The organism is Rhodococcus sp. 14-2483-1-2 (assembly GCF_002259405.1).
Taxonomy (GTDB): Bacteria; Actinomycetota; Actinomycetes; order Mycobacteriales; family Mycobacteriaceae; genus Rhodococcoides.
The window spans coordinates 632715-690367 of the sequence record NZ_NPFW01000007.1; the positions used below are offsets into that span (position 1 = coordinate 632715).

The 57653-nt window shown below is 65.0% G+C and carries 57 protein-coding genes (1 of these 57 only partly in view); 22 read left to right on the top strand and 35 right to left on the bottom strand.

Translation table 11 applies throughout. The annotated features are described in order from the left end of the window. Window positions 1–663, top strand: partial view of an SDR family oxidoreductase gene (locus tag CH295_RS07650; RefSeq protein ID WP_037196072.1) — the 3' portion only. The gene continues 411 nt to the left of window position 1, outside the view; only the last 663 of its 1074 coding nucleotides appear in the window; its start codon lies beyond the left edge, outside the window; it ends in the stop codon at window positions 661–663. 86 nt (window positions 664–749) lie between these two features. Here CH295_RS07650 and CH295_RS07655 read toward each other — a convergent pair whose 3' ends face one another. The 3 genes from CH295_RS07655 to CH295_RS07665 all read right to left on the bottom strand — a co-directional run bounded on the left by CH295_RS07655 (window position 750) and on the right by CH295_RS07665 (window position 4358). Next, window positions 750–2168 (bottom strand): xylulokinase, encoded by a 1419-nt coding sequence (locus CH295_RS07655; protein ID WP_094635178.1) that lies wholly within the window; start codon window positions 2166–2168, stop codon window positions 750–752. A 39-nt stretch (window positions 2169–2207) separates the two neighbouring features. Further along, window positions 2208–3905, bottom strand: a complete 1698-nt coding sequence (locus tag CH295_RS07660; RefSeq protein ID WP_037196077.1) for a SulP family inorganic anion transporter — start codon at window positions 3903–3905, stop codon at window positions 2208–2210. A 108-nt stretch (window positions 3906–4013) separates the two neighbouring features. After that, window positions 4014–4358: an ArsR/SmtB family transcription factor gene (locus CH295_RS07665; protein WP_094635350.1), complete on the bottom strand. Its 345-nt coding sequence runs from the start codon at window positions 4356–4358 to the stop codon at window positions 4014–4016. A 116-nt stretch (window positions 4359–4474) separates the two neighbouring features. Between CH295_RS07665 and CH295_RS07670 the strand changes: the two genes are divergently transcribed. From CH295_RS07670 to CH295_RS07690, 5 genes are all read left to right on the top strand, one after another. Further along, window positions 4475–5122, top strand: a complete 648-nt coding sequence (locus CH295_RS07670; RefSeq protein WP_094740243.1) for a TetR family transcriptional regulator — start codon at window positions 4475–4477, stop codon at window positions 5120–5122. Window positions 5123–5270: 148 nt separating this feature from the next. Continuing rightward, a complete protein-coding gene (locus CH295_RS07675) occupies window positions 5271–6428 on the top strand; it encodes an acyl-CoA dehydrogenase (RefSeq protein ID WP_037196251.1) in 1158 nt (385 codons plus the stop codon). Between the two features lie 5 nt (window positions 6429–6433). Next, window positions 6434–7282 (top strand): 3-hydroxybutyryl-CoA dehydrogenase, encoded by an 849-nt coding sequence (locus CH295_RS07680; protein WP_288143180.1) that lies wholly within the window; start codon window positions 6434–6436, stop codon window positions 7280–7282. A gap of 115 nt (window positions 7283–7397) precedes the next feature. Further along, window positions 7398–8192: an SDR family NAD(P)-dependent oxidoreductase gene (locus CH295_RS07685; protein ID WP_037196083.1), complete on the top strand. Its 795-nt coding sequence runs from the start codon at window positions 7398–7400 to the stop codon at window positions 8190–8192. 123 nt (window positions 8193–8315) lie between these two features. Next, window positions 8316–9209, top strand: a complete 894-nt coding sequence (locus CH295_RS07690; protein WP_094635349.1) for a glucose 1-dehydrogenase — start codon at window positions 8316–8318, stop codon at window positions 9207–9209. Window positions 9210–9287: 78 nt separating this feature from the next. On the opposite strand, the gene CH295_RS07695 is transcribed toward CH295_RS07690, so the two are convergent. From CH295_RS07695 to CH295_RS07720, 6 genes are all read right to left on the bottom strand, one after another. Beyond that, a complete protein-coding gene (locus tag CH295_RS07695) occupies window positions 9288–10046 on the bottom strand; it encodes an SDR family oxidoreductase (protein ID WP_037196086.1) in 759 nt (252 codons plus the stop codon). 68 nt (window positions 10047–10114) lie between these two features. Continuing rightward, window positions 10115–10852: a lysophospholipid acyltransferase family protein gene (locus tag CH295_RS07700; protein ID WP_094635171.1), complete on the bottom strand. Its 738-nt coding sequence runs from the start codon at window positions 10850–10852 to the stop codon at window positions 10115–10117. 57 nt (window positions 10853–10909) lie between these two features. Continuing rightward, window positions 10910–11395: a hypothetical protein gene (locus CH295_RS07705; protein ID WP_141216682.1), complete on the bottom strand. Its 486-nt coding sequence runs from the start codon at window positions 11393–11395 to the stop codon at window positions 10910–10912. A 102-nt stretch (window positions 11396–11497) separates the two neighbouring features. Then, window positions 11498–12253: an ABC transporter permease gene (locus CH295_RS07710; protein ID WP_094740245.1), complete on the bottom strand. Its 756-nt coding sequence runs from the start codon at window positions 12251–12253 to the stop codon at window positions 11498–11500. Further along, complete coding sequence (locus CH295_RS07715) at window positions 12250–13236, bottom strand: ATP-binding cassette domain-containing protein (RefSeq protein WP_094740246.1); 987 nt, start codon at window positions 13234–13236, stop codon at window positions 12250–12252. The genes CH295_RS07710 and CH295_RS07715 overlap by 4 nt, the downstream gene beginning before the upstream one ends. Window positions 13237–13332: 96 nt before the next feature. After that, the gene (locus CH295_RS07720) at window positions 13333–14298 is read right to left on the bottom strand and encodes a lysophospholipid acyltransferase family protein (protein WP_094740330.1); all 966 of its coding nucleotides are present in this window, start codon (window positions 14296–14298) and stop codon (window positions 13333–13335) included. Between the two features lie 116 nt (window positions 14299–14414). Here CH295_RS07720 and CH295_RS07725 point away from each other — a divergent pair, with 116 nt between their 5' ends. Beyond that, a complete protein-coding gene (locus tag CH295_RS07725; protein ID WP_094635162.1) occupies window positions 14415–15818 on the top strand; it encodes a GntP family permease in 1404 nt (467 codons plus the stop codon). Between the two features lie 152 nt (window positions 15819–15970). On the opposite strand, the gene CH295_RS28100 is transcribed toward CH295_RS07725, so the two are convergent. The 3 genes from CH295_RS28100 to CH295_RS07735 all read right to left on the bottom strand — a co-directional run bounded on the left by CH295_RS28100 (window position 15971) and on the right by CH295_RS07735 (window position 17905). Then, on the bottom strand, window positions 15971–16102 hold the full coding sequence (locus CH295_RS28100) for a GNAT family N-acetyltransferase (RefSeq protein ID WP_143546108.1): 132 nt from the start codon (window positions 16100–16102) through the stop codon (window positions 15971–15973). Window positions 16103–16299: 197 nt separating this feature from the next. Further along, the gene (locus CH295_RS07730) at window positions 16300–16902 is read right to left on the bottom strand and encodes a YdeI/OmpD-associated family protein (protein WP_094740331.1); all 603 of its coding nucleotides are present in this window, start codon (window positions 16900–16902) and stop codon (window positions 16300–16302) included. Between the two features lie 40 nt (window positions 16903–16942). Continuing rightward, the gene (locus tag CH295_RS07735; RefSeq protein ID WP_094740247.1) at window positions 16943–17905 is read right to left on the bottom strand and encodes an SMI1/KNR4 family protein; all 963 of its coding nucleotides are present in this window, start codon (window positions 17903–17905) and stop codon (window positions 16943–16945) included. Window positions 17906–18034: 129 nt separating this feature from the next. On the opposite strand from CH295_RS07735, the gene CH295_RS07740 reads away from it, so the two are divergent. Next, a complete protein-coding gene (locus CH295_RS07740; protein WP_170945794.1) occupies window positions 18035–18505 on the top strand; it encodes a YdeI/OmpD-associated family protein in 471 nt (156 codons plus the stop codon). Between the two features lie 32 nt (window positions 18506–18537). On the opposite strand, the gene CH295_RS07745 is transcribed toward CH295_RS07740, so the two are convergent. From CH295_RS07745 to CH295_RS07760, 5 genes are all read right to left on the bottom strand, one after another. Continuing rightward, window positions 18538–19242 carry a M50 family metallopeptidase gene (locus CH295_RS07745; RefSeq protein WP_094740249.1) on the bottom strand — a complete coding sequence of 235 codons (705 nt, stop codon included), beginning with the start codon at window positions 19240–19242 and terminating at the stop codon, window positions 18538–18540. 94 nt (window positions 19243–19336) lie between these two features. Next, on the bottom strand, window positions 19337–20293 hold the full coding sequence (locus CH295_RS07750) for an acyl-ACP desaturase (protein WP_094635158.1): 957 nt from the start codon (window positions 20291–20293) through the stop codon (window positions 19337–19339). Window positions 20294–20421: 128 nt separating this feature from the next. Beyond that, a complete protein-coding gene (locus CH295_RS07755; protein WP_502694473.1) occupies window positions 20422–20856 on the bottom strand; it encodes a GtrA family protein in 435 nt (144 codons plus the stop codon). A gap of 164 nt (window positions 20857–21020) precedes the next feature. After that, window positions 21021–21188 (bottom strand): hypothetical protein, encoded by a 168-nt coding sequence (locus CH295_RS27735; RefSeq protein ID WP_170945796.1) that lies wholly within the window; start codon window positions 21186–21188, stop codon window positions 21021–21023. A 74-nt stretch (window positions 21189–21262) separates the two neighbouring features. Next, window positions 21263–22648: a maltokinase N-terminal cap-like domain-containing protein gene (locus CH295_RS07760; protein WP_094740250.1), complete on the bottom strand. Its 1386-nt coding sequence runs from the start codon at window positions 22646–22648 to the stop codon at window positions 21263–21265. Window positions 22649–22805: 157 nt separating this feature from the next. Here CH295_RS07760 and CH295_RS07765 point away from each other — a divergent pair, with 157 nt between their 5' ends. Together CH295_RS07765 and CH295_RS07770 are read left to right on the top strand one after the other, a co-directional pair. Continuing rightward, window positions 22806–23570 carry a pirin family protein gene (locus tag CH295_RS07765; RefSeq protein WP_094635154.1) on the top strand — a complete coding sequence of 255 codons (765 nt, stop codon included), beginning with the start codon at window positions 22806–22808 and terminating at the stop codon, window positions 23568–23570. 111 nt (window positions 23571–23681) lie between these two features. After that, window positions 23682–24158 carry a DUF4190 domain-containing protein gene (locus tag CH295_RS07770; RefSeq protein ID WP_230596528.1) on the top strand — a complete coding sequence of 159 codons (477 nt, stop codon included), beginning with the start codon at window positions 23682–23684 and terminating at the stop codon, window positions 24156–24158. A 16-nt stretch (window positions 24159–24174) separates the two neighbouring features. Here CH295_RS07770 and CH295_RS07775 read toward each other — a convergent pair whose 3' ends face one another. The 4 genes from CH295_RS07775 to CH295_RS07790 all read right to left on the bottom strand — a co-directional run bounded on the left by CH295_RS07775 (window position 24175) and on the right by CH295_RS07790 (window position 28469). Beyond that, entirely contained in the window at window positions 24175–25293 is a 1119-nt protein-coding gene (locus CH295_RS07775) for a GGDEF domain-containing protein (RefSeq protein ID WP_094740333.1), read from the bottom strand. A 106-nt stretch (window positions 25294–25399) separates the two neighbouring features. After that, entirely contained in the window at window positions 25400–26983 is a 1584-nt protein-coding gene (locus tag CH295_RS07780) for an ABC transporter permease (protein WP_170945797.1), read from the bottom strand. After that, complete coding sequence (locus CH295_RS07785; protein WP_094740251.1) at window positions 26980–27858, bottom strand: ABC transporter ATP-binding protein; 879 nt, start codon at window positions 27856–27858, stop codon at window positions 26980–26982. The genes CH295_RS07780 and CH295_RS07785 overlap by 4 nt, the downstream gene beginning before the upstream one ends. Next, the gene (locus tag CH295_RS07790; protein WP_037196273.1) at window positions 27855–28469 is read right to left on the bottom strand and encodes a TetR/AcrR family transcriptional regulator; all 615 of its coding nucleotides are present in this window, start codon (window positions 28467–28469) and stop codon (window positions 27855–27857) included. Before CH295_RS07790 ends, CH295_RS07785 begins: the two co-directional genes overlap by 4 nt. Window positions 28470–28523: 54 nt before the next feature. Here CH295_RS07790 and CH295_RS07795 point away from each other — a divergent pair, with 54 nt between their 5' ends. Next, window positions 28524–30482 (top strand): M13 family metallopeptidase, encoded by a 1959-nt coding sequence (locus CH295_RS07795; RefSeq protein ID WP_094740252.1) that lies wholly within the window; start codon window positions 28524–28526, stop codon window positions 30480–30482. A gap of 33 nt (window positions 30483–30515) precedes the next feature. After that, window positions 30516–31826, top strand: a complete 1311-nt coding sequence (locus CH295_RS07800; RefSeq protein ID WP_037196141.1) for a cytochrome P450 — start codon at window positions 30516–30518, stop codon at window positions 31824–31826. On the opposite strand, the gene CH295_RS07805 is transcribed toward CH295_RS07800, so the two are convergent. From CH295_RS07805 to CH295_RS07825, 5 genes are all read right to left on the bottom strand, one after another. After that, window positions 31804–32883, bottom strand: a complete 1080-nt coding sequence (locus tag CH295_RS07805) for an ABC transporter ATP-binding protein (RefSeq protein WP_094740253.1) — start codon at window positions 32881–32883, stop codon at window positions 31804–31806. The genes CH295_RS07800 and CH295_RS07805 overlap by 23 nt on opposite strands. Next, a complete protein-coding gene (locus CH295_RS07810) occupies window positions 32883–34208 on the bottom strand; it encodes an ABC transporter substrate-binding protein (RefSeq protein WP_094635146.1) in 1326 nt (441 codons plus the stop codon). Before CH295_RS07810 ends, CH295_RS07805 begins: the two co-directional genes overlap by 1 nt. Window positions 34209–34236: 28 nt before the next feature. Continuing rightward, entirely contained in the window at window positions 34237–35127 is an 891-nt protein-coding gene (locus CH295_RS07815) for a carbohydrate ABC transporter permease (RefSeq protein WP_037196144.1), read from the bottom strand. Further along, entirely contained in the window at window positions 35124–36056 is a 933-nt protein-coding gene (locus tag CH295_RS07820) for a carbohydrate ABC transporter permease (protein ID WP_170945798.1), read from the bottom strand. The genes CH295_RS07815 and CH295_RS07820 overlap by 4 nt, the downstream gene beginning before the upstream one ends. 88 nt (window positions 36057–36144) lie before the next feature. Continuing rightward, window positions 36145–37053: a L,D-transpeptidase gene (locus tag CH295_RS07825; protein ID WP_037196145.1), complete on the bottom strand. Its 909-nt coding sequence runs from the start codon at window positions 37051–37053 to the stop codon at window positions 36145–36147. 297 nt (window positions 37054–37350) lie between these two features. On the opposite strand from CH295_RS07825, the gene CH295_RS07830 reads away from it, so the two are divergent. From CH295_RS07830 to CH295_RS07845, 4 genes are read left to right on the top strand one after another with little or no spacing between them, the layout of a single operon-like run. Further along, a complete protein-coding gene (locus tag CH295_RS07830; protein WP_252341951.1) occupies window positions 37351–38076 on the top strand; it encodes a glycosyltransferase family 2 protein in 726 nt (241 codons plus the stop codon). Further along, window positions 38073–39068, top strand: a complete 996-nt coding sequence (locus tag CH295_RS07835) for an acyl-CoA dehydrogenase family protein (RefSeq protein WP_252341952.1) — start codon at window positions 38073–38075, stop codon at window positions 39066–39068. The genes CH295_RS07830 and CH295_RS07835 overlap by 4 nt, the downstream gene beginning before the upstream one ends. Continuing rightward, window positions 39062–39811 (top strand): PIG-L deacetylase family protein, encoded by a 750-nt coding sequence (locus CH295_RS07840; RefSeq protein WP_094740255.1) that lies wholly within the window; start codon window positions 39062–39064, stop codon window positions 39809–39811. Before CH295_RS07835 ends, CH295_RS07840 begins: the two co-directional genes overlap by 7 nt. 2 nt (window positions 39812–39813) lie before the next feature. Further along, the gene (locus tag CH295_RS07845; protein ID WP_094740256.1) at window positions 39814–40473 is read left to right on the top strand and encodes a class I SAM-dependent DNA methyltransferase; all 660 of its coding nucleotides are present in this window, start codon (window positions 39814–39816) and stop codon (window positions 40471–40473) included. A 26-nt stretch (window positions 40474–40499) separates the two neighbouring features. Here CH295_RS07845 and CH295_RS07850 read toward each other — a convergent pair whose 3' ends face one another. Continuing rightward, window positions 40500–41240: a GAF and ANTAR domain-containing protein gene (locus CH295_RS07850; protein ID WP_170945799.1), complete on the bottom strand. Its 741-nt coding sequence runs from the start codon at window positions 41238–41240 to the stop codon at window positions 40500–40502. 116 nt (window positions 41241–41356) lie between these two features. Beyond that, a complete protein-coding gene (locus CH295_RS07855; RefSeq protein ID WP_094740257.1) occupies window positions 41357–42382 on the bottom strand; it encodes a zinc-binding metallopeptidase family protein in 1026 nt (341 codons plus the stop codon). A 211-nt stretch (window positions 42383–42593) separates the two neighbouring features. Between CH295_RS07855 and nhaA the strand changes: the two genes are divergently transcribed. Then, window positions 42594–44450 carry a Na+/H+ antiporter NhaA gene (gene nhaA / locus CH295_RS07860; protein ID WP_094740335.1) on the top strand — a complete coding sequence of 619 codons (1857 nt, stop codon included), beginning with the start codon at window positions 42594–42596 and terminating at the stop codon, window positions 44448–44450. A 148-nt stretch (window positions 44451–44598) separates the two neighbouring features. Next, window positions 44599–44985 carry an SdpI family protein gene (locus tag CH295_RS07865; RefSeq protein WP_094740258.1) on the top strand — a complete coding sequence of 129 codons (387 nt, stop codon included), beginning with the start codon at window positions 44599–44601 and terminating at the stop codon, window positions 44983–44985. Between the two features lie 45 nt (window positions 44986–45030). Here the strand turns inward: CH295_RS07865 and CH295_RS07870 are convergent, their stop codons facing one another. Continuing rightward, window positions 45031–46116 (bottom strand): DNA polymerase domain-containing protein, encoded by a 1086-nt coding sequence (locus CH295_RS07870; protein ID WP_094740259.1) that lies wholly within the window; start codon window positions 46114–46116, stop codon window positions 45031–45033. Between the two features lie 2 nt (window positions 46117–46118). Continuing rightward, on the bottom strand, window positions 46119–47168 hold the full coding sequence (locus CH295_RS07875) for an ATP-dependent DNA ligase (RefSeq protein WP_094740336.1): 1050 nt from the start codon (window positions 47166–47168) through the stop codon (window positions 46119–46121). 104 nt (window positions 47169–47272) lie between these two features. Here CH295_RS07875 and lppU point away from each other — a divergent pair, with 104 nt between their 5' ends. Then, window positions 47273–47872: an LppU family putative lipoprotein gene (gene lppU / locus CH295_RS07880; protein WP_094740337.1), complete on the top strand. Its 600-nt coding sequence runs from the start codon at window positions 47273–47275 to the stop codon at window positions 47870–47872. Next, window positions 47869–49305, top strand: a complete 1437-nt coding sequence (locus tag CH295_RS07885) for an MFS transporter (RefSeq protein ID WP_094740260.1) — start codon at window positions 47869–47871, stop codon at window positions 49303–49305. Before lppU ends, CH295_RS07885 begins: the two co-directional genes overlap by 4 nt. 1 nt (window position 49306) lies before the next feature. Here CH295_RS07885 and CH295_RS07890 read toward each other — a convergent pair whose 3' ends face one another. Both CH295_RS07890 and CH295_RS07895 read right to left on the bottom strand, forming a co-directional pair. After that, the gene (locus tag CH295_RS07890) at window positions 49307–50185 is read right to left on the bottom strand and encodes a universal stress protein (protein WP_094740261.1); all 879 of its coding nucleotides are present in this window, start codon (window positions 50183–50185) and stop codon (window positions 49307–49309) included. A 115-nt stretch (window positions 50186–50300) separates the two neighbouring features. After that, window positions 50301–50906: an Rv1733c family protein gene (locus CH295_RS07895; RefSeq protein WP_094740262.1), complete on the bottom strand. Its 606-nt coding sequence runs from the start codon at window positions 50904–50906 to the stop codon at window positions 50301–50303. 318 nt (window positions 50907–51224) lie between these two features. Between CH295_RS07895 and CH295_RS07900 the strand changes: the two genes are divergently transcribed. Further along, on the top strand, window positions 51225–52751 hold the full coding sequence (locus CH295_RS07900) for a bifunctional aminoglycoside phosphotransferase/ATP-binding protein (RefSeq protein WP_094740263.1): 1527 nt from the start codon (window positions 51225–51227) through the stop codon (window positions 52749–52751). A 15-nt stretch (window positions 52752–52766) separates the two neighbouring features. On the opposite strand, the gene CH295_RS07905 is transcribed toward CH295_RS07900, so the two are convergent. From CH295_RS07905 to CH295_RS07915, 3 genes are all read right to left on the bottom strand, one after another. After that, a complete protein-coding gene (locus tag CH295_RS07905; protein WP_094740264.1) occupies window positions 52767–53615 on the bottom strand; it encodes a hypothetical protein in 849 nt (282 codons plus the stop codon). Beyond that, the gene (locus CH295_RS07910; protein ID WP_170945800.1) at window positions 53612–54499 is read right to left on the bottom strand and encodes a universal stress protein; all 888 of its coding nucleotides are present in this window, start codon (window positions 54497–54499) and stop codon (window positions 53612–53614) included. The genes CH295_RS07905 and CH295_RS07910 overlap by 4 nt, the downstream gene beginning before the upstream one ends. A 142-nt stretch (window positions 54500–54641) precedes the next feature. Beyond that, window positions 54642–55664, bottom strand: coding sequence for an Acg family FMN-binding oxidoreductase (locus CH295_RS07915; RefSeq protein WP_353955466.1), 1023 nt, complete (start codon window positions 55662–55664; stop codon window positions 54642–54644). 257 nt (window positions 55665–55921) lie between these two features. On the opposite strand from CH295_RS07915, the gene ilvD reads away from it, so the two are divergent. Continuing rightward, window positions 55922–57637: a dihydroxy-acid dehydratase gene (gene ilvD, locus CH295_RS07920; protein WP_037196185.1), complete on the top strand. Its 1716-nt coding sequence runs from the start codon at window positions 55922–55924 to the stop codon at window positions 57635–57637. The last annotated feature ends 16 nt before the right edge of the window (window positions 57638–57653 follow it).

Below are 57653 nucleotides of genomic sequence, written 5' to 3' on the forward strand. Positions count from 1 at the left end.
ACCGAGGATCGCCTCGACACCCCGAACTTCTACTACGCGCAGGAAGACGAACTGTTCGCCGGTGCCGAGAAGTTCGGATTCGGTTGGAGCGTGCACCGCGCCCACACCATCTCCGGCTTCGCGGTCGGCAACGCGATGAACATGATGCTGACGCTGTCCGTGTACGCGTCGATCTGCAAGGAACTCGGTGAGAAGTTCGTCTTCCCCGGCTCCGAAACGCAGTGGAACGGGCTCACCGACCTCACCGACGCCGACCTGCTTGCCGAGCAGATGGTCTGGGCCGCAACCGATGACAATGCGCACAACGAGGCCTTCAACATCGCCAACGGTGACGTGTTCCGTTGGCGCTGGCTGTGGCCCCAGTTCGCCGCGCACTTCGGCGTGGAGCCCGAGGGCTTCGACACCGAACCGCGTCCCCTCGAACCCCGCATGTCCGACGCGGCTGCCGCGTGGAAGCGCATCGCGGAGAAGCACGATCTGGTGGAGAGCGATGTCTCCCGTCTGGCGTCGTGGTGGCACACCGACGGCGACCTCGGCCGCGACATGGAATGCCTGACCGACATGAACAAGTCCAAGAAGGCAGGCTTCCTCGGCTTCCGGTCCACGCCGGATGCCATCGCCTCGGTGATTCAGCGCTACCGAGACGCTCGCCTGATTCCCTAGTGAGCGGCTGCGCCGCACGTGCGCACGGAGCCTGCGGTCGTTCCGCAGGCTCCACTCCTAACTCGACCTCTGCTACGAGGTTCCGCTCACCTGGGGGCGGCGCCCTCGGTCAGATCCCGCACCTCGGCGTAGCGTTCTCGCACCGCCGGGGTCGGGTCTGCCTCGTATGTCTTCGACGCGGCCTGCGCCCAGGTCGGCGGCTCAACGGTCCCGGCCAACGTCCATGCAGCCTGGCGCGCGGCACCGTCGGCGACGTATTCACCCGGCTCGGGCACGATCACCGGGACCCCGAGAATGGCCGGGGCCAGCTCCCGCACCGCAGCCGATTTCGCGCCGCCGCCGATGAGCAGCACCCGCTTCGTCTCCACCCCCTGTGCACGCAGGTGATCGATGCCGTCGGCCAAGCCGCACAGCAGTCCCTCGATTGCCGCGCGCGCCAGGTGACCGGGCGTCGAATTGTTCAGTCTCAGGCCGTGAATCGCACCGGATGCATCGGGGCGGTTGGGGGTGCGCTCACCTTCGAGATACGGCACCAACACCAGACCTTCGCTGGTAGTCGACAGCGCCAATCGAGACAGTTCGTCATGATCGACGCCCAGTAGACGCGCCGTGGCATCGAGCACCCGGGCAGCGTTGAGCGTGCACACCAACGGCAACTGACGGCCGGTGGCGTCGGCGAATCCGGCGACGAGACCCGAACCGTCGGCTGCCGCAACCGAGGTCACCGCCGATACGACGCCGGAGGTCCCCACCGAGACCACCACGTCACCGGGCTGGGCATCGAGAGCAAGGGCCGCGGCGGCATTGTCTCCGGTCCCCGGCCCGATGAGGGCCCCGCTCGGTGTGCGGCCGATGGTCTCGTTCGGTGCGGCGACCCGCGGAAGCTGCGGGTTACGCCCTCGAAAACCGAACTGCAACAGGTCGGTTCGATACTCGTTCGACGCGGCGGAGAAGTATCCGGTGCCACTGGCGTCGCCTCGATCGGTGGCCAGAGCGTCGAGCCCCGATGCCCCGCCGAGCTGCCAACTGAGCCAATCGTGTGGAAGGCACACCGCCGCAGTGCGATCGGCGTTCTCCGGCTCGTGGTCGGCGAGCCATCGCAACTTGGCGACGGTGATCGAGGCCAATGGAACCACTCCGACGGCGTCGGCCCAGGCCTGCCCGCCGTCGACGCCGGTCTCCTTCCCCAACTCCGACACCAAGTCCGTCGCGGCCTGCGCCGACCGAGTGTCGTTCCACAACAGCGCTTTACGGACCACGGATCCCGCGTCGTCGAGGCACACCATGCCGTGCTGCTGCGCGCCGACCGACACCGCGTCCACGTCGTCGAGTCCGCCTGCTGCTGCCACCGCCTCGTCGAGCGCGTCTTTCCATCGCTGCGGGTCGACCTCGGTACCGTCGGGATGGGCGGCTCGCCCCTGGCGCACCAACTCTCCCGATTCGGCGTCCCGAACGAAGACTTTGCACGATTGGGTGGAGGAGTCGATCCCTGCAACGAGAGCCACGATGAGCCGGTCCTTTCCTACGCAAGTGTGACTTGGACCCTACCCGCGAGGCGCGGTTGCCTCGGTCACCAGCGTGCGCGCGTAGGCGATGGCCTGCGGCGTGGTCTCGAAAACACGGCGCGCTTCGTCGTCCTTGGTGGTGAACACCCCCAGCGCCGTCAGCGGACGCAGGTGTTCGGGTTTGGCCGCGGAGATGAGGACGGTGATGCGGCGGTGTTCGAGTTCGGTGATCGTGTCCTTGAGGACGATGGCTCCGGTGGCATCGATGGTGGTCACCCGCGACATGCGCAGGATCACCACTTTCACGTCCGACACGTCGGCGAGCTCGAGCAGAAAGCTGTGCGCGGCTCCGAAGAACAGTGCGCCGTCGATCCGGTAGGCGACGATGTGCTCGCGCAGCAGGTCTTGTTCTTCCTTCGAGACCGCGTCGAGTGCATCGAGGGGCACCTGCTCGACGGTGGCCGATCGCGCGACGGCGCGCAGTGCCAGCACCGCAGCGAACCCGACGCCGACCGCCACCGCCGTCACCAGGTCGAAAACGACCGTGACGAGAAAGGTCGACAACATCACCACGGTGTCCCCACGACCGGCGCGGGAAATTGCTCGGATGGACGCGGTTTCGACCATGCGCACCGTCGTCGCCAGGAGCACCCCGGCGAGGGCTGCGAGTGGAATGTCAGCCACCAGACCCGCGGCGGAATACATGATCGCGGCGAGGATCACGGCATGGGTGAGCGCGGCGAGCCTGGTGCGTGCTCCGGATCTGACGTTGACGGCAGTGCGGGCGATGGCACCGGTGGCGGGGATACCGCCGAACAACGGTGCGGCGATGTTCGCCAGCCCTTGCCCGAACAGTTCACGGTCGGGATTGTGCCGCGCGCCGACGCCCATCGAGTCCGCCGCGGTCGCGGACAGCAACGATTCCAGGGCAGCCAGGGCAGCGACGGCGAACGCCGGTGCCAACAACGCCGTCACGTCACCGAGGTGGAAGAAGCTCAGGCTCGGAGCGGACAACGACGACGGAATCGTGCCGATCCGGGCGATGTCGAGATCGAACAGTTGGGTGACCACCGTTGCTCCCGCGACCGCAACCAGAGAGAACGGTACTTTCGGAGCCAGGCGGCCACCGACGAGCATGACGATCGCGACCGTGACGGCCACGGTGGGCGTCAGAATGCTCGCGTGCGAGACGAACGAGCGCACCGCGTCGAACGCGGACTGCCACACCTTGTCACCCTCGGCGTCGGTGATACCCAGGGCCGACGGAACCTGTTGCAGCGCAATGACGACGGCGATGCCGGCGGTGAACCCTTCGATGACGGGCGCCGGCATGTACCGGACGGCTCGACCGACTCCGGCGACGGCGAGCGCGAGCAGGATCACCCCGGCCATCAGGCCGACGGCGAGCACTCCGGTCGGCCCGTATTCGGCGACGATCGGCACGAGCACCACCGTCATGGCACCGGTCGGACCGGACACCTGGAACCGCGATCCGCCGAATACTGCGGCCACGACTCCCGCGATGATCGCCGTGGTCAAGCCGGCCGCCGCACCCAGGCCGGTACTGACGCCGAAGCCGAGCGCCAGAGGCAGCGCGACCAGGGCCACGATCAGGCCGGCCAGCAGATCCGCACCGGGCGCGCGGAGGGCGGGTTTCCACTCGCTCCACCTGGGCAGGAGCGCTGTCACAGCCCTCACGGCGTCGGTCTTACGGGCGGGTTTCGTCGGTTCGGACATGTGACGCTTTCTGAGAACTCATCGATCCTGGTCGAGCTACTTGCTAAGTTTAGCAAGTAATGAATCAGGTGAACAGCGACGTGAGCCAGACCATCCCGAGCCGTCGAGTCAGGCGCGCGCTCCGGACTCGCCTTCGAGCAGCTCGGCCTGGTTGGCCACCACTCCCGTGAGTATTTCCCGCGCAACGACCAACAGGTCGGCCACCTTCGGCGACGTCAATGTGTAGGACACCGACAGGCCTTCCCGGGTGCCTTCGATGAGACCGGCGCGCCGCAGGATGGACAACTGCTGAGACAGATTGGCCGGCTCGATGCCGATTTCCGGCAGCATCTCGGACACGGCGTGCTCGCGCTCGCTCAGCAACTCCAGCACCCGAATACGGGCGGGATGCGCCAACGTCTTGAAGAAGTCGGCTTTCATTCTGTAGAGCGGCCGGCTCGAATCCGTGGCCATGAAGTCCTCCCGTGGCACCCACCACCGCGCAGCAGGCTACTTGCGAACACTAGCAATCAAAGGACGGAACGGGACGACCTCCCTGCACGTCCCGAAACTCGGCTACCTTCACTCCCATGCGCGGAGACCCGGAAGAATCGACCGACTTCAGGCTCACCGTGGCCACAGCGGCCCTCGACCTGTTCTCCGTCAAGGGATACGAGTCGACGACGGTGGACGACATCGCCGGTGCCGCCGGAATCTCGCGTCGGACATTCTTTCGTCAGTTCCGCGCCAAGGAAGACGTCGTCTTCGCCGATCACGAAATACTGCTCGAGCAGGCAGGCGCCTTCCTCGAATCGAACGAGGGCGATCCCTGGCAGGCGGTGTGCGATGCCGCGCAGCAGGTGTACGAGCGATTCTCCGATTGGATCGAGATGTCGCGCCTGCGCTATCAGGTGGTGCACCGCAACCCTGCGCTGCGCGATCGGGAGATCGTCACCGTGTTTCGCTACGACCGACTCTTCGTCGAATATCTGCAGCGCGTTCTGCCCGATCACCCTCACCTGGAGATTCTGCAGTTCTCGGCTTCGGTGACTGCGACGCACAACTACATCCTTCGTCGAATGATCCGCGACGGCCTGCCGACATCCGTCGAGGATCTGCGTTCGGCACTGGCGCAGGTCCGCGCGCAGTTCTTCGGTGAGATCGTCGTCGCGTCGTTCCCCCGGGGTACGTCCGTCGCCAAAGTCGTCGATGCGTTGGCCGATCACACAACCGCCTGATCTGTCCGGACCGAATGGCACTGAGTGCCGGATGCCGAAGACCCGGTCTTGAATCGGTCCGAATCCGGACGTACACTGGGGCAATCCTTGGCACTGAGTGCCCTACGTGGGCAGTGCCACCCCCGACACACCGAGGAGCGTGGCCGACATGGCCGGAAATCCCGACTTCGATCTGTATCAATCGCCCGAAGAGCACGACGAACTGCGCGCGGCCATTCGGGCTCTCTCGGAGAAGGAGATCGCTCCGTACGCCAAAGAGGTCGACGAGGACTCCCGTTTCCCCGAGGAGGCGCTCAAAGCCCTGAACGCCTCGGGCTTCAACGCCATCCACGTTCCCGAGGAGTACGACGGCCAGGGTGCCGATTCCGTCGCTGCCTGCATCGTCATCGAAGAGGTTGCACGCGTGTGCGGCTCGTCCTCGCTGATCCCCGCGGTCAACAAACTCGGCACGATGGGCCTGATCCTCAAGGGCTCCGAGGAGCTCAAGAAGCAGGTTCTGCCGTCTCTCGCCGGTGGCGCGATGGCGTCGTACGCCCTGTCCGAGCGCGAAGCAGGATCCGACGCGGCGAGCATGCGCACCCGCGCCAAGGCCGATGGTGACGACTGGATCCTCAACGGCTCCAAGTGTTGGATCACCAACGGCGGCAAGTCCGAATGGTACACCGTCATGGCCGTGACCGATCCCGACAAGGGCGCCAACGGCATCTCCTCGTTCATCGTGCACAAGGACGACGAGGGATTTGTCGTCGGCCCCAAGGAGAAGAAGCTCGGCATCAAGGGCTCACCCACCGCCGAGCTTTACTTCGAGAACTGCAAGATCCCCGGCGATCGCATCATCGGCGACCCGGGCACCGGCTTCAAGACCGCGCTGGAAACACTCGACCACACCCGCCCCACCATCGGCGCGCAGGCTGTCGGCCTGGCACAGGGCGCACTCGACGCAGCCATCGCATACACCAAGGACCGTAAGCAGTTCGGCACCGCGATCTCGAGCTTCCAGGCAGTGCAGTTCATGCTCGCCGACATGGCGATGAAGGTCGAAGCGGCTCGACTGATGGTCTACAGCTCCGCAGCCCGCGCCGAGCGCGGCGAGAAGAACCTCGGGTTCATCTCGGCAGCAGCGAAGTGCTTCGCCTCGGACGTGGCCATGGAGGTCACCACCGACGCCGTGCAGCTCTTCGGCGGTGCCGGCTACACCACCGACTTCCCGGTCGAGCGCATGATGCGCGACGCCAAGATCACCCAGATCTACGAGGGCACCAACCAGATTCAGCGTGTCGTCATGTCGCGGGCGCTGCTCAAATGAGCGATATCAACCTCGTAGGCGTCATCGGCGGCGGCACCATGGGAGCAGGCATCGCCGAGATGTGTGCTCGCTCCGGCAGTTCGGTGCTGATCCTCGAAACCAGCCAGGCCACAGCCGATGCTGCAGAGGCACGCCTCGACAAGTCGTTCGCCCGCGCCGTCAAGTCCGGCCGCATCGAAGCCGACGCGGCCGAGAAGGCCCGAGCAGCAATCACGTTGACGCTCGACATCGGCGATTTCGCAGACCGCGATCTCGTGGTGGAGGCAGCACCGGAGATCGAATCGCTCAAGCTCGATCTGTTCGGAAAGCTCGATTCCATCGTCAAGCCCGACGGAATCCTGGCCACCAACACGTCGTCGATCCCCGTCATCAAGATGGCCAACGCGACGAAGCGTCCCGACAAGGTCGTCGGAGTGCACTTCTTCAACCCGGTGCCGGTGCTGCCGTTGGTCGAGATCGTCGTCAGCCTTCTCACCAGCGAAGAGACCGTTGCAGCGGTGACGGATTACGCCGGAAACACGCTGGGCAAGAAGACGATTCGCGCCGGTGATCGCGCCGGATTCATCGTCAACGCCTTGCTCATCCCGTACATGGTCTCGGCCATCCGCATGCTCGAGTCCGGCTTCGCCAGCGCTGAGGACATCGACGAGGGCATGGTCAACGGCTGCGCACACCCCATGGGCCCGTTGCGTCTGACCGACACCGTCGGCCTCGACGTCACCCTCGCGGTCGCCGAGTCCCTCTACGCGGAGTTCCGCGAACCGCACTACGCTCCGCCGCCACTGCTGCAGCGCATGGTGGACGCCGGAATGCTGGGGCGCAAAACCGGTAAGGGCTTCTACACGTATTCGTAGTAGTCCCCCCGAGTCTGCGTGAATGGTCCATTCACCCCCGTCAGGGCCGGTGAATGGACCATTCACGTCTTCGAAAGGCGCACACTGGAGTCGTTCCACAACAGTGGGAGGCTTCATGAACATCGATCTCGACGGCCGAACTGCACTGATCTCCGGCTCCAGTCAGGGCATCGGATTGGCCATCGCCACCGAATTGGCCCGCGCCGGTGCGCGCGTCGTACTCAACGGACGGAGCGCATCCGCGCTGGATTCGGCCGAGGAACAACTGCTCACCGAAGTACCCGGCGCACGAGTGATCGTCGTGGCAGCCGATCTCGCGACGGCCGAGGGGGTCGAGACGTTGCTCGCCACGGTCCCGGTGGTCGATATTCTGGTGAACAATCTCGGAATCTTCGGAGCCAAAGCCGCCCTCGACATCGACGACGACGAATGGCGACGCTATTTCGAGGTGAACGTGCTCTCGGCAATCCGGCTGATCCGCACCTATCTGCCGGCGATGACCGAAGCGGGCTGGGGCCGAATCCAGAATATCTGCAGCGATTCCGCAGTCGTGATTCCCGAAGAGATGATCCACTACGGAATGACGAAGACAGCCCTGCTCGCGGTGACCCGCGGGTTCGCGAAAGCCGCTGCTGGAACTGGCGTCACGGTCAATTCCGTGATTGTCGGACCTACCCACACCGAGGGCGTCGAGAAATTCGTGGCCGAACTCGTCGGCGACGAACTGCCCTGGGACGAAGCTCAAGCCAAGTTCATGAAGGAGAACCGTCCGCAATCGTTGATCGGCCGGCTGATCGAGCCGAAAGAGATCGGCAACATGATCGTCTATCTGAGCTCCGAGCAAGCCTCTGCGACCACCGGTGGCGCTCTACGCGTCGACGGCGGCTACGTCGACTCGATACTGCCCTGAGTTGCTGTAAGGCCGGTCCGGTCGGTCACAGTTTGTGGCCGACCGGATCGGGGCATGCGTGAAATACACGGAATCAAGCAAAGGTTCTTCACGCATTTCACCGTATTCGGAGACGATTCCACAGTGAGCGATCAGTACACCTTCACCAACCCCGTCACGCAGTACCGTCAGGACGGCTTCCCGGAGCAGCACCAGGATCCGCCCGGTCTGGCCGCAGATCTTCAGCCTCTCGCCGACCACGGCGAGAACAGCTATCGCGGTTCCGGTCGCCTGACCGGCCGCAAAGCGCTCGTCACCGGTGCCGACTCCGGAATCGGTCGCGCAGCAGCCATTGCCATCGCCCGCGAGGGTGCCGACGTGGTGCTCAACTACCTGCCGTCGGAAGAAAAAGACGCTCAGGAAGTTGCTCAGCTGGTACGCGACGCCGGACGCACCGCAGTCCTGGCACCGGCAGATATCACCGACGAGCAGGCCGCGCGCGGTATCGTGCGCACTGCCGTCGACGAACTCGGTGGCCTCGACCTGCTGATCAACGTTGCCGGTAAACAGCAGTTCGTCGAAGACCTGGCCGACCTGACGTCCGAGCAATTCGATCAGACGTTCAAAACCAACGTCTACGCATTGTTCTGGATCATCCAGGAAGCGGTGCCGCACATGCCCGCCGGTTCCACCATCGTGAACACCAGCTCGATCCAGGCATACACACCGTCACCCGGACTGGTGGATTACGCGACCACGAAGATGGCCATCAACACCATCAGCAAGGCCCTCGCCCAGCAGTTGGCACCCAAGGGTATTCGCGTCAATGTGGTTGCGCCGGGACCGTTCTGGACACCGCTGCAGGCAGCCGGCGGTCAGCCGACCTCGGCGCTGCCGGAATTCGGCAAGGAAACACCGCTCGGACGCGCCGGGCAGCCTGCCGAGATCGCCGGTGCGTACGTCTATCTGTCGTCCGCCGAATCGGGTTACGTCACCGGCGACACACTGAACGTCAACGGCGGAATGCCGACGCCGTAGTCCGTATCCGTTCGGCGTGAATGGACCATTGACACCCGTCTGGTCCTGTGAATGGTCCATTCACGCGTTCAGGAGAGGTCAGTCCTTCGGCCCACCAGCGGCGTAGACGACCTGACCCGAGATGAAGCCTGCACCCTCGCTGACGAAGAACGACGCCAGGTGCGCGATGTCGTCGGGGTGTCCGACGCGATTGACCGGAATCTGCGACGCCGCAGCAGCTTTGAAGTCCTCGAACGGCATGCCGACACGTTCTGCGGTGGCCGCCGTCATCTCCGTCTCGATGAACCCGGGGGCGATGGCGTTGGCGGTGACACCGAACTTGCCGAGTTCGATGGCGAGGGTCTTGGTGAAGCCCTGCATTCCGGCCTTGGCGGCGGAGTAGTTGGCCTGGCCACGGTTGCCGAGGGCGGACGTGCTCGACAGGTTGACGATGCGACCCCACTTGGCGTCGATCATGTGCTTCTGGACCGCGCGGGTCATCAGGAACGATCCGCGCAGGTGCACGCCGAGAACGGAATCCCAGTCCTGCACGGTCATCTTGAACAGCAGGTTGTCGCGAGTGATGCCTGCGTTGTTGATCAGTACGGTCGGCGCACCGAACTCGCCGGCGATGCGATCGACCGCGGTCTGGACGGATTCCTCGTCGGCGACGTTGGCACCGATGGCCACTGCCTGCCCACCTGCGGCCTGAATCGCACCGACGGTATCGCTGCACGCGGCCTCGTCGAGGTCGACCACGGCAACTCCGAAACCGTCCTTGGCCAGCCGCTTCGCTACCGCAGCGCCGATTCCACGCGCACTACCGGTGACTATGGCCGTCTTGATCTGATCGCTCACGAATATCTCCTGACACAACGCCGAATCGAATTACCTGTCATCTGTTTCTACCAACCCCGGCGGCGCAGTCAGTACGCAGCCACCGCTCCGTCGAGCGCCTTCTGCATTCCCTCTGCCACCACTCGGGTGATGTCGATCGGCTTCTCGGGCAGTTCGGTGATGGGCGTGTCGATGTAGACGCTCGCCTGCTTCACCTTCGGCGTACCGGGGCCGTAGCTCAGACCGATGCAGACCAGCACCGGTTCGACCCCGAGCTTGCGCGCCCGCATCGCAATGTGGCCGATCCCGCTGCCGACGTGCTGCACCGTCGTCGGATCTTCGAGATTGCAGGTGCCCTCGGGGAACACTGCGAGGTCGTCGCCCCGCTTCATTCGCTCGGCACTGACGTCCATCATGCGGCTGCCTGCTGCGCTGACGGCTCGCATGCCGTGATTCTTGCCGCGGAAGACGGGGATGCCACCCATCATGTCGATTCGCCTGCGCTGCTTCGGTTCCTGGAAGAGCTCGTCCTTGGCCAATACCCGCGTGCGGCCGATGACCGGACGCAGCGGCGACGCCCATGCCGCCGCTGCGAGCGTATACGGATCGTTCTCGGTCAGATGATTGACCGCGATGAGCAGACGAGTGTTGTCGTAGACAAGACGACGCAGCTCCTCACGAGCACCATCGGGGTACGACACCCGCGGGCGGAAGCGTCGGGCGAGGGCGGCATACGCCAGCCTCGCGACCTGACGATTCTGCTGATGACGCAGATAGAAGTCGTACACGGTCACATCGTTTTCGAGAATTACCGCAGGCCGATCCATGAGCCGAGCCTAATGGTTCGAGCTGCGCCGTCGGGGCCGAGCCCTCATTCGTATCGCCTACCCGATGATCGCCTTGTATTCGGTGAAGATCGGCGCGTACTCGGGGCCGCAGTTCGCGATCGACCAGTCGGTGAGCAGGGTGAGGTTCTCGAACACCCCATCCATCGCGCTGAAGTCGCCTGCCGCACCCTTGGCGTCGGCCTCTTCCATGGCTCGTAGCCACGCCAATGGCTCCGGTGGAGCGACGGCTTGCAGCTCCGACTGGGTCACCGGGGCCTTCGCAGCGAGATCGTCGGCAATGGATTCGGCTACTTCGACACCACCGGCCTCGGCTTCCCGCAGGTTGGCCAGACCCTGCGCCACCTGTGTGGCGTACAGCGTGCAGAAATCCGACCCACCCGAATCCTCTTCGACCGACTCCACGGATTCCACCGATTCTGCGGCCGACGGCTCAGCCGGAGTGGACGGGTTCTCTCCAGTGGACGAACACCCCGCGACAGCGAGGAGAATTACCGCACATCCCAAAGTCGATCGACTGTTCATCGGCGTTGCACTCCTCGTGAACCCTGCCCGGACGACCGCCAGTCTGCGCCTGTGGGCTCGGTTGTGCAGCGCTGTGAGCACCGCGAACGGTTCGAGCCGGCCTCACACCCGCGAGGAACCCATTGCCCGGATCCCGACGGCAAGTCCGACCGCCGCAGTGGCCGCGGCTGCGACGACACCTGCCATGACCGTCGAACTCGCGAAGTCGCCGGCGAACAGTGCACGCTCGGCGTCGACGAGATATCCGAGGGGGTTGATGTTCACCAGGAACTGCATCCACCCCGGGGCGGCCGTCAGCGGCAGCATCGTGCCGGAGAGGATGAGCAGCGGGAACATCAATGTCTGCTGGATGGACCAGAACACCCAATCCTGCCCGCGCACAGCCAAAGCCAATGAGTAGGACAGTGCGCCGAGCCCGACGCCGAACACACCGAGCAGCACGATCCCGACGGCAGCACCGATCGGATTCACGGACAGCCCGAGCGGCAATGCCACCAGAACGATCAGCACGGCCTGTGCGGCCAGCGGCACCATCTCCTTGAACGCGCGCCCGACGAGCAGCGCCGATCGCGGCAACGGGGTCACCAACATTCGTTCGTGCGAACCCTGCTGCAACTCGGCCAACAGATTCGAACCCGTCATGGACGTTCCGAAGATGGTGATCATGGCGAGCACGCCGGGAACGAACCAGTCCCACACACTCCCGTCCCCCAGACCGGGAACATCGGTGAGCAGTGGGCCGAACAGCGCGAGGAGAATCAGCGGTTGGATGAGACTGAAGATGACGGTGAACGGATCGCGGACCATCGGCCGCAGTTCGCGGCCCATCACCAATGCGCTTCCCGCGAGTACGTTCATCGGAGTTCTCCCGCGGTTTCGAGGGAAGACGTGCCCGCCGCGGCGCTCTCACGAAGACTGCGGCCGGTGAGACCGAGAAAGACGTCGTCGAGAGTCGGCCTCGTCATGTCCGCCGTGAGCACCCTGATGCCGTGAGCATCGCCGAGCCGCATCAGCTCCGGGAGAACCACCTCGGCGCGCTCGACCCTGATGTTCAGACGCGAGCCCGCCACCGTCACGTCCTTGATGCCGGCCACACCGTCGAGCAGCGGGACCAACGCCGCGGCGTCGGACACGTTGAGGACGATGAGATCGCCTGCCAGTTCCGACTTGAGTGCGCTGGCGGTGTCATCGGCGATGACGGTGCCGCGATCGACGACGATCACCCGCTCGGCCATGGAATCGGCCTCGTCGAGATAGTGGGTGGTGAGCACGATGGTGGTGCCCATCTCTCGCCTGAGCCGGAGAATGTGGTCCCACAGGTTCGCTCGGCTCTGCGGATCCATTCCGGTGGTCGGCTCGTCGAGAAACAACAGGGGCGGACGGTGCACCAGGCCCAGTGCGATGTCGAGCCGTCGACGCTGCCCACCCGAGAGAGTCGAGACCGTACGGGCAGCGAGCTCGCCGAGCTCGAGTGCCTCGATCAATTCGTCTGCACGACTGCGCGATCGCTGACGCGTCATGCCGTAGCACCGGCCCTGCACGACGAGCTCGTCACGGACGCGTTGATTGTGTCCCGCACCGTTTCCCTGCCCCACGTAGCCCAGGCTGCGCCGGACTCGATCCCGGTCCTTGCCCACGTCGAACCCGGCAATGCGGGCCGAGCCCGACGTCGGTGTCAGCAGGGTGGTCAGCATCCGCAGAGTGGTCGACTTGCCTGCCCCGTTCGGACCGAGCAGAGCCACCAACTCTCCCTCACCGATCGCCAGGTCGATGCCGCGTACCGCATTCACGGTCTTCTTGCCTTGCCGGAAAGTCTTGGTCAATCCCGATGTTTCGATCATCTGTGACGCCCCTCGTCGTAGCGGTGAATCCCTACGACGGAGACGTTAGAAACGATCGCGGTCAGCTTCGGTCCGCGTTGCCGAGGCGGCGAACAATCAGCCGAAGACGGGAAACTTTCGCTTACTGGCGAGGGCGTCCATCCCGGACTGGATGCTCGCGCGCACCTCGTCGTATTTCGCATCGACGTACGCCTCGTCCTCGCACCGAGCCGGATCGTGATCCAGTTCGACGGGCGGCATGAATCGAGTACGAATCTTGGCGGGCAAGGGAATCTGTGGCAGCGCGGCGGGCGCGATGATCCACGGAAGCGAGATCGCGATCGGGAACACCTTCAACCGTGCAATCTTGTCCAGCTTCAACGCTTTCGACAGCTTGTCACCGCGAATGAGTACTGGCATCGCGTCGGCACCACCCACCGTCGCCACCGGCACGATGGGAACGCCCATCCGAATGGCGAGCTTGATGAAGCCGGTTCGACCGCCGAGAGTGGCCTCGTCTCGCTTGCTCCAGGGCCGCAACGAATCGACCTCACCGCCAGGCCACACGATGACGTCCCGCCCCTCGGCCAGTGCCGTCGACATCGAGTCCGGTGCCGCGGGCAGCACACCCATGGATCGAAAGACCTTGCCGATCAACGGGAACGCCATGAGTGCGTCGTGCGCGGTGCCGTGCAGAATCCGCTTCTCGCCGAAGTGTCGCCACCATTGCGCACCGACGGTCCACGCGTCCCACACGAACGGCGCACCCGAGTGCACGCCCACGACCAGCACCGGCGACTCGGGGATGGTCTCCCACCCGTCTATCTCCATTCGGAAGTAGCGGTCCATCACACCGTTCCACAGCCGCTGCTGGCGATCCATCGCCACGGTGTTCTGATCGTCGAGGTCCCAGCCACCTGCGCGTTCGGCGACAACGGCTCCGAGACCACCGGATGCCTTCGCCCGTCGCTCCTTCATCTTCAGTCGCGCTGCCGCGGCGTACCGCTGCGCTTGCTCGCGCAGCTGCTCCTTCGTCGGTTCTTCGGAGCCGTCCCCGCCCAATACGTGATCCCCATCACTCATACCCGAACGGTACTCCACTCGCCCGAAGCCGACTCACAACCAGCGCTCGTAACCCCGCGCGACGTCCCGTCTGTCCGTTATGGTCAAAATTCGAGCCGAGCGAACGAGGTACACCGATGGATCCGATCGAACCGGCATACGGAACGACAGCACTGCTGCTGATCGCCGCCGCAGCCGTTGCAATTCTGTTGTTCCTCATCATGAAGGTGAAGCTGCATGCCTTCGTCTCCCTGGTCCTGGTCAGCGCGGTCACCGCCGTCGCGGCGGGAATCCCACTGGCAGACGTGCCGTCGGCCCTGCTCTCGGGCTTCAGTTCCACACTCGGATCGGTCGCCCTACTCGTCGCGTTGGGCGTGATGGTCGGCAGACTGCTCGAAATCACCGGTGGTGCACAGGTATTGGCCGATACCCTGATCAACCGATTCGGTGCCAAGCGTGCACCGCTCGCCCTCGGTGTGGCCGCACTCATCTTCGGCTTTCCCATCTTCTTCGACGCCGGCCTCGTCGTCTTCCTGCCGATCATCTTCACCGTCGCCAAGCGATTCGGTGGATCGGTGCTGCTGTACGCCCTCCCGACGGCAGGCGCATTCGCCGCGATGCACGCGATCGTTCCCCCGCACCCCGGACCTGTCGCCGCCACCGAACTTCTCGGCGGCGATATTGGATCGGTACTGCTGGTCGGCGTCCCCGTCGCCGTCGTCTCCTGGTTCGTCGGCTCGTACCTCGTAGGCACGCAGCTCGGTAAGCGGTTCCACACCTTGCCCGCCGACCTCTTCGCCGACGGCGCAGCCAACTCCGAAGAACACGACAAAGAGATGGCCGGCCTCCGCGACCCTGCGCCGAAGTTCGGTGCGGTGCTGCTCATCCTGCTGACGCCGCTCGTACTGATCTCCCTCAACACCGTGGTCAACACTCTGACCACCTCGGGAGTGCTGACCGGAGACGAGACCTGGGCAGCAGCGCTGACACTCATCGGTCAGACGCCCATCGCGCTGCTCATCACCTTGCTGCTGGCTCTGTTCATTCTCGCGCCGGGACGCTTCCCCGTCGCCGACGGTGCCAAGTACATGGATCAGGCCCTCGGACCCATCTGTTCGATCATCCTGATCACCGGTGCCGGCGGCATGTTCGGTGGAGTGCTGCGGGCCAGCGGCATCGGGCAGTCGCTCACCTCCTCGCTGTCCGGCCTCGGACTGCCGATCCTGCTGCAGGCCTTCCTGATCGCCACCGCCCTTCGCGTCGCGCAGGGTTCGGCCACCGTGGCCCTGACCACCACCGCCGGGCTGATCTCGGTCCAGGTCGCCGAGCTCGATCTGAGCAATTTCAAGATCGCGCTGTTGGTGTTCGCACTGGCCGCCGGAGCCACCGTGCTCTCCCACGTCAACGACTCCGGTTTCTGGCTCGTCAGCCGCTTCTTCGGTATGGACGAGAAGACGACACTGAAAACCTGGACCGTCATGGAAACGACGCTGGGACTGGCGATATTCGCCCTCGCGTCGCTGCTGTGGGTGGTGTTCTAGCGGGTTCGGCCACAACCAGCACGGCCGCTCTGTATCGGATGTATGTCGTCGAACGTCGGTACGACAAGCTCGGGCATCGGCGCGACCTTCCACCAGCTCACGGCCATCCCGACAGGCCAAGAACCGAGGGGGTCAGAGCTGCTTGCGCATCTTCACACTTGTGGTTTCATATCCGGCTCGACGACGACATCCCACACCCACCACGAGCTGGCGTCGTCCGAGTTGTCGCGACCGATCCAGAGGTACCCGACGATCTGGCCGGTGTCGTCGACGAGGTCGAACACAGTGTTGTTCGGGGTGGGAGCACCCGCGGGGAAAGCACGCTCGATGGCATTACTGGAGTGCTCTTCAGCGGCGCGCGGCGTCTCACCTGTAGCGACCAGGTCCGTCTTGCCCTACTCACCGACCGAGGCGCGACGCCAATTGCTGGACATACTCTTTCGAGGATCGCTTCGCTCGTGACAGTCGGCGACCCCGGCTGCTATCGTCCGTCGCGCTTGGGTTGCCATCGAGCTGCGCGCTCGCCGATCGATGCGAGCCGAGCAGTCTCGTGTATACGAGCGGCTCGGGTCTCGGGCCGCTTGGCGGTCACGATCCACTCCAGAATCCCTCGACGCGCGGACGGCGGAAACTGGTTCCAATTGTCCTCCGCATCAACGTACTCGGCGAATGCAGCCGCAAGGTCGTCGGGAACGATCAGCTCCTCGACCTCGTCGAGTACGGTCCAAGCTCCATTGGCAACGGCGGCCTCGACTGCGCGCTCCCCCGCCGGAAGCATCAGGCCCGCTTCACGAAGGGCCTCGATGCGGATCTTGTTCGGACGGGACCATGCACTCGCGGGTTTCCGGGGCGAGAAATACAACATGGTGCGCTCGTCGTCGAGCTTGCGCGGTCGGCTGTCGACCCACCCCACGGCGAGTGCTTCCGACACTGCGTCGTCGTAGCTGATCGCCGCTCTCCCGGTGGCCTTCTTCCACGACACCAGCCACACCGATTTCGCTCTGTCGTGATGTGCGATCAGCCATGTCCGCCACTGGGCACGTGTCTCGGCATGCACCCTCGGTGCGTCGTCCATGACGGCCATGCGTACCCCTTCGTTCGTCGGCACCAGTACAGCGCTCGTCTCACTCGTCGGCTTCGAACACGCATCCCCCGGATGGAAGCTCCAGGACGATGACGTCGTGGTCCTCTCCGGTGACGATCGCGGTGAAGATGAGCTCCGCACCGTCCATCGACACCCACCAATTCATGTTGGCACCGCGCACACGCGGCACCTGCCGATACACCGCTCGGGCGTCCTCGACCACGGCCTGCGGATGCAGCCTCCGAGCGGTCTCGATGACGGTGCGACGAACATGGTCGAGATCGATCAGGTCGTCGTCATCCGACAGTTGCGACGGACGAAAGTCGATGAGTGCGAAAGGTATTCGGATGACGGGGAGCGTCGCCGCATGTGCCATCGATCCGTCGGAGAACTCGGGGTCACGCCACTCGAGCACACCGTCCGCGAACGTGGGAGTCAGATCGTCGTAGATCGCCGATCCGGTCTCGATGCTGCGGTGGACCGCTGCGATGTATTCGGTCAGGGAGTCGAACCACGGTGCACCCTGGTCAGCGGACTCATACGAGAAGTTGCGGATACACCCTCGACGCGTACCGGGACGTGTGTCGACGTAGGTTGTGCCACCGGCACCATCCTCGGCGAACGGGACATAGGAGGGGAGAAACATTTCGGCCGTCTCACCTGCCTCCTGAGCGCGGACGACGTCCGGCCAGTCATCGCCCAGATCGTCGATCGAATGCGGGTTTTCGAGGCTGAACGTGTGCCGGGCGAGAACCTCGTCGAGCGACAACAGGGTCGAGTCCGGTAGCACCGAACCGATTGGGCCGCAGTCCTCACCCTCCGGAACGTGCTGCCCGTCGTGCAGTCCGTAGAACTCGCGCAGTTCCTCGGTCCACGGCGTTGTCGCACGTTCCGCAGACTCTCGCTCGCCCGCGGTCCGCGGCGGCCGAATCGACGCAGCAGTGATGGGCGCACGTTCACGAAGCGTCGCCATGTACGCGGTCCATACCGCGGTGAGGTTCACGACTCGAACCTAATGGGTCTCGATCGGCGAGGGGGTTCGATACGGGTCTCCTTTCCGCGGAGATCACTCGATATGCTGCAGTCTCAGGCGACATTTCCTTCAGCGGTGTATCGACGGTGCGAGGCAATCGTGAGTGACAGCATTCGATTCGACGGAGTGCTCGAGCCGATGACGTGGGGCAAGAACACGTACACGATCATCCGTGTTCCGACTCGATTGGTCGAGGCAGCGGAGCGGTGGCCGACTCGCCGGATCGACGGTTCGATCGACGGGCTGAGTCTCAATCTCGGTCTCAACAACGCAGATTCGAATGTGATGCCCGGGTCGTTCGTCTACATCGGCGCAGGCCTTCAGCGCCGATTGGGCGTCCACCCCGGTGATCTGGTGTCGTGTGAATTCGAACCGGCCGATCCCGATCTGGTACCTGTCCCGCAGGATGTCGCGGAGGCTATGGAGACGGCGCACTGCACATCCGCGTGGGAGCGGAAGCGGCCGAGCGAGCGTCGTCAGTTGTTGATGCCCATCGACAACGCTGCGCGAGAGCAGACCCGCGCAGACCGCGTAGCGCGACTGGTCGGGATGTTGACGGAAAATCCATGACCGGACAGTCGAGGTGCCCAGGCCGCCCTCCGTCACTGCACCGGAACGAGAATTCTCCACGCCCCCAACGCCAATGAGCCAACGGTCACGAGCAGGAACAGGCCGACCCAGACGATGCCGGGAAGGAAGGTCAGCCGGGCCAGTTGATCGGCGTCGGAGTCCCGAGCCCGTCCTGCGCTGCGGGATTTCTGCAGTTCGAGAACGGGGCGCGGACCGGCGATCAGCAGGAAGAACGTGATGAAGTACGCCGAGGCGACCTGTTGCTCTCCGGTGCCCCACCAGGACACCACGAACAACAGTCCACCAACGGTGACGAGGGACAGCAGTCCGTAGATGTTGCGAATCATCAACAGCATCAACGCAATCGAGATGATGCCGATCCACAACACCGCCGACGCTCGCTGTGTGCCCAGCACCAGAGCGGCACCGAGGCCGAGAAGCGACGGCCCGACGTAGCCGGCGAACGTCATCGCGATGACGCCGAGGCCGGTGGGCTTGCCCTTGGAGATGGCGACGCCGGAGGTATCGGAGTGCAGTCGCAGCCCCATCAGCTGTCGGCCGGTGATCAGCGCGACGAACAGGTGCGCGCCCTCGTGCGCGATGGTCACGACGTTGCGTGCGATCCGCCACGTCTGCGGCAACACGACGATGACGAGTGCAGCCAGGGCAGCGACTTGGACGATCCACACCGGTGGATCAGGACTCACCGCGGAAATGCGGTCCCAGAATTCGTTCACACCACACCCTATGTGAGCGGTGAGGAGTGGAGCCTGCAGGAACGACCAGCGACACTTCGGAGCAGGCTACGAAGTTCCGCTCACATCGGTCACGTCAGGACGCGCGCGACTCGGCCTTCGCACGTTCGCGGGCGAGGGAGCGATCGCGCATCTCCTCGAACTTGGTGGCCTGCCGCTCGAGGTCTTCGAGGAACGCGGCGAGTTCTTCGCGCTTGTTCTCACCGCGTGCGGTGAAGTCGTTGCGCTCGAACACGCTCCACTTGCGCAGCACCGGCCAGACGACGTCCTCGAGGTGCTGACGCAGGTCGTAGATGCCGTGCTTGGCCATCAGCACACCGTTGCGGCGGAAGTTCGGCATCCCCGCACCCGGCATGACGAAGTTCATCACGATGTCCGAGACAGCCTGCAACGTCTGGTCGGGAGAGATGTCCATCGCCGCGCCGGTGATGTTGCGGTAGAAGATCATGTGCAGGTTCTCGTCGGCGGCGATGCGCTGGAGCATGCGGTCGGCGATCGGATCGTCGCAGACCTTGCCGGTGTTGCGGTGCGAGACGCGCGTCGCGAGTTCCTGGAAGGTCACGTACGCGACCGAGTGCAGCAGACCGACCCCCGCACCGGCGGGCGAGACGTACCCGTTGGTCATGTGGATCATCCGGGCCTCTTCGAGGGCGACGGGATCGACGCCGCGGGTGACGACGAGGTAGTCGCGCATGACGATGCCGTGCCGGTTCTCCTCGGCGGTCCAGCGACCGACCCAGGTTCCCCAGGCACCGTCCTGGGAGAAGTTCTCGGCGATCTCACGGTGGTAGGACGGCAGGTTGTCCTCGGTGAGCAGGTTGGTGATCATCGCGGCCTGTGCGACGTCGGAGAGCTTGGACTGCTCCGGGTCGTAGTCCTGGCCGCCGAGTGCGGCGAAGTTGCGACCTTCGTCCCACGGAACGTAGTCGTGAGGGTGCCACTCCCGCGCCATCGAAATGTGACGGTTCACATTGTCCTCGGCAGTGGGCACCAACTCTTGCAGAAGCTCGAGCTGTGTCAGATCCCTGGCCATCGAGATGCCTCCTCGCGTTGACGTCAGCTCGCAAGCCTAGGGCGATACGTGCGTGACGTGTGGAGCCTTGCCCGGATTCTGTTAGAGGTAGCAATCGACGTCCGCACGGAATGGTGCGACGTCACAGCTCAGCGAGCACCGAGAGTGGAACCCGAGGACGCGAGCGTCGCCGGACGGAAGACCCAGCCACGGAGAGCGAGGAACCGGGCGGCTCCGAAGATGCCGCCCACAGCGATGACGACCAGAACCTGGACGTATGTCGGCGCTGCCGGGAACAGGATGTGCACTGCGGCCAGTGAGGCGGTACTCAGACCAAGCCCGATCAGGGCGAGTCCCCCGGCTTCCCACTGCGTCTGGAACCAGCCCACACGACCGGCCGCATGAAAGGTGTGACGGCGGTGCAGCTCGTTGGCAAGGACGGTACTTGCGGCCACACCTGCAAGGTTGGCAGTGAACGATCCGAGAGAAGCGAGGGCGACGAACAACAGGGCGTACACACCGTTACTCGACACCCCGACGATCACGAAGCGCGTGAACTGAGCGAGCACCGACTCCCCGAGCATCCGCGACCTGATGCGAGGCGCACAGCCCGCCGACCCGGACGAAGCCGGGACTTTCAGGGAAGTGCTCACGAGGACTCCAGTTGTAGAACCGGAAGCGTCGGTCGGCGCTTCGACTCGATACAACTCCGCCCGCGAACGAATCGGTCTCGGACGTGACGGAAGTCTCAGGCCTTGGTGGAACTTTCTTCCCGAGCGCGCTTCTTGCGGTCCAGGTCGATGTTGAGACTGTCGGGCTTGATCGATGCGACGAACAACACCGCGACGAGCACGACCACTACGACGATGGTGATGACGACCACCGCGATGCCGAAAATTGCCAAAATACCGTTCATGTCCTGCCTCCCGTGTCAGGCAATACGGTACTTGTCGTAGACAGTCCGGTCGACGTGCACCCCCAGCTCACCGCTCAGCTCACCAGGCGCGCCACAGCGCGCATCGGCAACGACAGCCAGGTAGGCCTGTTGCGAGCCTCGTACAGAACCTCGTACACGGCCTTGTCCAACTCGTATGCGCGCAACAGGTCGGCCTCCTCGCGGGGATCGTGCCCGGCCACCGAGGCGTATCCGTCGAAGAATGCCGCAATACTGCGGGCCGCCCACTTCTCGGCCCGCTCTCGCGCCGTCCGGTCCTCGGGCAGATCGACCAGCAGGTGGTTGGCCGCATAGTCGAACGAGCGCAGCATTCCGGCCACGTCACGCAGAGCGCTGTCCATCTGCCTGCGCTCGGCCAAGGTCTTTGCCGGCTCACCCTCGAAATCGATGAGCAACCACCGTTCCGGAGTGCCCAGCACCTGACCCAGATGCAGGTCACCGTGGATGCGCTGCACCGTGGTGCTGTTCGACGCCTCCGCTCGCGAGATCAGAGCGGTCGCCGCCGGGATGTACTGCGCGATCTCCGGCACCACCCGTGCCACTCCCGAGATGCGGGCGAGGATCTCCTCGACGGCGGTAGATTCCACCGATCGTTCGGCGGTACCCAGCACCGCCGCCAGGTCGTGGTGTACCTGCGCCACGGCCGCTCCGATCCGATGTGCGTCCGGGGCGAAATCGGCGGGCAGGTCTTCGATCGGCGTCTGCGGGGAATCGAACACCTCCTGCACGCTGGCCAGTGCCGCGGTCCAGCCCTCGGCGGAGTTCGCGGCGAAATCCTGAGCCATGCCGAGGGTCGTGGGTTCACCGCCGACTTCGGCTTCGAGCCAGCCACGAAGCGGCGCGACGTTGACGCTCCCCGCCTCCGCCAGCGCGCGATGCAGTTCCACATCGGGGCTGATCCCCGGCGGCACCTGACGAAACAGCTTGAGCAACAGTAGATCACCGAGAATCACCGAGGTGTTGGACTGCTCCGCCCCCAGAACCCGACCGCGTAGACCGCTCGGCACACTCGAACCGTCGACGATCTTGAATTCGATGCCGCCCGTGGCCTTTCCGGTGGCCAGAGCATCTCCGTACAGGCCGATGATCTCCGGGTCGCGCAAACCGTCGAACACGGCCACGTCGCCCGCCACGGGCAGTGCCCACGGCCGGAGGTCGTCGGTCAGTTCGGTCCGGAACCCGAGGGGCACCTGGTAGGTCTGTGTGACGGCCGCGCCGTCCTGCGTCAGCTGCACCTCCACCAGCAGATGCTCGGCCGCGAAATGTGGCTCGTCCCGAAGCACGTCGCGCGCGACGATCCGCACCGCACTCACCGTCGAACCCTTTGCGCCGAACCACCGTTGACCTGGCAACCACGTCGCCAGAGCATCCTCGAGCTGGGGTTCGACCGTGCGTGCCACACTCGAGCTGGAACCGACCATGAGAATGTCTCGCCGCCTTCTTCGGAGTTTGCGGAGCTTGTGACCGTACGCAGCGAAACCTACCCACTCCCGGCGACGCCCACACACCGACCGCAAAGACACCCGAACGTTATGCAGGTCGTACGCCGGTGCACAGACATGCTCGTAGAGTGGTCACATGTCCGCTCCACTGACCGCCCACATCGACGTACACCGCGCCGGTGATCGATCGAAAACCCGTGTGTCCTGGCTGGACTCGAAACATTCGTTCTCCTTCGGCCAGCACTACGACCCCGACAACACCCATCACGGACTGTTGCTGGTCAACAACGACGACATCGTCACTGCCGGTCAAGGTTTCGAGACACATCCGCATCGCGACACGGAGATCGTCACCTGGGTGATGCAGGGTTCACTGGTGCATCAGGATTCCATCGGGCACTCCGGAATCATCCATCCCGGCCTCGCGCAACGGATGACAGCGGGCAAGGGCATCCTGCACTCCGAGAAGAACGATTCCTGGAGCATCGACGGCAACAAGCACACCGAGCCCGTTCGCTTCGTGCAGATGTGGGTGCTTCCGGACAGCCCCGGTGCCACTCCCGGATACGAACAGCTCGAGATCGGCGACGAATTGCTGCGTGGAGGGTTGGTCACCGTCGCGTCGGGGATGGACAAGCATCGCGGTCAGGCTGCGATCGGGATTTCCCAGAAGTCGGCTGCGCTGCACGCGGCAAGGTTGTTGCCCGGAACCTCGGTGACGGTGCCCGACGCCCCGTTCGTGCACCTGTTCGTCGCGCGCGGCATCGTCACGCTCGAAGGTGTGGGCGATCTCTGGGAGGGCGACGCAGTCCGCATGAGTTCGACTGGCGGACAACGGATCACCGCTACCGAGCCGGCCGAGGTGCTGATCTGGGAGATGCATTCACGTCTCGGCGGTTGACCTATACGTTCGATGACAAGTTGATCACGGGAGCACGTGGGTCCTGTGCGCACAGGAGACACCCGCATACACTCCCAGCGTTCACGATCGCCGATTTCGGAGGTATTCAACGTGTCGAATCAGAATCCGCCGCCCGGAAACTATCCCCCTCCCGGAAACTATCCTTCACCCGGTGAGTACCCCCAGCAGGGCGGGTATCAACAACAGCCGACAGCGCCGAAGAACACCGTCGGCACGGTGGCTCTGGTCCTGGCGATTCTGGGCGTGTTGTTCTCCTGGACCATCGTGGGCGGAATCCTTCTCGGCCTGATCGCCATCGTTCTCGGCTTCGTCGGACGGTCCAGGTACAAGAAACGCACCGCCACCAACGGCACCGTGTCACTCGTCGCGATCATTCTCGGTTTCGTGGCCGCAGCACTGTCGATCGTTCTCGTCGTCGTCGGCGTCGGCCTGTTCAACGCAGTCGGTGGACAAGACTTCACCGACTGCATCAGCAACGCAGGCAGCGATACTGCAGCGCAACAGCAATGTGCCGACGAATTCCAGCAGAACGTCGAGAACCAGTACGACGACTCGACACCGAACTGAGTCGCGGCCGAGACAATTACGTCTCGGTGCCTGACGGAGTCCGGTCGCCTCGGCGCGTCGAACCCGCCACGATCACCTGATTGCCACCCTGCTGCTTGGCTTCGTACATCGCCGCGTCGGCTCGTCGCAGCAGCAGCGTGGTGAGTTCGACGATGTCGAAGCCGATGTCCTCGGCAATCGGGTACGTGCAATGCGCGACGCCTATGCTCACCGTCAGCGGTGCGGGGTCCTCCGCGGAATGCGCGGCACACCGATACGTCTCGGCCAGTGCGAGGGCCTCGTTCTCGGCCGATTTGGTCACCACTGCGAACTCCTCACCGCCCACCCGCGCGACCAGCACACCGTCCGTCGTCAGCCGACGTGCGATCAGCTGCAGGGCCGCGTCCCCCTGGTGGTGACCGAATCTGTCGTTGATCGACTTGAATCGGTCCACGTCGACGACCATCACCGACACATCGGTCGCACCGAGGAAATACACCGGCAGTGCCTCGTCGAGCCCTCGTCGGTTGCGTACCTGAGTGAGCGGATCGAAGTTGGCCGCCTGCGCTTGGACCTGCAGTTTGAGGAGCAGGTACTGAAAGAACGTCGGGCCCATGAACGTGATGGGCACGAGCACCACGAGTTGCGCGACAGCCAGGCCGTGATCGGTATCCGGCGACAACAGGATCAGCACGAAGAACAGCGCCACTGCAGACCCGGCCCACAACAGATGCAAGGCCATCACTCGCGCACTGTGGAACAGCTGCACGTACACGCTGTTCGCTGCGAGCAGCGCGAGGGTCATGATGACGGTCTGGGGCTGTCCGTAGGCCAACAGCACCGCGGTGGTTCCGACGTCCGCGTACGCGGCGAACATCAGGGATGCACGCTTGGAGGGCCACGGTGCTTTCAGCCAGGCGATACCGACCACCGGTGTGGACAGCAACGCGACCACATAGACGCTCACCGCGATCGTCGAGGTCGGCGGCGTCTCGGTGAGCAGCAGCAACGCTGCTGCACCGAGCCCGTACGAAAACGTACTCAGAGCTGCAGCCAGCCGGTAGGGCGTCAGTGCACCGTGCAACTCGAGGTAGCTCACCACCGACTCGTAGCTGTGCGGCTGGTCCCACCACGTGCGCAGAAATGTCGATTGCACGTAACCTCCATGCGCGTTCCAGCCGAGAATCACCGGAACCGACTGGACGCCACCATGTTGGACCGGGCCGGACATATCGGCCATCGCCGATGCTATCGGACCGACGTCACCCTCGGATGTCTCTTCGTCGGAACGCTGTGAAACCCCCTAGGCCGACGACGACGGCGACCACGACGAGCCATCCGATCGGCGCGAGGGCGAGTGCTGCTCCCGGCAATCGCGGCACGTGAGTGAAGGGCGAGAGATCGAGCCACGGCTGCGGCAAGCCGACCACCGACCCGATCTGCCCGAGCGCGACGAAGCCGCCGAGAACCGCCCACAGGACGGTCGCGAATCGAGGCACCGCGCCGAACAATGCCACGCAGATGGCCGTCACCACCCACACGGCCGGAACCTGACCCAGTGCGCCGGCCAGCACGGACGGCAGTTCGCCTGCGATATCGCCGGTGGCCGACCCGTACGTCACTCCGATGGTGAGGCCGACGACCAGCAACAGCCACGCTGGGCCGAGAACAGCGAGCAGCAGATGACCGGCCAGCCAGCGCAGGCGCGAGACTCCGGTGGCCAGCACTATCTCGGCCAGGCCCGCCTCTTCCTCACTGTGCAGCCGCAGCATGGCCGACACCGAGTAGGCCGCCACCATGATGCCGACGATGCTCAGCACGGCGGCAATGAACGATTGTTCGAGTGTGGTGCCCCCGAACTTGTTCAGTGCGTCGCTGATGGCAGTGCTGCTGCCGAGCTGGTCACCGATCCCGTCCGTGGACGAGCCGATTGCGATACCGAACAGCGCGAGCCCGACGGTCCAGACGACGATGGTTCCGCGAGAGAGTCGCCAGGCGAGGGCGACGGGACCGGACAGTGACGAAACGGCAGCCTCCCGGCCGCGGCGCTCGGCCCGCAAGCCACTGCCGAGATCGCGTCGACTGGCCGCCACGAATGCTGCGGCACAGAACGCGGCTGCAGCCACCAGCGACAGCAACAACGGCCACCACCTCTCCTCGGCGAACGGCCGCACCTGCGCCGACCACCCGATCGGTGAGAACCACGACAAGGTGCCCGAGCCGATGTCGCCGATCGCTCTGAGTACGAACGCAGCGGCCAACACACCGAGGGCGTAGCCGCGAGCCACGCGAGCCCCGGACGCCACCTGTGCCGCCAGCGCCGCGCAGCCGACGAACACGGCACCGACAACGACGATCGACGCGCCGAACGCAAGGCTCCCGGCCGCCGGCAGACCGAATGCCCACAGCGAGCCGAACGACAACGTTCCCGTAGCCACGACGCCGCCGCCCGCAAGCAGCATGGCCGCTGTCAGCCCTGCGTATCTGCCCACGGCAGTCGACCCGATCAGCTCGGTGCGCCCCGCATCCTCCTCACCGCGGGTGTGCCGAACGACGGTGAGGATCGCCGCCAACGGAACGAGAGTGAGCATCAGTCCGGCGCGCCACGCCACCAGGGCACCCAGGTCGCTGCCGAAGATGGGCCCGACGAGCGCCGCTTGCGCCGGCACTGCCTCGGTGCCGAGATAGAACGCTTGCCGATCTGCCGCCGTCGGATACAGCCCCTCGAAGCTGACCGCGTACAGCAGCGGAAGCGCTCCGAGCAGGACGACCCATACGGGCGCTACCAAGCGATCGCGGCGCAGATACAACCGCAGCAATGCCCCCGTTCCGCTCAGGCTGCTCATGCGTAGTACCTCATGAACAGCTCCTCCAGAGTCGGAGCGGAGCTGACCAAGCTCTGCACTCCCGCATCGGCCAGGATGTGCATCACCGCAGCGAGGGCCTCGTTCTCCACCGTGCAGGTGACGGTGGAACCATCCACGCTCACGGCACTCACCCCGGTGAGTGTGTCGAGATCGCCTGGCACCCGATCGACGGTGGCGGTCACCGTCGTGCGGGTGAGATGCCGCATCGATGCCAGCGTGCCGGTGTCCACCGTTCGACCGTCCTTGACGATGGTCACCGAGCTGCACAGCGCATCCACCTCCGACAGGATGTGCGACGACAACAGCACCGTGGTTCCGCGTCGGGCAGCATCTTTCACGCAGTCGCCGAAGTGCTGCTCCATCAGCGGATCGAGTCCCGAGGTGGGTTCGTCGAGGATCAGCAACTCGACGTCGGAGGCCAGAGCCGAGATCAGCGCAACCTTCTGCCGATTGCCCTTGGAGTAGGTCCGAGTGCGCTTGCCGGGGTCGAGGGAGAACCGTTCGAGCAATTCCGCGCGGCGGGCGGTGTCGATTCCGCCGCGCATCCGGCCGAGCAGATCGATCACTTCACCGCCGGTCAGCGACGGCCACAGAGTCACGTCACCCGGGACGTAGGCCAGGCGTCGATGCAGCGCCACAGGATCGGCCCACGGGTCTCCGCCGAGCAAGCGCACCTGTCCCGACGTCGCGCGGACGAGACCGAGCAGCACCCGAATCGTCGTGGATTTACCGGCCCCGTTGGGGCCGAGGAACCCGTGCACCTCACCGGTCGGTACGTGCAGGTCCAGTCCGTCGAGCGCCCGGACCGACCCGAACGTCTTCACCAGCCCGTTCACGGAGATCGCCTCGGTCATGACGTGGCCTCCAGATAGGTGTGCAAAGCCTGGGAGTCGGTGAACAATCCGTCGGTGTAGAGCTCGAGCGCAGGAAGAGTGATCTCGTCACCGAGCGCGCTCAGGGCCTCGCGGAAATCGACGTCGGGGCCGGCCATCTGCACGTACAACAGCAGTCCGCCGACGTTCTGTCGCGTCAGGAACCGGGCCCGGGCCGCGGGGTCGCGACTGGGGGTGAAACGGCCGTCGCGGACACCGTCCTCGATGTAGCGGACGGCGTCGTCGACCATGTGCTCGAACAACTCTCGCGCCAACGTTCCGCCTGCGGCGAAGCTCCGCACGATGTACGCGACGAGCGGCGCGTACTCGTCGATCCGGGCGAGCTGTTCCATCATTCCGGCGGGGGCGGACGATGCTGCCTTCGACTCGCGGATCACCCGCAGGACGTGCTCGTCGCACGCCGTGCGCAGGCCGTCCTTGGACCCGAAGTGGTGATTGAGCAGCCCCGGCGAGACACCTGCCGCCGTGGCGATGGACCGCACGCCTGCGGTGAAACCCTGGGATCCGAAAACGCCGATCGCGGTGTCGCGGATTCGAGCCCTGGTCGTGAGATCCTCCGATGCTGTACGCATGTACAGCACATTAAACACCCGTTCAATCAAGCACAAGAGTGTAAAGATGGACGGATGACTTCAGTAGTGAACTCGGGCATCGATCTCAGCTACCAGGACGAGAACACACGCGCGCAGGACGACCTGTTCGTGCACGTCAACGGCAAATGGCTCGAGGAGTACGCCATCCCGGCCGACCGCGCCGTCGACGGCGCATTCCGCACCTTGTACGACCGCGCCGAGGTCGACGTCCAGACCATCATCGAAGAGTCGGCCGACGCGAACCCGCCTGCGGGCAGTGCCGCACAGAAGATCGGCGACCTGTTCTCGAGCTTCATGGATGCCGATCGCGCGGAGCAACTCGGCGTCACCCCGATCGCCGACGAGCTCACCGCCATCTCCGACGCAACCGACCTCGTCACCCTCGCAGGCGTTCTCGGCTCCCTGCAACGCACCGGCGTCGGCGGTGCCATCGGCCACTACGTCGACACCGACGCCAAGCAGTCCGATCGCTACCTCGTGCACTTCAGCCAGTCCGGAATCGGCCTGCCCGACGAGTCGTACTACCGCCAGGACGAGTACGCCGAGATCCGCTCGAGCTACCTCGAGCACATCTCGAAGATGTTCGCGCTCAGCGGCATCGAGTACGACGCACAGACGGTGTTCGACCTCGAGAAGAAGATCGCCGCAGGCCACTGGGACGTCGTCGCCAGGCGCGACGCCGAGAAGAGCTACAACCTCGTCGACTACGACACGTTGGTCAAGAGCGGTGCCGGATTCAACTGGGCTGCATGGATTTCCGGGCTCGGCGCAACCACCGAGCAGTTCGCCGAGATCGTGGTTCGGCAGCCTCCGTTCCTCAGCACGTTCGTCTCGCTGTGGAATTCCGAGGACATCGAAGCGTGGAAGGCGTGGCTGGCCTGGCGCGTCGTGCATTCACGGGCACCGTTTCTGACGAGTGAGATCGTCGACGAGAACTTCGCGTTCTACGGAACGACGCTGACCGGCACCGAAGAGAACCGCGAGCGCTGGAAGCGTGGCGTCTCCCTGGTGCAGGACGTGCTCGGCGAGGCCGTCGGCAAGCTCTACGTCGAACGCCACTTCCCGGCCGACTCCAAGGCGCGGATGCAGGTGCTGGTCGACAATCTCACCGAGGCCTACCGCCGTAACATCTCCGAGCTCGAATGGATGAGCCCGGAGACTCGGCAGAAAGCGTTGGACAAGCTGGGCAAGTTCACCCCCAAGATCGGCTACCCCGACCGGTGGCGCGACTACTCGGGTGTCGAGATCGTCGCCGACGACCTGCTCGGCAACTACCGCCGCGGCTACACCGCGGACTACCAGCGCGACCTCGACAAGCTCGGCGGCCCGGTAGACCGTGACGAGTGGTTCATGACGCCGCAGACCGTCAACGCCTACTACAACCCCGGCATGAACGAGATCGTCTTTCCCGCAGCCATTCTGCAGCCACCGTTCTTCGACCCCGAGGCCGACGACGCGGCCAACTACGGCGGTATCGGAGCCGTCATCGGCCACGAGATCGGTCACGGATTCGACGACCAGGGTGCCAAGTACGACGGTGACGGCAACATGGTCGACTGGTGGACCGACAGCGACCGCACCGAATTCGGCAAGCGCACCACGGCACTGATCGAGCAGTACAACGAGTTCGAGCCCAAGGCACTGCCCGGCCACAAGGTCAACGGCGAGTTCACCATCGGCGAGAACATCGGCGACCTCGGTGGACTCTCGATCGCGGTCGCCGCCTACGAGATCTCGCTCGAAGGCAAGGACGCCCCGGTGCTCGACGGCCTGAGCGGGCTGCAGCGCGTGTTCTTCGGGTGGTCACAGGTGTGGCGTACCAAGGCGCGCGACGCCGAGGCGATCCGTCGACTCGCCGTCGATCCGCACTCGCCGCCGGAGTTCCGCTGCAACGGCGTCGTGCGAAATCTCGACAGTTTTCACGAAGCCTTCGACGTACAGCCCGGAGATGCGCTGTACTTGGACCCGGGGAAGCGCGTCAGGATCTGGTAGTTCCGCGTAGGGCAATGGGGAGGGAATTCAAGGATGAGGGAATACGTACGCTGGCTTGCTGCTCACGGGGTCATTCGGTTCGCGGCCAAACGAGCAGCGGCCGCGGGCGATCCGCAGGCGATGCTGGTGGCCGATCCGGCGACGCGGGCCAATCCGACGCCGGTCTACGAGAAGCTGCGCGCCACCGCACCGCTGGTGAAGACTCGGATCTCGAACATCACCGTGCATCACCGGGTGGCGTTCGACCTGCTGCGCTCTGACGACTTCCGCGTCACTCAGCTCGGTGCGACCCTTCCCGGTCCGATGCGGTGGGTCGAGGAGCACACCAGATCCGGCGCACTGCACCCGATCCTGCCGCCCTCACTGCTCTCGGTCGAACCGCCTGACCACACCAGGTACCGCAAGCTGGTGTCCTCGGTCTTCACTGCCCGCGCGGTGAAGAAGATGCGCGATCAGGTGCAGGAAACGGCGGATGCTCTGCTCGACGAGCTGTCCGACGGCTCTCCGGTCGTCGACATCGTCGATCGCTATTGCGCGCGCCTGCCGGTCGCGGTCATCGGGCGCATCCTCGGCGTTCCCGAGGAGGAGAATCAACGAGTCCTCGAGTTCGGCGAGATGGCCGCACCCAGCCTCGACATCGGATTGTCGTGGTCCCAGTTCAAGCAGGTCGAGCGTGGGCTGATCGGGTTCGACGCCTGGCTCTCGGAGCACATCGCGGAGCTGCGCCGCAATCCCGGTGACGATCTGATGAGCCAGCTGATCGCCGCGAAGGACGAGGGCATCGGCCTCAACGACGAGGAGCTCAGGGCCACCGCAGGTTTGGTGTTGGCCGCAGGGTTCGAGACGACGGTCAATCTGCTCGGCAGCGGCATCCGACTGTTGCTCGACCATCCCGACCAACTGGCTGTGCTGCAACAGGATCCGTCGCACTGGCCCACCGCAGTCGACGAGATGCTGCGGATGGAGTCTCCCGTGCAGCTCACGGCCCGCATGGCCAAGCACGACGTGGAGGTCGAGGGGGTGACGGTGCACGAGGGCAAGCTCGTCGTGCTGGTGCTGGCAGGCGCCAATCGGGATCCGCTGGTGTTCGAGGACCCCAATCGCTTCGACGTCACCCGCGCCAATGCCGGTAAGCACCTGTCGTTCTCGGGAGGGCGTCACTACTGCCTCGGTGCTGCACTCGCCAAGGCCGAATCGGAAGTGGGCCTCAAGACCTTGTTCGATCGGTTCCCTCACCTGCGGACGGCAGGCGAGGGAACCCGTCGCAACACCCGAGTCCTACACGGGTGGGCCACTCTCCCGGTGGATCTCGGCGAGCCGGCTACGACAACCGCAGGCCGGTAACGGAGTCGAAGAAGAACAGCTCGTCGAGCCGGGGCACCAGTCGAATCGTTTCGGCCAGTGCGATCGACAGCTTGCGATCGACTCGGACCGAGATTCGTCCGGATGTGGTGGTCCACCCGCCGGTCGTACTGGGTGCGGAAGCGTAGACGAACGATTCCGCGCCCAGTTCCTCGATCAGCTCGACGGTCAGTTGCAGGCCACTGCCGTCGCCCACCAGGTCCCACGATTCCGGTCGCACGCCGACAACGACGCGCTCGCCCGCCGCGGACGGGACGGGAATGCGCAACTCGCCGAGTACGGCCGCACCGTCGCGCACGGGGGCGTCGACGAGGTTCATGCCGGGTGATCCGATGAATCCCGCGACGAACGTGTTGACGGGATTGTCGTACAACTCCCGCGGAGCTGCGATCTGCTGCAGTTTGCCGTCGAGCAGTACCGCGACCCGGTCACCCATGGTCATGGCCTCGACCTGATCGTGGGTGACGTACACCGTGGTGGTGCCCAATCGTCGCTGCAGACCGGCGATCTGGGCTCTGGTCGACACCCGCAACTTGGCGTCGAGGTTGGACAGCGGTTCGTCCATGCAGAACACCTTGGGCTGACGCACGATGGCGCGCCCCATGGCCACTCGCTGGCGCTGGCCGCCGGAGAGCTTGCCGGGTTTACGACCGAGCAGCGGCTCGAGCTCGAGCATCTTCGCCGCGTCGAGTACTCGTGCTGCGGTGTCGGACTTGCTCATTCCGGCATTGCGCAGCGCGAAGCCCATGTTGTCGCCGACGGTCATGTTGGGGTACAGCGCGTAGTTCTGAAACACCATCGCGACGTCCCTGGCCCGCGGTGCCAGCGAGGTGACGTCCACTCCGCCGATGTCGATGTGACCGCTTTCGACGGACTCGAGACCGGCGAGCATCCGCAGACTCGTCGACTTCCCGCAGCCCGAAGGTCCGACGAGAACGATGAATTCACCGTCCGCGATGTCGAGTTCGAGGTTGTCGACAGCGAGCGAATCGGCACCCGGGTACCGGTGCGAGACACCGGCGTAGTGAACGGCGGCCATTACTTCGGCAGCTTCGGGGTGATCTGGCGGTCGATGATCTGCTGCAGTTGATCCGAAATGGACGCGAATGTCGTTGCGACATCGGCATTCTGCAGCGCGATCTGCTCGAGTCCACTACCGATGATCTTGTCGCCGCCGGGAACGAACACGCGGGCGTAATCCTGCGAGCGAGTCAGCGCCAGTTGGTCGACGGCCGTCTTCGCGTTGGGGTTCGCCTCGAGGAATGCAATCTCCGACGGGTCCTGCTGCGCAGACTTGCGGACCGGCATGTAGCCGGTGTTCTGCGAGAAGTAGGCGGTGTTGGCACCGTTGGTGACGAAGTCGATGAACTTGAGTGCGTTCACCTTTCGCTCGTCCGAGATCTTCGCCGGGATGGCGAGGCCGGCACCACCGGTGGGGCAGCCGGGGGTGCCGTCGGTAGCCGGCAGGAAGGCAGTCCCGAACTCGAACGCGGCTCCGGCCTTGATGGTGGACAGGTCGCCGGTGGAGGCGATGGTGGACGCGAGGATGCCCGCGGCGAAGTCGTTGGCGATGTCGTTGGACACCGCTGCGTACTTCTTCGTGTGAATCATGTCCTGCAGGAACTTGCCTGCAGCAATGGTATTGGGGTCGTCGAACTTCAGCTCGAACTGGTCGGAGTACGACCCGTCGAACGTCCAGATCGGTCCCTCGAACGTCCATCCGAGGTAGTCGACGGCATTACCCCAGCCGTGGGCGAGCTTGCCGTCTCCGACGACGGCCTGGATGCGCGGGCCCCATTCGTCGAATTCCTGCCAGGTGGCCGGTCCGCGATCGGGCAGTCCGGCCTGCTGCCAGACGGCCTTGTTGTAGTAGAACAGCGGCGTCGAGCGCGCGTACGGCAATGCCCAGTGGCTGCCGTTCCAGTTGTAGTCGGCCAGCAGCGAATCCACGTAATCGGACTGGTCGACGCCTGCTGCGGAGAAGTGCTTGTCCAGTGGCTCGATCGCCCCGGTGAGCGCGTAGTTGAACCACCAGACGTCCGAGAGCACGACCACGTCGGGCACGTCGTTGCCGGAGAGCGCCGCGTTGAACTTCTGCGACACCTCCTCGTAGTTCTTGCCGCCGTCGATGAGATTGACCGTCAGGCCGGGGTTCTCGGCCTGGAAGCGCGAGATCAGTTCCTTCTCGAATTCCTGGGACTTGCCCGGGTGGTTCGACCAGAAGTTGATGGTGTTCGCATCGCCTTCGACAGCCTCGCCGCCCGACCCGCCCGATCCGGGGCCGCTGCACGCCGCGAGGGCTGCGGCGGCCGCAGCTGCGCCGGTGAGCGTGAGGAAGCCACGCCGATTGATGATGTGTGCCATGGTGTTCGACTCCTGATAGTGAGGTGAATCAGCCCTTGACCGCACCGGAGGTGAGGCCCTTGATCATGTGGCGTTGCAGGACGAGAAAGACGAGAAGGATCGGCAGAATGGTCAGCACCGTCGCGGCCATCACCGCGCCCCAGTTGGTGTAGCCCTCGCTGTTCTGGAGCAGCGTCAACCCGACCGGAAGCGGTGCGACCGACGAGTCGTCGGACATCAGGAACGGCCAGAGGTATTCGTTCCATTCGGTGACGATCGTGATGATGGCGAAGGCCACCATGGTCGGGCCCGACAGCGGCAGGATCACCCGGAACATCAGCCGTACCGGTCCGGCACCGTCCATACGCGCGGCTTCGATGATCTCCGGCGGCAGCGACAGGAAGTGGTTGCGCATCAGGAAGGTACCGAAGGCGACGCCTGCCAGCGGAATGATGATGCCCTGGAACGAATTCCGCCAGCCCAACTCGGAGATGAGCGAGTAGTTGGAGATGACGGTGATCTGGTTGGGCACCATCAGCGCGGCGATGATGACGAGAAAGACGATGTTCTTGCCAGGGAAGCGCAGGAACACCAGACCGTAGGCGCTGAGGACCCCGAGAACGAACTTGATGGACGACACGGCCGTGGTGATGATGATGGAGTTGCGCAGATAGGTGAAGAACGGCACCTCCGTCGTCGCCTCGTCGTAGTTCTGCGGATGAAACACGCTGGGCCACCACGTGACCGGCTGCACGTAGATGTCCGGTCGATCCTTGAACGAGGTGATCAGGATCCAGAACAGTGGCAGCCCGATCATCAGCAGGACGGCGACCATGGCTGCGTAACCGAGGATGTTCGCGCTTCGGCGCGTGCGCTGCGGGTCGCGACCACGCGAAACCTTCTCCGGCACTGCTGCATCGGGCTTGCTCACCAAGGTCATCGCTGATCGTCCCGATCCATGATTCGTACCTGCACGAGAGTGACGATCAACAGCACGAGGAACAGGATCGTCGCGACGGTGGCGCCGTAGCCGGCCCGGAAGTTGCGGAACGTCTCCTCGTAGACCTGGTAGACCATCGTTGTGGTGCCGGTGCCCAGCGGGCCGCCGCGCGTCATGACGTTGATGATGTCGAAGACCTGGAGCGAATTGAGCAGCACCGTGATCGACAGGAAGAACGTCGTCGGACGTAGTTGCGGCAGAAGCACTTTGCGGAAGGTGGTCCAGCGACTCGCCTGATCGATCTCGGCCGCCTCCATCAGCTCCTTACGCACGCCCTGCAGGGCCGCGAGGTAGATGACGAAGGTGTAGCCCAGGTTCTTCCACAGGTACGTCACGGTGATCATGACCATCGCCCACGTGGGGTCCTGATAGAAGTCAGGAACCGTGCCGAGACCGAAGCGTCGCATCAGGTCCTGGACCAGCCCGAAGTTGGGGTCGAAGACGAACTGGAACGCGATGCCGATCGCCGCGCCGGAGATGACGTACGGGGCGAAGACGGCGGAGCGAACGAAGTTGCGGCCCCTGAGCTTTCGATCGAGCAGCAGCGCGAGCACCAGGCCGAGAACCAGTGAGCCCACCACTGCGGCGACCGTGAACACGACGGTGTTGCCGACGATCTGCCAGGTGTCCTCGCGGGAGGCCCACTCGCGGTAGTTGTCGAAGCCGACGAACGTGGAGGTGGGCGAGGACAGGTTCCAGTCGAAGAACGAGAACTGGAAGTTCTCCACCAGCGGCCGATAGGTGAACACGCCCAGCAGAACCAGGTTGGGGCCCACCAGAATCAGGAAGAGCGCGTAATCGGTCCACGGCCGCGAGAAGAAACGCTTCTCGCGTGCCCTGGGCAGCACTCGTTCGGTTGTTGCACTCACCGCGAGGACTGTGCTCAGCCTCGGCTAACGAACGGTGAACTGAGCGTCAACGTCTCCCGTCGCGCAAACCAACCTATGTGAAGCCGCTCTAGCGGTTCCAGTCTCCGAGTCCGTCGGATCCACTGAGGGTGCCGCCGTCGGTGTTGACGACGATGACGGGGTCGCCCTTCTGGGCGTTCTCGAAGAACCACTTGCCGTCTTCGGTGCTGACGTTGAGGCAGCCGTGCGAGGCGTTGGAGTAGCCCTGCTGTGCTTCCGACCACGGAGCCGCGTGCACGAAGATGCCGCTGTAGGAGATGCGCGTCGCGTATTCGACGTACGTGCGGTAGCCCTCCTCGGAGTCCACGGGGACGCCGTAGGTGGACGAGTCCATGTACATGTCGCGGAACCGCTCGCCGACGATGTAGGTGCCGTTGGGGGTTTCGTGTCCGACCTTGCCCATCGAGGTGGGCATGGTCCTGACGACCTCGCCGTTGCGGGTGACGGTGATCTGCTTGGTGTTGTCGTCGGCCGTGGTGATGATCGAGTCGCCGGTGGAGAATTCGGCTTTCGCTCCGCCCGCCTCGACGGTCACCTGGGTGTGCGCCGGGTAGAACTCGTTCGGCAGCCACCGCACCTGGGTGTCGTTGATCCAGTAGAAGTGGCCGTCGACGGACGGGTTCGTCGTGACGCGGATGGCCCGCAGTGCGGCATCACGATCGCCGATCGCCTCGTCGAAGCGGATGGCGATGGGCTGCGCAACTCCGACGACCTCGCCGCCGGACGGGCTGATGCTGGGATCGGCGAAGTTCGCCGGTGCGAGCTGCGGGACGAGCTGTTGCGGAGCGGGTGCAGCCGGATCCGAGGACCCCGGCAGGCCGGGAATGGAGATGTCGGGCCCGCCCGGCCACAGCGGAGCGGCCTGCGCCGAACCGAATGCGGCGGATGCAGCAAGGGCTGTACCTGCAAGGATCGCGCCGATACGGGCGAATCTGCGTGTGCGAACCGGTGATGCCATGTAATCCGACCATCCTTCGTGCTGCGTCGCGATGCCCACCGACAGAGCTGTGCGTGAGCAAAGCCCATTAACACATACCGCCCCGACATTTGCTAATCGGATATTTCCGAAACGGACGAAAGAAACCGCGAGTACGAGTATCTTCCCGCAACCGGTCCCGAGCGCTGTCACTGCAGGTCGGTCCACATGTGTCGGCTGCCGGGGAATGGGTATGTGCGACGGGAGCACATCCCGTCCAGACACCGGCGGTTTCCGAAACGGACTCTTCCGACGTCCGGTGTCCGAAAAGGGTGGACCGTGATCTCCGATGCTTTCCCCCGTACCCCAGTCAGCCACATCGTCGTCGTCGTACCGGCGCACAACGAGCAGGATCTGCTCGACGCCTGCCTGACCGCCCTGGCGCGAGCGCAGCGCCGCGTCATGGACGCGGCCTCGGTGTCCGTCTCGACGATCGTCGTGCTCGATGCGTGCACCGACGACTCCGTGCGCATCGCGGCACGTCACCCGTCCGTGTCGGCGATCGAGGTGATGCATCGCAACGTCGGAGCGGCCAGAGCCGCCGGATTCTCGTGCGGCTCCCGAGACGGCGGTCGACTCGACGCCACCTGGTTCGCCACCACCGATGCCGACACCCGGGTGGGTGAGGACTGGCTGCTCGGCCATCTACGGCATGCCGCCGAGGGCGCTCGAGCAGTGGCCGGAACGGTGGCGGTCGATTTCGAGGGCCACGTCGAGGACAACCTCGGGTTGCGAACCTCGTACGACGCGCACTACCGACACGAGTTCGGCCACCCCCACGTGCACGGTGCCAACCTCGGTGTCCGAGCGGCGGAGTACCTCGCCGTCGGCGGGTTCGGACCACTGGCCACCGGCGAGGACCACGATCTGGTCCGACGACTCGAGCTCGGCGGCATCGAGTGCCGTCGGGTGTGCGACATTCCGGTCACGACATCGGGTCGACTGCGCGGTAGAGCGCCCGACGGCATGGCCGGATTCCTACGTGCTCTGGAGGCCACCGCATGAGCGAAACCGATTTTCTCGAGTCCACCGGCCGCGCAGACATCGACACCGGGCTGCGCAACGCGTTCTTGGCCTTCGAGGCGGACGGTCGTCTCGATCTGGCGCTGCCCGGCTCGGGATACACCGACCTGCGCTGGCAGTCGCTCGCCGCCCTGAGCCGTCACAACACGGTGCTGGGCCGGTGGTCCGAAGCACATACCGACGCGATCGCCATCCTGCACGAACTCGACGGTCCGACGCCGCAGCGCGGGCAGATCTGGGGAGTGTGGGCTGCGGAACCGCCCGCGCCGATTCTCGAAGCAGTGCTGGAGGACTCGGGCTGGGTTCTCACCGGAACGAAGCCGTGGTGCTCGGGTGCGTCACTGTGCACGCATGCTCTCGTCACCGCGCGCGTGGAGGGCAGTCCGCGGCTGTTCGCCGTCGATCTGACGCATCCGGGCGCAACTCCGGTACCGAACACGTGGCATGCGGTGGGGATGAGCGAGAGCGATTCCGGCTCGGTTGCATTCGACAGCGTCCCGGCCGTTGCGGTCGGTGGACCGACCGACTACCTGACTCGGCCGGGCTTCTGGCACGGGGCCATCGGAGTGTCTGCAGCTTGGTTCGGGAGCGCGTGCGCGGTGGCGGACACGCTTCATGCCGCCGTCCGCGACAGGCCGGACCCGCACCGCGCCGCGCATCTCGGTGCCATCGCAGCGGCACTCGGTGCGGCCTCGAGCGCGCTGACCACCGCTGCCGCCGAGGTGGACGCGGATCCGTTCGACCGCTCCGGTCGAGCCCGAACCCGAGCCCGCATCGTGCGGGCAGTGGTCGAGGACGCGGCGACTCAGTGCATCGACCGCGTCGGTCGCGCTCTCGGTGCCGGCCCGCTGTGCAGCGATGCCGAGCACGCGCGGCGCGTCGCCGATCTCACCGTCTATCTGAGGCAGAGCCACGCCGAACGCGATCTCGAAGCGCTCGGGCACGACATCGCCGAGGAGGACAACCCATGGTAGAGAACGCATTCGACGCCGAAGTCGATGTCGGCACCGCCGAATCGGACTGGATGTCGGCCGACTGGTCAATCCCCGGTCTGCAGTGGAAGGACGTCGTCACCATGGTCGTTGTCGCTCCGCACCCGGACGACGAGGTACTCGGCGTCGGTGGCCTGCTGTCGTTGGCGGCCGCGGCAGGTGTCGACGTGAGGGTGGTCGCGGTGACCGACGGCGACGGCTCCCATCCCGGTTCCCCCACCGTCACGGCGGAAGATCTGCGTGCGCGTCGCCCCGTCGAATCCGAGCGTGCCTTGGCCGAGTTGGGTATCGACCACTCTCCGACGCGGCTGCAGATCGCCGATGGGGCCGTCGAGGATCACGAGGGCGCGGTGGCCGATGCACTGATACCGCTGCTCGACGCCGCTCCGGGTACTTGGTGTCTGACGCCCTGGCGCGGAGACGGACATCCCGACCACGAAGCCACTGCGCGTGCCTGTCTCACCGCGGCGAACGCCGTCGGGATCCCCGTGGTGGAGTACCCGATCTGGATGTGGCACTGGGCAACTCCGAATCATCCTGCTGTGCCGTGGAAGCGTGGACGCCGTATCGACCTTCCGGAACACACCCTCGCCGCCAAGCGAGCGTCGATCGAGCAGTTCGATTCCCAGATCCATCCACTGTCCGATCACCCTGCGGACCGAGCGGTGTTGCCGCCCCACATCTTGGCCCGCTATCGGCGACCGTTCGAAGTGGTGTTCGCGTGAGCATGGATTCTCGGACGAGCCACGGTTCTCCAACCAGCCTCGGTGCCGACTACTTCCGCAATGTCTATGCGGCCGAGGACGATCCGTTCATGCTCGACAGCAAATGGTACGAGCGGCGAAAATATGCACTGACCCTGGCGTCGCTACCGAAGCCGCATTATCGGCGCGCGCTCGAACCCGGCTGCTCCATCGGGGTGCTCACCGAACAATTGGCGACCCGGTGCGATCACGTGGTGTCCACCGACGTGGTGGACAGCGCCCTCGATTCCGCACGCAGGCGCGTCGGTGATACTGCTGCAGTCGAATTCGCGCTGTGGTCACTGTCCGAGGACTGGTCGACCCTGCCCACACCCGAGGCGATGTTCGATCTCATCGTCATCAGCGAAGTCGGGTACTACCTCGACGCCGACGACCTGACGTCGGCGGCCACCCGCGTCGTCGAGCACTTGGAGGCCGGCGGCACCCTGGTGGCGGCGCACTGGCGTCACGACGTGGACGACTACCCGATCTCGGGTGACCGCGTACACGAGATCATCGCCGCCACACCAGGATTGGCGCTACTCAGTCGCTACCTGGACGAGGACGTCAGGATCGAGGTCTTCGTCGCGTCGGACAGCCCGGCCGTGTCGGTAGCGAGTACCGACGGCCTCGATGTGCGCTGACTGCGCCCGACCGCTGGAGACGGGGCTCAGTCGGTCGATTTCGCGGCGTCGATGACCAGCTGTTCGGCGAGATCGGCGAGTTTGACGTTGGTGTCCTGAGACAGCTTGGCCAGCAATGCGAATGCCGCTTGCGAATTCAGGTTGTAGCGCTCCATCAACATGCCCTTGGCCTGACCGATCAGATCTCGGCTCGTCAACGCGGCTCGGATCTGCTGTTCCTCGCGTGCGGTGGAGAACGCGATGGCCGCGTGCGCAGCGAACAGTGAGCCGATCGACTCGGCCTCGGCACTGAACGCGTCGGTACGGGTGGAGTGCAGGTTCAGTGCGCCGAAGTTGACTCCCTCGACATAGAGCTGGAAGCAGATCATGCTCTTGACTCCGAGAGCGGACGCCGCGTCGGCGAACAGTGGCCAGCGGGTGTCGCTGTCCATGTCGTCGATCCTGATGGTCGTCTGTTCGATCGCCGATTCGAGGCACGGTCCCTCGCCCAGCTGTTCCTGGATCTTGTCGCAGTGGCCTGCGGGCTCTCCCGACAGCGCCGCGCTGTGTACGAACTTGCCCTGCAGCACGGTGGTGATGGACGCGAACTCTGCAGACGGCACATTGGCCACCGCCGACTCGGTGATGACGGCCAGAACACGCTCGGGATCGGAATGCTGACGGCGCAGCTTCTCCGCGACCTCGGCCAACCGTCGGCTCAGCTCGTAATCGGTGACCGGCGGGCGAGTGCCCGTCGAATCCACTGTCTGCTCGCTGATGGTCGCCACCTCGTCCTGCTACTGCACTGGTCCCGCTACTGCACAGGGCGTACCCCGCATCGGCGGCATGCCGACAACACAGGATACGCCCCGGGCCACGAAGCTCAAGAACAGTTAGCAGAGCATCAGAGTGTGCTGGGTGCGATCAGCGAGTGCACGTACCCGATTTTCTTCACGACGGTCGGCGGCAGCACGAACGGGTAGAGATCCTGGTGGCCCATCGATCGGTTGATCTGGTTCAGCGCCCACGACAACGGCAGCCACCACTCGATGATCTGATCGAAGCCGACGTCACCCGGCAGCGGGCTCTCCAGCGTGGAACCGGCCGGTGCCATGCCGAACGCAGCGGCCGTGTCGAGGGTGTCGCGAATGTGGAGGTAGTGCGCGAACGTCTCGGCCCAGTCCTCGGCGGGGTGCATGGTGGCGTAGGACGAGACGTAGTCGTCCTCCCAGTTGGCCGGTGCACCCTCGCTGTAGTGGCGATCGAGCGCGGCCTGGTAATCGGAATCCGGGTCTCCGAAGAGCTCCTCGAACGCCGCGCGATGCTCGCCGTTTCCGACCAGCACCATCTGGTAATAGTGGCCGATCTCGTGCCGGAAGTGTCCGACGAGTGTGCGGTACGGCTCGGACATCGCCACGCGCAACTGCTCGCGGTGCACGTCGTCGCCCTCGGCGAGGTCGAGAGTGATCAGGCCGTTGTCGTGGCCGGTCATCACCTGCTGATCGGCACTCGAGAGCAGATCGAAGACCAGGCCCGTGGCGTTGTCCTCGTCGCGACCCATGATCGGCAGGCCGAGTTCGGTGAGTTCGAGGACGACGCGGCGCTTGTTGGTCTCCGCGTCCGCGTACGCGGCCATCGCGTCGACGTCGTCGTCGGCGGGGCGAGTGCGGGTGAGCCGGCAGGACACGCAGAGTTCGTCGGCGTCTGCGGTGTCGACGAGCCAGTTGCAACGGGCAGTGTTGAGGTTGGCGCACATCTTCCACGTGGCACCGTCCACCTCTGCCTCGGCAACACCGTCGTCGGCCTTGTCGGGGAGCACCAGCAGGGCTCTGCTCGGCAGATGGAAGCCGAGTGCGCTCGAGCAGCTCAGACACAGTGAGTTCTCGAACGACAGCTTCTGTCCGCATTTGCGGCAGATGAAATCACGCATGGATGTTCCTTCGTGGCAGGGGTGAGTCGGACTTGTATTCCCGATTCTCGACGGACTAATGCCGATTACCGAATATGTCGTGCACATCTCTCCCATCACAACACCGGGCAGCTGGCCCGACAACCACACTCACCTGCGTGGAAGCAAAGCGCCGACCGTCGCGTTGGTACAGACTGCTTCACAACACTCTCGGAAGGACACAGGCCGAACGATGGCAGATCAGATCACGCCGACGAGTCGGCCCATGGCACGGTTCGTCGAACGGATCTCCCGGGCTCGCGGGGAGAAGAACAGCGAGACCCTGGCGGCGGGCTTTCTGCTCGCGGCGACGCTGATCGCCCTGATCTGGGCCAACTCACCCTTCGGCGAGACCTATCAGTCGTTCTGGCACACAGAGCTGTCGATCACCGTCGGCCGGCACGGCATCTCCCTCGATCTCGCCCACTGGGTCAACGACGGGCTCATGGCACTGTTCTTCTTCGTCGTCGGCCTCGAGGTCAAGCGCGAGTTCGCGATGGGCGAGCTCACCGATCGATCACGTGCCGCGATACCTATCGTCGCTGCCGTTGCCGGCCTGGCCGCGCCTGCGCTGCTGTTCCTCGCCTTCAATCCGTCCGGGCCCGCGGCTCAGGCGTGGGGCGTCGTCATCTCCACCGACACCGCATTCCTGCTCGGGGCGCTCGCCGTCCTCGGGCCGAAGAAGGCTGCGCGGCTCCGCATCTTCCTGCTCACCCTCGCTGTTGCGGACGATGTGGGCGCACTGGCGATCATCGCGTTCTTCTACACCGACGACCTCGATGTGGTGCCACTGATTCTGGCGTTCGTCGGGCTCGGACTGATCTTCCTGTTGCGCCGGCTCGAGGTGTGGCGCGGCGTGGGGTACTTCGTCGTCGCACTGTTCACCTGGACCGCGATGTACGAGTCCGGAGTCCACCCCACTCTTGCGGGAGTGATGATCGCGCTGATCCTTCCGGTCTACCCGCCGAGACGCACCGAGGTGGAACGTGCGTCGGACCTGACGCGCGCGTTCCGGCAATCGCCCAATCCCGAATACGCCCGCGCGGCTCGCCTCGGACTCGATCGAGCAGTCTCGGTCAACGAACGTCTCATGCGGCTCTATCAGCCGTACACGGCGTTCATCATCGTGCCGATCTTCGCGCTCGCCAACGCCGGCGTGGTGCTCAGCTCGGAGACACTGAAAGCTGCATCGACCTCGACACTCACCTGGGGCATCATCGCCGGTCTCGTCCTCGGTAAGCTCGTCGGAATCACCGCTGCCTCCGCGGTTTTCGCGAAGCTGCGACCGTCGTCCCTGGCTCCGGGACTGACACTGTCGCACATCGCCGGTGGTGCGGCGATGTCCGGAATCGGGTTCACGATCTCGCTGTTCATCATCGACCTCGCACTGGACGACGAACTGCTGGCCGACGAGGCACGCGTCGGCGTGTTGGCGGCCTCGGTCATCGCGGCGGCGCTGGGCTGGATCCTGTTCCGCATCGACGCGAAGATCCACCCGCCGAAAGCCGAAGCGTCGCTCCGCATCCTGCGTCCGGTCAGCGCCAAACGCGATCACATCCGCGGTCCGGTCGACGCACCACTGACCATCGTGGAGTACGCCGACTTCGAATGCCCGTTCTGCAGCAAGGCAACCGGCAGCGTCGCCGAGGTACGCAAGCATTTCGGCGACGACCTGCGCTACGTCTACCGACACCTACCGCTCGACGACTATCACCCGCACGCCCGCTACGCCGCATACGCCAGCGAGGCCGCCGCAGCGCAGGGCAAGTTCTGGGAGATGGCCGACATGTTGTTCCGCAACAGTGATGCTCTCGAACCCGACGACATCGACGGCTACGCACGCGAACTCGGCCTCGACATGGACAGGTTCGAGGACGACATCCGCACCGGCGATCACGTCGTTCGCGTCGAGGACGACGAACTCGACGCCTCGTCCTCGGACGTGGACGGCACCCCGACGTTCTACCTGGGACGCGGCGACAAGAACCTGACCCGCCACATCGGACCGTACGATGCGGCAACGTTGATCCGGGAACTCGAATCCATGTGAGGGTGGGCCGGGTTGCACAGAACACGGCCGTATCGACCGGATCCCGTCGATACGGCTCCGTAGTGTGCACCCTTGCCCGGCGACTCGAAGTAGACCGAACGGTATGCTGCGGTGAGGCGTATGGCAACCGAGACGGAAGGGATCGACCGTGGACGCAGAATCCGCGCGCGCGGTAACGGGAGCGATCGCGCTGACACTGTTCGTGTTGTCGCTGACGGTATACGTGACCGCACTGGTGACCAAAGACCCGGACCAAGAACCCAATTCGCTGATCGGCATCAAGACGCGGGCAACCAAGTCCAGCAAGGAAGCCTGGGTCGCCGGCCATAGAGCCGCATATCCCTTCATGATGGCGGCCGCCATCCATTGCCTCGCATCAGCGGTGTCGATCGCAGGGCTACTGGTCCTGGGCTTCGTCCCCGCCACGGCCATGCTGACGCTCTCGGCGGCCTTGGCACTCGGTGGAGCCGTCATCCTGACCATGAGTGGACTCGAGGCCGATCGCGAAGCGAAAAGACATGCGCGCGTGGGGTGATGGATACTCCGCGCAGGCAGTCGCGAAAGAGAGATCGCAACTCCGTCAGCTCTCGGTGCGATTACCCTCTGCATCCCAGTGCTCGGCAACCTTTTTCGACGGCTGCACGCGCGGCGGTTCGCCGGGCATCTTGGGGTAATCCGGCGGAAAGTTCAGCTCCCCGCCTGGCAGTGTTTCCCACAGGTGCAGAAGGGGTTCGAGGGAGTAGGCCTGCTCGTCCATATCGGCCCACGGGTCTCCGTCCGACACGTAGTCCGGCACCGTGACGAGGTTGTAGTCACGTGGATCGGTGACCTCGGCCAACTGCGACCACGTCATCGGGGTGCTCACCGTCGCGCCCGGTCGAGCGCGCAGACTCCAGGCGCTGGCGATGGTTCGGTCTCGGTTGTTCTGGTTGTAGTCGATGAAGATGCGTTCTCCGCGTTCCTCTTTCCACCAGTTGGTGGTCACCCCGTCGTCGCGCCGTTCGAGTTCTCGGCCCAGACCGATGGCCGCGTGGCGCACCTGCTCGAAGGTGTACTGCGGCTCGATGCGGACGTAGATGTGGATACCCCGATTGCCGCTGGTCTTCGGGTAGCCGCGTAAGCCCAACTCCTCCAACAGCTCTCGGGTCACGTCGGCGACGCGCAGGGCGTCGGCGAACGTGGTCCCGGGCTGCGGATCGAGGTCGAGCCGCAACTCGTCGGGATGGTCGACGTCCGGTCGACGCACCGGCCACGGATGAAACGTCAGCGTGCCCATCTGCGCCGCCCACACCAGCGCAGCAGGTTCCGAGGGACACAACTCCTCGGCAGTGCGCTTGCTGGGGAACGCGATCTTCACCGTCTCGATCCACTCGGGCGCACCCTTGGGCAACCGCTTCTGGTAGAAGCCGTCGCCCTCCTTGTCCTGGGGGCCGAGTGCCAATCTCATGCCTTCGCGATAGCCGTCGGGCCAACGCTCCATCGCGGTGGGGCGGTCACCGATGGCCCGCATCAGCGGCTCACCGACGGCCGCGAAGTACTCGCACACCTGCAGCTTGGTGATCTCCGGAGTGCGTTCGGTGGCCTCGTAGATGACGCGATCGGGGCTCGACACTCGGACTTCGCGTTCGCCGGCCTGCACGAACGCCGGTGGTGTTTTCGCGGCCATGGCTATCGTCCCCCGGCAATGACGTCGGCGACGTCGTAGCGCACGGGAACCTCGAGCTGGTCGTAGGCACACGAGCGTGGATCGCGATCGGGTCGCCACCGCAGGAAGCGCGCCACGTGCCGCAGCCGTGCCCCTTCCATCTGGTCGTAGGCCACCTCGATGACCCGCTCGATACGTACCGGGATCCAGTTGCGGTCGTTCGACGAATTCCAGCGGGTGGCTTCACCGTCGTACGTGACGTCGTCGCCGAGTCGCAGCGGTTCGAGCTCTTCGAGCAATTCCAACCGGCGTTTGTCGGTGAACGCCGACGCACCGCCGATCATCCGCAGGTCGTCACCGTCGTACAGACCGAGCAGCAAAGAACCGATACCGTTGCCGGACTTGTGAATTCGATAGCCGATCAACACGCAGTCGGCAGTGCGCGCATGCTTGATCTTGATCATCTCGCGCTTGTTGGGCAGATAGAGCCCGTCGAGCTTCTTGGCCACCACACCGTCCAGCCCGGCACCCTCGAACCGCTCGAACCAGTCCTCGGCCACCGCCGCATCCTCGGTCGCCGAGGTGACGAAGCAACTCTTCGGGTGCGGGCCGACCACGTCGAGCAGTCTCGCTCGCCGCGTCGAGAACGGCTCATTCGTCAGGTCCTCGTCGCCGACGGCCAACAGGTCGAAGCCGATGAACTGCGCCGGAGTCTTCTCCGCGAGCATCGTCACCCGACTCGCCGCGGGATGAATTCGTTCGGACAGCGACTCCCAGTCGAGGCGAGTGGAACCGTCCTTCTCGCGGGGTACGACGATCTCACCGTCGACGACGATCTTCTCGGGTAGCTCGGCCTTGATCGCCTCCACCAACTCCGGGAAGTACCGGGCCAGGTCCTTGCCGCCGCGTGACCCCAGCACCACTTCGTCTCCGTCGCGGAAGACGATGGCGCGAAACCCGTCCCATTTCGGCTCGTACGACCACACAGCCGGCCCGTCCTCGGGCTGCGCGGGCACCACTTTCGCGGCTTTGGCGAGCATCGGTGCGACCGGCACGGCAAGAGGAAGATCCACGCAGTTCATCCTGCCTCATGCAGCCGACGAGCGAGTCCGATATTTTCTACACGAGCACGGTCGACGAACACGGCACGCTCGAACCTACGAGGGCAGGACTCACCATGGCGTCATCCAACCGTTCGGTCCGCGCTCTCGTTCTCGCGCTGTCGTCGTGCGCGGCCCTGATACTCGGCGGGTGCGCGTCGGAGGTGTCCGGTACCGCCGTCGCCATCTCCGGTGCCACCATCGCGCCCACCACGACCACCAACCCTCCCACCAGCACTCCGACCCCCGAGATCGACGACGGCGGCAGCGTCGACATCGACGTGCAGATCGGCGAGTGCGTCAATCTGGGCGGCACCGTCGACGAGGCGGCCATCGCCAACGCGACCTGCGGATCCCCGCAATCCAACTACGTCGTCTTCGCCAAGACACCGACATCGGCCGAGTGCCCCGAGGACGCCGATCAGTACTACTACGAGACCTACTTCGACATCGAACAGGGAGCCCTGTGCCTCGACATCGACTGGCAGGTCGGCGGATGCATGGACCTGGTCGGTGAATTCGCCCAGCGGATCGACTGCGCCACCCCCGGTGCCGACACCCGCCGCGTCGTGACCATCCTGCAGGGCACCTCGTCCGTCGACGACTGCCCCGACCCGGCGCTGTATGGATTCGAGAAGGACTCACGCAACTTCGTCGTCTGCGTCGAACGGTTGTGACCGCCACCGACATCTCGGTCTCGAGCGCTCGGGGGCGGTGGATCGTCGCAGCCACGGTGCTCGGTTCGGCTCTGGCGATGCTCGACGCCACCGTGGTCAACATCGCGTTACCTGCGATCGGTCGCGATCTCGGTGCGGGCGTCACCGGTCTGCAGTGGACGCTCAGCGGTTACACCCTGACGTTGGCGTCGCTGATTCTGCTGGGCGGGTCCCTCGGTGACCGGCTGGGGCGCAGGCGGGTGTTCGTCTGGGGCACCGTCTGGTTCGCGGCCGCGTCGGTGCTGTGCGGGCTCGCCCCCAGTATCGAGGTGCTGATCGCGGCGCGACTACTTCAGGGGGTCGGCGCGGCCCTGCTGACGCCGGGTTCTCTCGCGCTGATATCGGCCTCCATCAAGGCCGAGGATCGAGGAGCTGCAATCGGCCTGTGGTCGGGACTGGGCGGCGTGGCGTCGGCGATCGGCCCGCTGCTCGGGGGCTGGTTGGTCGACGTCGTCGGCTGGCGTTCGGTGTTCCTGATCAACATTCCGCTCGCCGTCGTCGTGATCTGGGTGACCGCGAAACACGTTCCGGAGAGCCGAGATCCGCACGCATCCGGCCGACTGGACGTGCCGGGCGCGGTCACCGTCGCGGCGGCGCTGGGTCTGCTCACGTACGGTCTGATCGAGTCACACACCCTGGCCCTCGCTCTGGGTGTCGTCGCGGCCGGGGTGTTCGTGGTGATCGAGCGTCGCTCGCGCAATCCACTGGTACCGCCGTCGCTGTTCGCCTCACGCGTGTTCCTGGCGGCCAACCTCGTCACCTTCGCCGTGTACGCGGCGCTGGGCGGAGTGTTCTTTCTTCTGGTGTTGCAGTTGCAGTTCGCCGTGGGCTACTCGCCGATCGCGGCCGGGGTCGCCACGCTGCCGATCACCGCTCTCATGCTCGTCCTGTCCGCCCGCGCGGGGAGAATCGCCGGACGCATCGGACCTCGTGTTCCGATGACCGTCGGGCCTCTGCTCTCGGCGCTGGGACTGTTGCTGATGTTGCGCATCGGGCCCGGATCCACCTATGCCACAGACGTTCTGCCCGCGGTTGTCGTCTTCGGGCTCGGACTGTCCGCTCTGGTGGCCCCGCTGACCGGAGCGGTTCTGGGTGCGGTGTCCACCGATCGCGCCGGAATCGCGTCGGGCGTCAACAATGCCGTGGCCCGCACCAGTCAGTTGCTCGCCGTGGCGGCATTGCCTGCGCTGGCCGGTATCGCAGGCTCCGATTACGCTGCACCGGAGGTGTTCTCGGACGGCTTCCACACCGCGATGCTGATGTGCGCCGGACTGCTGGTGATCGGTGCCGGCATTGCGGCGGCTCTGATCCGCGGTACCGGCGAGGACGCGTCGAACTGCCCGCCACACTGCGACATCGGCTCACCACCACCTGCCTCGCGTCGGAGCGCGTGACTCACCGCACGATCAGCACCGAGCAGTCGGCGTGGTGGACGAGGTTCTGACTGACCGATCCCAGAATCGTTCCGAGGAATGCACCCCGGCCTCGGCACCCGACCACGAGCATCGACGCCGACGCGGACATCGCACGCAGGCCTCGCGTCGGGCTCGACTGCGCGCTCACAGTGCTCAGCGCAACATCCGGGTACTTCTCGCGCATGGTCTCCACATGCGTTTCGACCCAATGCTTTTCGTGTTCGCGAATGCTCACCCAATCGACGTTCTCGAATCCTGTTCCCAGACCTGCCTGAACGGCGAATCCCCAGTAGTTCACCGCGACCACCGGCGTTCCGAGGGTGTGGGCGATCTCGAGAGCAGCACCGAGCGCCCGATCCGACTGCTCACTTCCGTCGACCCCGACCACGATCGGACGCCCGACGTCGGCGCTGCCGCCTGCGTCGCGCATGAGCAGCACCGGGCACGGTGCATGCGTCACGACTCGGAGAGTGTTGCTGCCGAGAGTCAGGTCTCGCAGCGCGCTCGACTTCCTCGATCCAAGCACCACCAGCTCCGCGTCGGCCTTCGACACGTACGAGGCGATGGTTCCATCGGCGGTGAACGTCTCGACGGACACCGCCGGTGCTACGTCGTGAATCGCTGCCTCGGCGCGGGCGAGATGCTTGCGCCCGATCGCACGCAGGTCCCTTTCCAGCGCACCGCCGTCGACGAACGCCGCCGATCCGTACCAATCCCCCTCGGGGACTGCATGAATCAAGCGCACGGGTGCGCGCACCTTCGCCGCATAGGCGGCCGCCCACCGCGCTGCGGCGTCGGCCTCGCTCGAGCCGTCGATACCTACCAGGATGGGACGCACGCGGTCGGTGGAATTACTCATGATTCTTCCTCGTCTCGTGGTCGACCGTCGATGCAGTCGAATAGAATCGAACGTAGATCTGCAGTCGCCCCCACATTCAGAGCACTTGGTCCATCATCGAGGTGGCCGAGGTCCCTCATGCCGAATCTCCCCTCGTCCGACCACGTTCGGTCTCGAATTTCAGCCAGTCGCGGTCCCACTGCCGCATCCGCGCTCGCCGGTCGAAGTACCGCGTCGCCACGAGAGAGGTGGCGACGACGACCGTGCCCACCACCCAGAAGCCGACGGCTGCAGCGATTCCCAACAGCACGTTCGACGTCGCGGACGACGGTTCCGCAACTCGCCTGCCCTCGGCATCGACTCTCGTCGGAACGGTGCCGCCCCGTTCGGTGCCGTCCGGTACGCGAATCTCGTCACTGTGTAGCTGACCCGGCGGCCATTCCCAAGCGACAGTCGCGTAGTGATCGATGACGTCGACGGTGCCACTCGGTTGCGACCGCAGCGTGGGCTCAGTCGTCACCACGGCATCGATCTGTTGAGTGGTAGCGCTCTTTCGGACCGACTCGGCATCGAGATCGGCGTAGGTGAGAGATCCGACCAGCGCGGCGAAGGGAACGAGTCCCAGAATCGCCGCCATCGCGCAGGCGAAGGCGAGAGCCGCGGTTCGATCACGGCCCCGCATCAGGGAATTGGTACTCCACGGTGCCAGGCGCCACCAGCGAGCGAAGTCGTATCCGAACACCGCAACCGCCCACTCTCCCTGATCGTGTGTCTGCCCAAATTTTCCGCCGCACACGGGCCCTGCACCAGGGCACAATGTCACGATCACAGCAGGTCACGATCACAGCAGGTCACGATCACAGCAGGTCACGATCCACGCCCGAGGTCCGCTGGGCGACATCGTCGACATACGTCCTCGAACCCGGTGACCTAGGTCCGGTGTGGGTGGGCAGCGGTTCTCGTAACGTGTGCCGACGACGGATCCCATCCGACTCGACGACAGCATCGGCGATGCACCACATCGACGTTCGTCGGACCACTCTTCGCCCGGAGGACACCGATGGCCGATCTCGATCAGCGAACACACCCCACAACGACTACCGGCCCCCATCACAGCTCCGGATGCGTGACCGTCCACGAAACCCACTCCGCCTACGTGATGCTGCTCGGTTCCGTCGCGTACAAGATGAAGAAGCCAGTGCAGAACGACTTCCTGGACTTCTCCACCGTCGACTCACGTTGGCGCGCACTCGATCGCGAATACACGCTCAATGCCCGGTTCGCGCCGGATGTGTATCTGGGTATCGCCGAACTGACCGACCCCGAGGGCGCGCCACCGGAGCCGTTGTTGAAGATGCGCAGGCTCCCCGAGTCACGAAAGCTGTCCGCGCTGGCACGAAGTGGGGCCGACGTCACCGAGGAACTGGTCGCGATCGCGCGGATCGTGGCCCGAGTGCACAAATTCAGCGCACACGAAAACACGATCGATCGTGCAGGAACCCGTGAGGCTCTCCGTGGGCGATGGGCCGCGAACATCCGCGAACTGCGTGCGCTCCCGCGCCCCATAATCGACCCCGCGGTGATCGACGAGATCGACGAGCGATCGGCCCGCTACCTTGCAGGCAGAGGCTCCCTGTTCGACCTCCGAGTGGCGCAGGAACGCACGGTCGACGGCCACGGCGATCTGCTTGCCGACGACATCTTCTGCATGCCCGACGGACCGCGCATCCTGGATTGCCTCGATTTCGACGACGACCTTCGATACCTGGACGGTCTCGACGACATATGTTGCTTGGCAATGGATCTCGAGTACCTCGGCAGACTCGACGCAGCGCGGTTCGTCGTCGACACCTACCTCGAGGCTGCCTGCGACGCACCACCCAGGTCGCTGGTGGACCACTACATCGCCTACCGAGCCACGGTTCGCGCCAAGGTCGCATGCATTCGCGCTCTCCAGGGCTGCGCGACGTCGACTGCAGATGCCGTCGCGCATGCCCGACTGGCACTGATGCACCTCGAAGCGGCGACGGTGACGACGACTCTTGTCGGAGGGCTTCCCGGAACCGGAAAGTCCACGGTGGCAGCCGAGTACGCTGCTCGAACAGGGGCCGTGGTTCTGTCCAGCGATGTGGTGCGCAAGGAGCTGGCCGGTCTCGATCCGTCCGAGCCACGGCATTCGGAGGTGGGCGAAGGGCTGTACAGCGCGAGCGTCACCGACCATACCTACGCGGAATTGCTCCGTCGCGCACGGGGACTCGTGGCAGCGGGCCGTTCGGTCGTCTTCGACGCGACGTGGACCGACCCCAGTATGCGAGAGCGCGCACGCTTGCTGTCCACCCTCGCGCATTCGACCTCGATCGAGATCGAATGCGTCGTGCCGGCCTCGACGTCGTTGCAGCGCATCGCCACTCGCCGTTCGTCGGTGTCCGACGCCACCAGGCAGGTCTACGAGGCGATGACGCGCAGCCGGGCCCCGTGGCCGACGGCACAGAAGGTGTCGTGCGCCGGGACCGTGTCCGAATCGGTGGAGGCTGCACTGGCCGTTCGCTCCGCGGCAGTGCGGCGTTCGGGTGACAGTCGCCGGTGACGAGGCCGGGAGCGGTCAGCGGAACAGGGCAGACACCGCTTCGAGATCGGCGTCGGATCGGTGACCGCTCGAGTCCAGTTCGACGTAGAAGCTCTCGTAGCCACGCGGGTCGGCACCGCGGTCACCGGTACTGCGACGCTCGAACACTCGTGCATCCGGCCACAGGTCCGACACGGCCGTTGCGAGAACATGCCCGTCCGGAGAGACTCCACCGATCGGTCCGTACTCCGCGATCATCACCGCATGGACCACGCCCCCGATCGCGGCTGTGGTCACCGGGAAGACTCTCGGTCCCGTGGCCGTCGGTATGTCGACGGTGATGGACTCGGACCCCAGCACCACCGCCCCCGGCGCCTCGGCTGCGTCGTCGTCGGTCATCGTCGTGGTCCTCCGCGGTACGTCGTTCGATTTCGGATGGCTACTGCGGTCGGGGCATGTCAGTTCGACGCCCGAGACCGACGTCGGAGCCACTTCGACCAGCCTGTGCATCGGCGGTTCCTCCGAATGCGGCCGCGGCAGAGCCTGTTCGAGGACATCTCGTCGCACGTCCAGGACGGGACGCGCGATACCGTGGACGACAACGGTGGACACTGTTGCGCGAGAGGGATTCTCGTCGTCGAACTCCAGCACGACCGACGAGTCGAGAATGCTACGCCCCAACTGCGACCGCCCCTCGGCGTAGAAGTACACCCGACTCCCGATCCAGATGCAGGGCACGACGTCGACGGTGGGGCCGAAGTGATCGTGGCCGATCAACCGAGCCCGTGTCGCGCTGTGTGCGAGCCGGTTCGCGGTGCTCGCGTCGAGTATGCGACGGCGTTCCTCGTGGTGGCGCGAACGATTCGGCACCGTCCGGTTGGTCATCGGTCCCTGCAGATCATCACCGGGCAGTGCGCATGCCGGGTGAGGTTGTTGCTGGTCGATCCGAACAGGGCACTGGCGACGATTCCTCGCCCGTGACTGCCGACCACCACGATGCCTGCCCGTTTGGACTGCTCTATCAGCAGGTGAGCCGGGTTGCCTTGCTGTACGACATGTTCCACGGTGACGTCCGGATATTTCTCGCTCCACCCGGCAAGGCACTCGGACAGCAACAGCTGCTGTTCACGCTCGATCTCGCTGTCGTCGGGTGATCCGGGGAGGGACAGAGCGGCACCCTGGGACAACGAGCTCCAGGCATGTGCGGCGATCATCGGCACGTCGAACCTCGAAGCCAGATCGAAGGCCTGCTCGACCGCCGCTTCACTCGTCGCACTCCCGTCGATACCGACGAGGATCGGTGCGTCGACGGCGTCGATTCCCTCGCGCCACACGATCACCGGGCACCACGCCGTCGTCGATGTCCTCTGTGCTGTGCTCCCGAACAACGCCGACACGATCGGCCCCGAACCGGGGTTGCCGACGACGAGCATGCGCGCGGTGCGCGAGAGTTCGACCATCATGGAGCACGCTGGCATCTCCTCCACGGACGTGGTCACGGCGCTGTGCGGATACCGGGCCAGCACCGAGGTGGCAACGTCGGTGACGATGCGTTCTGCGGCGCGACGCTGCTCGTCCCAGATGTCGAGGGGAACGACCGATGCGGACTCGCCGAGGTAGAACGCGGGATGCTGCACCGCCCCGGCGATGTGCAGCGGGGCCTTCAGTCGCTCGGCCAGGGTTGCCGCCCAGAGTGCAGCGGAGATGCTGGTCGGCGAACCATCGACGCCCACAACGATTTTCTGATGATGTGCCAGAACCATGGCCATCTCCTGTCCTCGGTCTGGGCGGACCACACGGCCGGGCCCGTCGACGGTCATCCGTTCTCGGATACTCGTGTCCCATTGGACAGCTCGACAGCGAGCGCACCACAGAGCATTTGGTCCCCAGTTTCCGGTCCGTGATACCCGGTCACAGCGGCGTGGTTCTGCGCGAACCCCGAGCCGCACTGCGAGCGGCCACCGACAGCACCGACGACACCGTTCGCCGCGGGGTCGGAGCGAGAGGCGAGCCGATCATCGGCGCACCGATCCGAACGAGCACCTGCGGCACACCCCGGCCGGGGGCCAAGGACTCGACCAGGCGGCGACTGCCAGATTGCTCGGTCATATGTGTGAGAGGGCAGGTAGCGAGTCCATCGGCGGTTGCGGCCAGCAGGAAGGCGGACATGGCCCGCCCGCACTGCAACCAGTCCAGGCGTTCGTCGGACGCAGTACCGAGAAGCACCACCGTGGACTCGTCGGTCACCGGCTCTCGTGTTTCCGTTCCACCGACTCGGTGCGGCTCGGGAAAGTCACGGCCCACCTGCACCCTCGATGCCTCTGCGCGATCGGTGAGGGCCTCGGGCGGAATCCCTCCCGATCGGAACGAGTGTCCGGCCCACCACCTGATCTCGGCCTGATACGACGCGTCGTACTTTCGAATGCTCGCGCTCAGCCGCGATGCCGTGGCCAGCGTTTCCTTGGATTCGGCCGACAGGAACGTCGTCCGGATGTCGTCGGCTCCGTCGACCCGCCCGAAGTAGCGTGTCGGAATGCGGTTGTCCGGCACCGGACCGAACGCCCGACGATCCGAATGACGTCGATTGATGGCCGCCAACAGGTCGAACTCGTGCGATCGAGGGTGCGCGTCGTGGGTCAATCGAATACGTGCGAGATGGTCCGGCGCATCAGCCGTCGGCATCGTCTCGACGTCGGCCGTCCACCGAAAAGCCGCGGCTGCGGTACACAGATGGTCCAGCGCTGCCCCACAGCTGAGCACCATCTGCCGCTCGGTCGGGTCGATCGCCCCCAGCAGTCGCGTCCGATCGGTGAACAGATCGAGTCCGTGTTCGGAGAGAACCCACCTCCACGGCTGACTGTTGTGCACCGACGGAGCGCGACACGCGAGCTCCACCAACATCTCCACCACGGCAGAATCCGGCTGATCGTTCATCATCTCTCCTCGACCTTCCACCGCGAGGCGATGGCTGCCCACCACTGTCGACCCACGCGGGCAGTGCACGACAGGGCCATTGGTCACTGCGGGAGGGGAACTTGCGGTGAAAAAATCCGACCGAGGACTCACCTCGACCACCACTCCTCGTGATGCGCCGAACCCACGGGTTTAGGGTTGACAGTGAATGCGACCTCAGGAGCGGAACCTCCAGGACGCGACCGAGGATCCATATTCGCCGACCGCTCAGGAGTGTCATGACGACCCCGCAGAATCCCCAAGAAGGCATCGACGTCAAGCCGCGCAGTCGCGACGTCACCGACGGACTGGAGAAGACCGCTGCCCGCGGCATGCTCCGCGCCGTCGGAATGGGCGACGAAGACTGGGGCAAATCCCAGATCGGTGTCGCGTCCTCGTGGAACGAGATCACCCCGTGCAACCTCTCGCTCGAACGTCTGGCGAAGGCCGTCAAGAAGGGCGTCCACGCCGCCGGCGGCTACCCGCTGGAATTCGGCACCATTTCGGTGTCCGACGGTATCTCGATGGGTCACGAGGGCATGCACTTCTCGTTGGTCTCACGTGAGGTGATCGCGGACAGCGTCGAAACCGTCATCAGCGCAGAACGCCTCGACGGTTCCGTCCTGCTCGCCGGTTGCGACAAATCGCTGCCCGGAATGCTCATGGCCGCAGCACGTCTGGACCTGGCGAGCGTCTTCCTCTACGCCGGCTCCACCTTGCCCGGGTTCGCGACCCTGTCCGACGGCAGCGAGCACCAGGTGACGATCATCGACGCCTTCGAGGCCGTCGGAGCCTGTTCGCGCGGATTGATGTCACGCGCCGACGTCGACACCATCGAACGCGCCATCTGCCCCGGCGAAGGTGCCTGCGGCGGAATGTACACCGCGAACACGATGGCCAGCGCAGCCGAAGCTATGGGAATGTCGCTGCCCGGCAGCGCATCTCCCCCCGCTCCCGATCGCCGACGCGACGGATTCGCGCATGCCAGCGGCGAGGCCGTCGTCGACCTCTTGCGACGCGGCATCCGCACCAGCGACATCCTCACCAAGGAAGCATTCGAGAACGCCATCGCCGTCGTCATGGCCTTCGGCGGCTCGACCAACGCGGTGCTGCACCTGCTCGCCATCGCACACGAGGCGCAGGTGGATCTGACCCTCGCCGACTTCACCCGCGTCGGCGCGAAGGTTCCGCACCTGGCCGACGTCAAGCCCTTCGGCAAGCACGTGATGACCGACGTCGACGCGATCGGCGGAGTTCCGGTGGTCATGAAGGCTCTGCTCGACGCCGGCCTGATGCACGGCGACTGCATGACGGTCACCGGAAAGACCGTGGCGGAGAACCTCGCTCACATCGCACCCCCGGACCCCGACGGCAAGGTGCTGCGCGCACTCGACAAGCCGATCCACCCGACGGGCGGCATCACCATCCTCGAAGGCTCACTCGCCCCCGGCGGGGCCGTGGTCAAGTCCGCGGGCTTCGACTCCGACGTCTTCGTCGGCACCGCACGCGTTTTCGAGCGTGAACGCGCGGCCATGGACGCCCTCGAAGACGGCACCATCGCAGCGGGCGACGTCGTTGTCATCCGCTACGAGGGACCCAAGGGCGGACCGGGAATGCGCGAGATGCTCGCGATCACCGGAGCCATCAAGGGTGCGGGACTCGGCAAGGACGTCCTGCTGCTCACCGACGGCCGATTCTCCGGCGGCACCACCGGCCTCTGCGTCGGACACGTGGCACCAGAGGCAGTCGACGGCGGCCCCATCGCCTTCGTCCGCGACGGTGACCAGATCCGACTCGACGTCGGCAAGGGCACCCTCGACCTACTCGTCGACGCAGCCGAACTGGACTCCCGCGCACAGGGCTGGGCACCACTGCCGCCGCGCTACACCCGAGGAGTGCTGGCCAAATACTCCAAGCTGGTCGGATCGGCGTCGAACGGTGCGGTACTGATCTAGCCGACCCCTTCCCGGC

Coding starts and splice junctions, on each gene's coding strand:
- nhaA (WP_094740335.1), top strand. CDS start 42,594: ATGGCAGATCAGATCACGCCGACGAGTCGGCCCATGGCACGGTTCGTC.
- CH295_RS07705 (WP_141216682.1), bottom strand. CDS start 11,395: ATGAACAGTCGATCGACTTTGGGATGTGCGGTAATTCTCCTCGCTGTC.
- CH295_RS07720 (WP_094740330.1), bottom strand. CDS start 14,298: ATGAGTGATGGGGATCACGTATTGGGCGGGGACGGCTCCGAAGAACCG.
- CH295_RS07675 (WP_037196251.1), top strand. CDS start 5,271: ATGGCCGGAAATCCCGACTTCGATCTGTATCAATCGCCCGAAGAGCAC.
- CH295_RS07715 (WP_094740246.1), bottom strand. CDS start 13,236: ATGATCGAAACATCGGGATTGACCAAGACTTTCCGGCAAGGCAAGAAG.
- CH295_RS07760 (WP_094740250.1), bottom strand. CDS start 22,648: ATGGTCGGTTCCAGCTCGAGTGTGGCACGCACGGTCGAACCCCAGCTC.
- CH295_RS07795 (WP_094740252.1), top strand. CDS start 28,524: ATGACTTCAGTAGTGAACTCGGGCATCGATCTCAGCTACCAGGACGAG.
- CH295_RS07915 (WP_353955466.1), bottom strand. CDS start 55,664: ATGAACGATCAGCCGGATTCTGCCGTGGTGGAGATGTTGGTGGAGCTC.
- CH295_RS07785 (WP_094740251.1), bottom strand. CDS start 27,858: ATGACCGAGGCGATCTCCGTGAACGGGCTGGTGAAGACGTTCGGGTCG.
- CH295_RS07665 (WP_094635350.1), bottom strand. CDS start 4,358: ATGGCCACGGATTCGAGCCGGCCGCTCTACAGAATGAAAGCCGACTTC.
- CH295_RS07660 (WP_037196077.1), bottom strand. CDS start 3,905: ATGTCCGAACCGACGAAACCCGCCCGTAAGACCGACGCCGTGAGGGCT.
- CH295_RS07790 (WP_037196273.1), bottom strand. CDS start 28,469: ATGCGTACAGCATCGGAGGATCTCACGACCAGGGCTCGAATCCGCGAC.
- CH295_RS07815 (WP_037196144.1), bottom strand. CDS start 35,127: ATGACCTTGGTGAGCAAGCCCGATGCAGCAGTGCCGGAGAAGGTTTCG.
- CH295_RS07805 (WP_094740253.1), bottom strand. CDS start 32,883: ATGGCCGCCGTTCACTACGCCGGTGTCTCGCACCGGTACCCGGGTGCC.
- CH295_RS07710 (WP_094740245.1), bottom strand. CDS start 12,253: ATGAACGTACTCGCGGGAAGCGCATTGGTGATGGGCCGCGAACTGCGG.
- CH295_RS07900 (WP_094740263.1), top strand. CDS start 51,225: ATGGCCGATCTCGATCAGCGAACACACCCCACAACGACTACCGGCCCC.
- CH295_RS07800 (WP_037196141.1), top strand. CDS start 30,516: ATGAGGGAATACGTACGCTGGCTTGCTGCTCACGGGGTCATTCGGTTC.
- CH295_RS07845 (WP_094740256.1), top strand. CDS start 39,814: ATGGATTCTCGGACGAGCCACGGTTCTCCAACCAGCCTCGGTGCCGAC.
- CH295_RS07870 (WP_094740259.1), bottom strand. CDS start 46,116: ATGGCCGCGAAAACACCACCGGCGTTCGTGCAGGCCGGCGAACGCGAA.
- CH295_RS07755 (WP_502694473.1), bottom strand. CDS start 20,856: ATGCTCGGGGAGTCGGTGCTCGCTCAGTTCACGCGCTTCGTGATCGTC.
- CH295_RS07810 (WP_094635146.1), bottom strand. CDS start 34,208: ATGGCACACATCATCAATCGGCGTGGCTTCCTCACGCTCACCGGCGCA.
- lppU (WP_094740337.1), top strand. CDS start 47,273: ATGGCGTCATCCAACCGTTCGGTCCGCGCTCTCGTTCTCGCGCTGTCG.
- CH295_RS07780 (WP_170945797.1), bottom strand. CDS start 26,983: ATGAGCAGCCTGAGCGGAACGGGGGCATTGCTGCGGTTGTATCTGCGC.
- CH295_RS07765 (WP_094635154.1), top strand. CDS start 22,806: ATGTCCGCTCCACTGACCGCCCACATCGACGTACACCGCGCCGGTGAT.
- CH295_RS07855 (WP_094740257.1), bottom strand. CDS start 42,382: ATGCGTGATTTCATCTGCCGCAAATGCGGACAGAAGCTGTCGTTCGAG.
- ilvD (WP_037196185.1), top strand. CDS start 55,922: ATGACGACCCCGCAGAATCCCCAAGAAGGCATCGACGTCAAGCCGCGC.
- CH295_RS27735 (WP_170945796.1), bottom strand. CDS start 21,188: ATGAACGGTATTTTGGCAATTTTCGGCATCGCGGTGGTCGTCATCACC.
- CH295_RS07750 (WP_094635158.1), bottom strand. CDS start 20,293: ATGGCCAGGGATCTGACACAGCTCGAGCTTCTGCAAGAGTTGGTGCCC.
- CH295_RS07910 (WP_170945800.1), bottom strand. CDS start 54,499: ATGGCCATGGTTCTGGCACATCATCAGAAAATCGTTGTGGGCGTCGAT.
- CH295_RS07685 (WP_037196083.1), top strand. CDS start 7,398: ATGAACATCGATCTCGACGGCCGAACTGCACTGATCTCCGGCTCCAGT.
- CH295_RS07730 (WP_094740331.1), bottom strand. CDS start 16,902: ATGGCCGTCATGGACGACGCACCGAGGGTGCATGCCGAGACACGTGCC.
- CH295_RS07890 (WP_094740261.1), bottom strand. CDS start 50,185: ATGAGTAATTCCACCGACCGCGTGCGTCCCATCCTGGTAGGTATCGAC.
- CH295_RS07905 (WP_094740264.1), bottom strand. CDS start 53,615: ATGACCAACCGGACGGTGCCGAATCGTTCGCGCCACCACGAGGAACGC.
- CH295_RS07725 (WP_094635162.1), top strand. CDS start 14,415: ATGGATCCGATCGAACCGGCATACGGAACGACAGCACTGCTGCTGATC.
- CH295_RS07825 (WP_037196145.1), bottom strand. CDS start 37,053: ATGGCATCACCGGTTCGCACACGCAGATTCGCCCGTATCGGCGCGATC.
- CH295_RS07835 (WP_252341952.1), top strand. CDS start 38,073: ATGAGCGAAACCGATTTTCTCGAGTCCACCGGCCGCGCAGACATCGAC.
- CH295_RS07840 (WP_094740255.1), top strand. CDS start 39,062: ATGGTAGAGAACGCATTCGACGCCGAAGTCGATGTCGGCACCGCCGAA.
- CH295_RS07670 (WP_094740243.1), top strand. CDS start 4,475: ATGCGCGGAGACCCGGAAGAATCGACCGACTTCAGGCTCACCGTGGCC.
- CH295_RS07700 (WP_094635171.1), bottom strand. CDS start 10,852: ATGGATCGGCCTGCGGTAATTCTCGAAAACGATGTGACCGTGTACGAC.